We start from the raw sequence: 55,888 nt of genomic DNA on the forward strand, positions 1-55,888 counted from the left end.
GGGGGCGGGGGCCCGGGGGGGGGCCCCCGGGGGCGCGGGGGGGGCGCGGGGGGGGGGCCCCCCCCCCCCCGGGGGGGGGGCGGGGGGCGGGGCCCCGCCCCCCCGCGACAGCGCCTTCGGCAACTGCCAGTCCCGGCCGCGCGAACGGGGGTTGTAGAAGGTGACGACCAAGTCCGCCTCGGCCGCCGCCCGTACCCGCCGCTCGATGACCTCCCACGGCGTGTGCAGGTCGGAGAGGCTGATCGACACGTGGTCGTGCCCGAGCGGCGCCCCGAGGATCGCCCCGGCCGCGAGCGCGGCGGTCACCCCGGGTACGCCGACGACGTCGATGTCGTCCGACGCCTCGGCCAGCGCGGGCGACGCCATCGCGTACACGCCCGCGTCCCCGCTGCCGATCAGCGCGACGGCCAGCCCCTTGCGCGCCTCGGCGACAGCGGTCCGCGCCCGCTCCTCCTCGGCACCGAGTCCCGACTCCAGCACGACGGTTCCGGGCCGCAGCAGATCGCGGACCTGGTCGACGTACTGATCCAGGCCGACGAGGACCGAAGCCCGCCGCAGCTCCGCCTTCGCGCGCGGCGTGAGGAGATCCCGGGCGCCGGGACCGAGCCCGACCACCGCGAGCCGCCCCCGCACGGGAAGCCGGACGACAGCGCAGGTCGCCATCGCGGGCGAACCCGCCGACTTCCGCTTGGGGACGAGGAGTTCACCACCCCCGACCAGCGCGGCGGCCTCCGCGACGGACGGCGTCCCCACGGCGGCGAGCGGCGCGTCCGAGGGGTTCGGCACCTCGACGCCGGCCAACTCCCCGGCGGAGTACGTCACTACGGGCACCCCGAGCCGCGCGGCGGCCTCCAGGATGCCGGGCTCCTCCGACTTGGCGTCCACGGTGGCGAGGTGAGCGACGCTGCGCGCCGACAGCCCCGCGTCCCGCAAGGCGTCCTCGACCACCGACAGCACCTCGTCGGCGGGCGCCCCCTTGGAAGCACCGACACCTACGACGAGGGACGGGGGCCGCAACAGGACTTCGCCGGACGCCGGTTCGACGGCGCGGTCGGTCAACCGCGCCCGGTACGCGGCACCGGAGGCGCCGGCACTGACATCGGCGAACGGCACCGGCGGCAACGGCCACGCCACCTCCGCCTCCAGCACCACCGCCTCCCCGTCCAGCAGAGCCCGCGACACCCCGGCCACATCCCCCTCCACCGGCACCCCGAGCAGGTCCAGCCCGGCCACCCCGACGGAGTCCGTAGCCGTCGTCACCACCGGCCGCGCCCCCAGCAACTCCCCGACCTCGACGGCGAGTTCATTGGCCCCACCCCCATGCCCCCCGAGCAGCGACACGGCGAACCGCCCGCCCTCGTCGACACAGACCACCCCAGGATCGGCCCCCTTCTCCGACAGCAGCGGCGCGAGGATCCGCACCGTCGCCCCCGTCGCCAGGAAGGCCACCACCTGCTCGCACTCCGCGAACGCGGCCCGCAGGGCGTCCCCCACCGCCCCGTCGTACACCCGCGTACGGTCCGGCCAGGCCACGGCCAGCCGGTCCCGCGCCGCAGCCCCCGCCGACGTGGCGGAAATCAGGCCGATCACTGAGCAACTCCTTCGTCAGAGAAGGACGTTCGCACGCCCCACAGCAGAAACACGGGATTGGTGGCGGCGAGCCGCGTCACATCCCCGGGCAGCGGCGCGAGCCGCGACGACTGCAACAGCACCCCGTCACAGGCGAACCCGGCACCGGAGAGCGCCGCCCGCACGCCCGGCACCCGGTCGAGCGCGGCCATCGCCACGACGACCACGCGCCGCGCCCGCCGAGCGCACTCGGCGACGACGGCGGTCAGCTCCGCGCCCCCACCGCCCACGAACACGGCGTCAGGATCGTCCAGTTGAGCCAGCGCGCCAGGCGCGACCCCATGCACCACCTGGACATCGACCCCGTGCGCGGCGGCGTTCGCCCGCACCCGCTGCACCCCGTCCGCCGCCTTCTCGACGGCCGACACGGCGGCCCCGAACCGCGCGCACTCCACGGCCACGGACCCCGACCCGGACCCCACGTCCCACACCAACTCGCCGACGCGAGGCCCGAGTCGGGCCAGCGCGAGCGCCCGCACCTCGAACTTCGTGATCATCGAGTCCCGGTGCGCGAAGGCGTCCTCCTCCAGCGCCCAGCGGTCGGGGGAGACGCGGCCCCCGGCAACCGTCCCCATCCCCACACCCGTTGGCCGCGCGTCGAGACAGAGCACGACACTCACCGCCGTACCCCAGTCCCGGGAAGCCGCCTCCTCGGGCGTCACCCGCTCGACCCGCTCCCGCGCCGGATCACCCAGCGCCGTCCCGACGACCAACTCCCGCTCGTACCCGAGGAGTCCGGCCCCCAGCTCGGCGGGCCCGCCCCCCGGCCCGGTCAACACGGCCACCTTGGGAAACGCCCGGCACACGTTCACGGCGGTCCGGGGGTCCCGCCCGTGCGCGCTGACCACGACCGCGTCGTCCCAGGCGACTCCCAGCCGGGCGAAGGCGGTCGCCACCGACGACACCCCCGGCCGCACATCCAGCGCCCCCGGCCCGAACCGCTCGGCGAGCGCCCGCACGATCCCGAAGAACCCCGGGTCACCGGAGGCGAGCACGACGACGCGCCGCCCCTCACCGACGTACTCGTCGATGACGTCGAACGCGGGCGCCAGCGGTCCGAGGGCGATGGAGGCGGCCCCCTCCGGGAGGGTGACCGCGGACAGATGCCGCTGCCCCCCGACGACCAACTCCGCGCCGTCCAGCGCCTCCTGGGGAACCGGCGCCCCCGTCCCCGTACCGACGACGGTGATCACGTACTCGCACCCCGTTCACGCCTGAGCGCCCTGCGCGCCTCCGGGTCCGCCTTGCGGTAGCCGTGGAAGTGGCCGGGGTGGTAGAGGTGCGAACGCGTGCCGCGCGCGCCGAGCGCCGGGCCGATCAGGAACAGCGTGTGCTTCCACAGCCTGTGCTCCTTGACCGTCTCCTCCAGCGTCTCGATCGTGCACCGCACGACCAACTCCTCGGGCCACGTGGCCTGGTAGGCGATCACGACCGGCGTCGTCGTCGGATAGCCGCCTTCGAGCAGCTCCCGCACGAGCTGCCCGCTGCGCGCCGCCGACAGGAACACCGCCATCGTCGTACCGTGCCGCGCGAACTCCCGGACCTCCTCGCCGGGCGGCATCGGCGTCTTCCCGCCGCCCAGCCGGGTCAGCACGACGGACTGCGCGACCTCCGGGATCGTCAGCTCGCGCCCCGCTATCGCCGCGACCGCCGAGAACGACGACACCCCGGGCACGATCTCCGTCTCGATGCCGAGCTCCTCGCACCGGTCGAGCTGCTCCTGCGTCCCGCCCCACAGCGCCGGGTCACCGGAGTGGATCCGGGCCACCTTCAGACCGTCCAGGTACGCCCGCTCGTACACGGCGACCACGTCCTCCAGCGACATCGTCGCCGAGTCGAGGATCTCCGCCCCCTCGCGGGCATGCTCCAGCACCTCCGCCTGGACCAGGCTCGCAGCCCAGATCACCACATCCGCGTCGGCTATGGCCCGGGCGGCCCGGAACGTCAGCAGATCGGCGGCGCCGGGGCCGGCACCGACGAACGTCACCTTGCCGGTGGGGGCATCGGCCATGGGGGAGAGTCCTTTCGGGAAGGGGTGCTGGAGCGTCACCGGACACCGGCGGCCGTACGGCCCGCCCGGCTCCGGACATGCGCGGACAGGGGAAGATCGGATACGAAGTCCTCATGGCGGTCCTCGTCGCGCTCGGCGCGTTCCTGATGACGCTGGCCGGCGGCTGGACGGCACAGCGTGTGACCGACCGCCGCCACCTGGTGCTGGGCCTGGCGGGCGGCCTGATGCTGGGCGTCGTCGGCCTCGACCTGCTCCCCGAGGCCCTCGACGCGGCGGGCACCGAGGTGTACGGCGTCCCCGCCGCCCTCCTGCTCTTCGTCGCCGGGTTCCTGCTGGCCCATCTGGTGGAACGCCTCCTCGCGGTCCGCCAGGCCGCGCACGGCGCGGAACGACACGACGGCCGCACCCCCGAGGTCGGCCTCACGGCCGCCGCCGCGATGGTCGGCCACAGCGCCATGGACGGCGTCGCCATCGGCGCCGCCTTCCAGGTCGACGGCGGCATGGGCACGGCCGTCGCGCTCGCCGTCATCGCCCACGACTTCGCCGACGGCTTCAACACGTACACGATCACGAGCCTCTACGGGAACGCCCGCCGCAAGGCCCTGACCATGCTCTTCGCGGACGCCGCGGCCCCCGTCGCCGGCGCCCTGTCGACGACGTTCATCACCATCCCCGAGCAGCTCCTCGGCGGCTATCTCGGCTTCTTCGGCGGCGCCCTCCTCTACCTCGCCGCAGCCGAGATCCTCCCCGAGGCCCACCACGACCACCCGGCCCGCTCGACGGTGCTGTGCACGATCGCGGGCGCGGCCTTCATCTGGCTGGTGGTGGGGCTGGCGGGGTGAAGTCGGGCGAGGTGAGGTCGGGTGGGGCGAGGTCCGGTCAACCGCGCGCACGAGCCGCCGCCCGGCGAGCGGCCGTACGACGGAAAGCGGTTCCCCACCCGGCCCGGCGACAGGTCTCACAACTTCCCACCCCGCCCGCTCTCCCGCCGCGCCGGCGAGATCAGCGTGGACAGATACGGCAGCGGCCCCCCGTCCAGCTCCGACGCGCCCCGCACCATCTCCCCCTCAAGCCCCAGCGAGGCCCCCCACACGGCCCCCTCGACCCGCCCGGTCTCCCGCAACGCCTCGACGACCTCCGCCGCCTGCCGCCCGAACTTGTACGCCACGACGGTCCCCGCCCCCGCCAGCGCCTCCTTCAACACCGCCGACCCGGCCGTCACCGGCACCAGCGTGAGCGGCTCGGTCCCCTCTGTCAGCACGGCCCCCGACCGCGCCGCGAGATCCTGCATCGCCGTGATCCCCGGCACCGTCTCGACCACGGTCCCCGGCACCAGCTCGGCCACGGTCTGCGCGAGATACGTGAACGTCGAGTACACGTTCGGATCCCCGATGGTCGCGAACGCAACAGCCGCATGCTCCCGCAACAACTCCGCGACCCGCTCCCCGGCCGCGTCCCAGGCAGCCTCCCGTCGCCCCCGGTCACTGCGCTCGTTCAGCGCGAAGACGACCCGTACGACCTTGTCCTCCGGGACGTAGTGCAGCACCGTCGCCTCAGCGCGCCCCCGCTCACCTGTATCCATCACGGGTACGACGACGACGTCCGCGTCCCGCAGCGCGTTGACCCCCTTGACGGTCACCAGCTCCGGATCCCCCGGCCCGACCCCGACCCCGACCAGCCTGCTGCTCATGACGTCCGGCACCTCTCCACGAACCGACGGGCCACACCGGGCTCGCTCGCCCAATGCGTATGCAAATAACTCGCATGCACATTACGTGCCACGAACCCCTCCACTCGACCCCGAGCCCCCCGAAAACCCCAGGCCGGAGCATCCCCCGCGCCCGGCTCGACCACGGTCCGATGAAACTCGTGCCCCCGCATCCGCGTCCCGACCCCGGCAAGAACACTCTCACTCACGGCGACGGCGTCCCGATACCCGAGAGTCAACCGCTCACTCATCCGAGCGGAAGCATCGATGACTCCGCACATGGGAACCCCGTCGAGCTCCCGGCACAAATACAACAACCCGGCACACTCGGCGGCAATGGGCGCCCCTGCCTCGGCAAGCGAGGTAACCGCCTTACGCAGAGCATGATTTCCGGACAGCTCAGAGGCGTACACCTCAGGAAACCCACCCCCGATGACAAGCCCGGAGGTCCCTTCGGGCAGATCCTCATCCCGCAATGGATCGAAGGCCACGACCTCAGCCCCGGCAGCGGCCAGCAGTTCGGTGTGCTCGGCGTAGGAGAAACTGAAGGCGGCGCCTCCAGCCAGGGCGACAACAGGTGTCTTCAGCCCGTCTGGGGGTACCTCCCTGCTCGAAGAGCTTGGGGGAGTTTGAGGACGAGGCCCCTTCAGGGCCGGAGCGGGGGTCTGGGGGCGGCAGCCCTCAGGGTCGGGAACGGGAAGGGGCGGCGGGGGCGAAGAACTCAGAGCCGCACCCGGACTCCACACCTCGCCCCCCAACTCCCCAGCTCCCCGCGCCAGGTCCATCACCGCCTCCAGATCGCACCCCGCCTCGACCTGCGCAGCCATCGCCGCCACCGCCTCGACAGCCGCCCCCCGCCGCTCGACCACCGGCACCAACCCCAGATGCCGCGACGGCGTATCCACCTGAGCCACCCGCCGCAACACCCCCAGCACCGCCACCCCGACCCCCTCCAACGCCTCCCGCAACAACTCCTCATGCCGGTCGGAGGCAACCTTGTTGAGGATCACACCCCCCACCCGGACCTCGGGATCCCAGGACACGAACCCATGCACGAGCGCGGCGACGGACCGAGACTGCGACGACGCGTCGACCACCAGCACCACCGGCGCCCGCAACAACTTCGCGACCTGAGCCGTGGACGCCAACTCCCCTTCCCCCGCGGCCCCGTCGTACATCCCCATGACACCCTCGACGACCGCGAGATCACACCCCTGAGCCCCGTGCAGGAACAGGGGCGCGACCAACTCCGGCCCACACAGGTACGCGTCGAGATTCCGCCCCACCCGCCCAGTGGCCAGCGAGTGATACCCGGGATCGATGTAGTCCGGCCCCACCTTGTGCGGAGACACGGCGAACCCCCGCGCGGCGAACGCGGCCATCAACCCCGTGGCAACAGTGGTCTTCCCGCTCCCGGAGGACGGCGCGGCGATGACCAGCCGAGGAACGGACCTCACCACTCGATACCCCTCTGCCCCTTCTGTCCGGCGTCCATCGGATGCTTCACCTTGGACATGTCGGTGACGAGATCGGCGTAGGCGACGAGCTTCTCGGGAGCGTTACGCCCGGTGATCACGACATGCTGGGTACCAGGCCGGTTCCGCAGCACCTCGACGACCTCATCGGTATCGACCCACCCCCAGTGCATGGGATAGGCGAACTCGTCGAGGACGTACAGCTTGTACGTCTCGGCGGCGAGATCCCGCTTGACCTGCTCCCAGCCCTCCCGAGCCTTCTCCTCGTTGTCCAGCTGGTCGTCCCGCTGAACCCAGGACCACCCCTCACCCATCTTGTGCCAGTCGACGGACCCGCCCTCCCCGGACGCCCCGAGCACCCGGAGCGCGTTCTCCTCCCCGACCTTCCACTTCGCCGACTTGACGAACTGGAACACCCCGATGGGCCACCCCTGGTTCCAGGCACGCAGAGCGAGCCCGAAAGCGGCGGTCGACTTCCCCTTCCCAACTCCCGTGTGTACGACGACCAATGGCCGATTACGACGCTGACGGGTCGTCAAACCGTCGTCCGGCACCACACTCGGCTGCCCCTGAGGCATTACGCGGCCCTCCTCTGAACATCCTTGACCAGCCCGGCAATCGAATCGGCCCGCAACTCGTCGAGCGTGACGGCCGAACCCCCCAACTCACCCGCGAGCTGCCCCGCGAGCCCCAACCGCACAGGCCCCGACTCACAGTCCACGACGACGGAGGCGACCCCGTCGGCGGCGAACAGCCGAGCGGCACGCCCGGCGAGAGCGACAGGCTCGGGCCCCCCGGTGGCACGCCCGTCGGTCACCACGACGACCAGCGCCCGCCGAGCCGGATCCCGCAGCCGCTCGACCCGCAGCACGTCATGCGCCTTGAGCAGCCCGGCGGCCAGCGGCGTACGCCCCCCGGTCGGCAACGACTCCAACCGCGCGGCGGCGGCATCCACGGACGAGGTAGGAGGCAGCGCGAGATCCCCGGAAGTCCCCCGGAACGTCACCAACCCCACCTTGTCCCGCCGCTGATACGCGTCGAGCAGCAACGACAGCACAGCACCCTTCACCGCACTCATCCGCTGCCGAGCCGCCATCGACCCGGAGGCGTCGACGACGAACAGAACGAGGTTCCCCTCCCGCCCCTCCCGCGCCGCCTGCCGCAGATCGTCCCGGCGCACCACAAGCCCGGGACCCGACCGCCCCCGAGCCCGCTGATGCGGCGCGGCGGCCTGCACGGTCGCCGCCAGGTGCAGCTTGGTCAGCGCCCCTTGAGGCCGCCGAGCCCCCGTCGTACGACCGTGCTCGGTCCGCGCCCGGGACCGCCGGCCGGCAGCCCCCTCGCCGATCCCCGGCACGCTCAGCACCTTGGTCCGGAACGGCTCGGAGGCCCGCACGGCGGACTGCTCCCCGCCCCCTCCTGCCGGTTCCCCGCCTTCCCCGGCCTCGGGCTGAGCGGCGGATCCACCGTCCCCCTGCCCGTCCTGGGGCGACGGCTCCCCGCCACCCCCGCCGGGCCCGTCCGGATCCGGATCGTCCTCAGGAGACTCCCCCGAGAACTCCTCCAACGTCTCGTCGAGCTTGTCCTCATCAAGTCCCGGCGCATCAAAGGGATTTCGCCTACGACGGTGAGGTAGCGCCAGCAGCGCGGCCTGCCGCACGTCCTCCGCCAGCACCTCGGTCCGCCCCGCCCACGCGGCCAGCGCGGTAGCGGTCCGCGCCATCACGATGTCGGCCCGCATCCCGTCGACCTCGAACGCCGCACAGGTGGCCGCGATCTGCCGCAACGCCCCGTCCCCGAGCCGCACGGACGGCAACAACTCCCGCGCGGCGACGATCCGTTGCCGTACGGCGCTCTCCTCGTCGGCCCAACGCGCCGAGAACTCGCCGGGGTTGTCGTCATAGGCGAGCCGCCGCCGCACGACCTCGACCCGCTGATCGGGCTCCCGAGAGGCGGCGACCTCGACGGTCAGCCCGAACCGGTCCAACAGTTGGGGCCTCAATTCGCCTTCTTCGGGATTCATGGTCCCGACGAGCAGGAACCGTGCGGCATGCCGCACGGACACACCCTCGCGCTCGACGTACGAGGCCCCCATCGCGGCGGCGTCGAGCAACAGGTCGACGAGGTGGTCGTGCAGGAGGTTGACCTCGTCGACGTAGAGGATCCCGCGATGAGCATCGGCCAACAGCCCCGGCTCGAACGCCTTCACGCCCTCGGCGAGCGCCCGCTCGATATCGAGCGCCCCCACGAGCCGGTCCTCGGACGCCCCGACAGGCAACTCGACCATCCGAGCGGCCCGTTGAGCACCCCCGCCCACCTCGTGCGGCCCATCAGGACAAGCCGCATCAGGAGCCGCCGGATCACAGGAGAACCGGCACCCGGCCACCACGTCCACAGCGGGCAGCAACGCCGAAAGCGCCCGCACAGCAGTGCTCTTCGCGGTGCCCTTCTCGCCGCGCACCAACACGCCACCCACAGCGGGTGACACCGCGTTCAGCAGCAGCGCGAGCCGCAGATCGTCCTGCCCCACAACTGCCGTGAACGGAAACGGAGTACTCACTGGTCGCCCTCCAAGTCGCCTTCAAGCTCCAGGTATGTGGCACGCAGCCGCTCCAGCGTGTCCGCGTCCGGCTCCGCCCACAGCCCTCGGTCGGCGGCCTCAAGGAGCCGCTCCGTGATCCCGCGCAGCGCCCACGGGTTGGACTTCTTCATGAAGTCCCTGTTCTCCGGGTCGAAGACGTACTCGGCGCTGAGCTTCTCGTACATCCAGTCGTCGACCACGCCGGCCGTCGCGTCGTACCCGAACAGGTAGTCCACGGTCGCGGCCATCTCGAAGGCACCCTTGTAGCCGTGGCGCCGCATCGCCGCCATCCAGCGGGGGTTGACCACGCGCGCGCGGAACACGCGGTGCGTCTCCTCGCCGAGGGTGCGCGTCTTCACCTGGTCCGGCGTGGCCGAATCGCCCACGTACGCCTCGGGGTTGGTCCCCGTGAGGTGCCGGACCATGGCGACCATGCCGCCGTGGTACTGGAAGTAGTCGTCGGCATCGACGAGGTCATGCTCCCTCGTATCCACGTTTTTCGCGGCGACGGCGATCCGCTTGAACGCCGTCTCCATGTCCCCCCGAGCCGCCCGCCCGTCCAGCCCCCGCCCGTACGCGTAACCGCCCCACACCGCGTACACCTCGGCGAGATCCGCGTCCGAGCGCCAGTTGCGCGCGTCGATGAGCGGCAGCAACCCGGCCCCGTACGCCCCCGGCTTGGAGCCGAAGATACGGGCGGTGGCCCGGCGGCGGTCGCCATGAGTGGCCGTGTCCTCGTCGGCGTGCGCGCGGACGAAGTTCCCCGAGGCGGGCTCGTCGAGTTCCGCGACCGCGCGGACGGCGTCGTCGAGGAGGCCGACCACGTGCGGGAACGCGTCCCGGAAGAAGCCGGAGATGCGGACGGTGACGTCGATGCGGGGCCGGCCCAGCTCGTCCAGCGGGACGACCTCGAACCCGGTCACCCGGCGCGACGCGTCGTCCCACACCGGACGGCACCCCAGCAGCGCGAGGATCTCGGAGATGTCGTCGCCCTGGGTGCGCATCGCGGACGTCCCCCAGACGGTGAGCCCGACGGACTTCGGATACTCCCCGGTGTCCGCGAGATACCGCTGCACGAGCGAGTCCGCGAGCGCCTGCCCGACCTCCCAACTCAGCCGCGAGGGAATGGCCTTGGGGTCGACGGAGTAGAAGTTGCGGCCGGTAGGCAGGACGTTGACGAGACCGCGCGTCGGCGACCCGGAGGGCCCGGCGGGGACGTAACCCCCGTCCAGCGCACGGAGGATGTGATCGATCTCGTCCGTCGTACGCGCCAGACGCGGTACGACCTCCTCGCACGCGAACTCCAACACCGCGACGGCGTCGGGCAGTTCGGTCCCGAGCACTTCACGCACCAGAGCCGGAACGGCAGTCGAGGCCCAACCCCGCTCCTCCATCCCGAGCGCCACCCGCCGGCACAGCTGCTCCAGCAGGTCGATCGCGTCGGCGGCGGTCCGCGCGGGCCCCTCCACCAGCTCGCTCAGCTCCACCGGCACCTTCAGCGCGGCCCCCGGCTCGGCCAGCAACTCCTTCTCGACCAGCCCGAAATGGGCCGCGAAGGCGGACCGCAGACCCGGCAGCGCGTTCGCCTGCCCGCCCCACACCTGCGAGGCCCGCAGCACGGCGAGGACCAGGTTCACGCGCGCCTCGTCGACCGGCCCGCCGCCGAGGATGTGCAGCCCGTCGCGGATCTGCACGTCCTTGATCTCACACAGGTAGCCGTCGATGTGCATGACGAACTCGTCGAAGTCGTCGTCGCCCGGCTGCTCGTCGACATGCAGGTCGTGATGCAGCTCGGCGGCCTTCACGAGCGTCCAGATCTGGGCCCGCACCGCAGGCGCCTTCACCGGGTCGAGATCGCTCACGAGGGCGTACTCGTCGAGGAGTTGCTCCAGCTTCGCGAGGTCCCCGTAGGTGTCCGCGCGGGCCATCGGCGGCACCAGGTGGTCGACGACGGTCGCGTGCCCGCGCCGCTTCGCCTGCGTCCCCTCGCCGGGGTCGTTGACGATGAACGGGTAGATCAGCGGCAGTTCACCGAGCACGGCGTCCGGCGCGCAACCCCCGCTCAGACCAAGGCCCTTGCCCGGCAGCCACTCCATCGTGCCGTGCTTGCCCATGTGGACGATCGCGTCGGCGCCGAAGGAGTTGTCGAGCCACCGGTACGCGGCCATGTAGTGGTGCGACGGCGGCATGTCCGGGTCGTGGTAGATCGCGATCGGGTTCTCCCCGAAGCCGCGCGGCGGCTGGATCATCACGACGACGTTCCCGAACTGGAGGGAGGCCAGGACGATGTCGTCGCCGTCGACATACAGCGACCCCGGCGGCTCGCCCCACGCCTCGGTCATCGCGTCCCGCAACTCCGGGTCCAGCTTCCCGAACCACGCCTGATAGTCGGCCAGCGGCACCCGCGCGGGCGCCGACGCCAACTGCTCCTCGGTCAGCCACTCCACGTCGTGCCCACCGGCCTCGATGAGCCGGTGGATCAACTCGTCGCCCTCGGCTGGGTATCCGGACACCCCGTACCCGGCGTCCCGCAGCGCGTCCAGCACCCGCACCGCCGAGGCGGGCGTGTCCAGACCGACCGCGTTGCCGACCCGGGAGTGCTTCGTCGGGTACGCCGTGAAGACCAGCGCGACGCGCTTCTCCGCGTTCGGCTTGTGCTTCAACCGCGCGTGGCGCACGGCGATTCCGGCGACCCGCCCGGCCCGCTCGGGGTCGGCGACGTACACCGGGACGTCGTCCGGGCCCTGCTCCTTGAAGGAGAACGGGACGGTGATGATCCGCCCGTCGAACTCGGGGATCGCGACCTGCATCGCCGCGTCCATGGGGGAGAGGGCGGCGTCCGACTCGTCCCACGCGGCCCGCGACGAGGTGAGGCAAAGCCCTTGCAGCACGGGGATGTTGAGGTCCGCGAGGGCGCCGATGTCCCACGCCTCCTCGTCACCGCCCGCCGACGCCTCCGAGGCGTGCGTGCCCCCGGCCGCGAGGACCGTCGCCACCAACGCGTCGGCCCCGCCCAGGAGTTCGTACAGCCCGGCGTCCGCGCCGCGCAGCGAACCGCAGTACACGGGCAGTGCGTTGGCGCCGCGCGCCTCGATCGCGTCGCACAGGGTGTCGACGAAGGCGGTGTTGCCGCTCAACTCGTGGGCCCGGTAGAAGAGAACGCCGACGGTCGGCCGGTCCGTACGGATCTCGAAAGACCCGTGAACCCCGAACTCCGGCATCTTCTGCGGCTCTTCGAACCCCTCACCCGTCAACAGCACGGTGTCGGAGAGGAACCGGGAGAGTTCGACGAGGTTCGCCGAACCGCCCTCGACGAGGTAGCGCAGCGCCTCCGCCACGACCCCGGCCGGCACCGACGACTCGGCCATCAGCTCCGCGTCCGGCACGGTCTCGCCGCCCAGCAACACGGTGGGAATCCCCGCCGACCTGAGCGCCGCGAGCCCGTCCTCCCAGGCGCGCTTGCCGCCGAGGAGCCGCACGACAGCGATGTCGGCGCCCTCGATCAGCGCCGGAAGCTCCCCGGCGACGTCCACCCGGGTCGGGTTCCCGATCCGGTACGGGGCGCCGGAGGCGCGGGCCGCCAGCAGATCGGTGTCGGCCGTCGACAACAGCAAGACCGTGCTCATGCGGGCGCTCCTGGGGGGATGAAGGGCAGTCCTTGCGGCGCTCCCGACTCGATGAGCCGCCAGAGCGCGTCGGTGTCCGCGTGCTGTTCGATCAAGTCGCCGAGCAGATCGAGCTGTTGCTCTCTCAGCGCGGCGAACGAGGTGTCGGCGGCGGGCACGAAGCGGCGGCCCGCGGCGGCGGCCACCTCGCGCAGGAACGCCCGCCGGAACCCGTCCGACTCCAGCGAACCGTGCCAGTGCGTACCCCAGACGGCGCCAACTCGGCAGCCGTCCAAGAAGGGTTCACCCCCCGCTACGGAGGCGACCCCGTGATGGATCTCGTACCCCTCGACCCGCTCCCCGAGGGCCTCGCCCACCGGCCGGGTCAAGGTCTTCTCGCGGGCGAACCGCACCCGCACCGGCAGCAGTCCGAGCCCGTCGACGACCCCGGCACGCGACTCGACGTCGTCCTCGATGCGCTCGCCGAGCAACTGGAAGCCACCGCAGATCCCGAGGATCGGCTTCCCGTCAACAGCCCTCCGCAGCAAGGCGGTTGCCAACCCCCGCTCGCGAAGCCACTCAAGTGCCTTCACCGTCCCCCGAGTTCCCGGGACGACGACCAGGTCCGCGTCGGCGAGTTCCTCCGGCCGGTCCACGAACCGCACCACCACGCCGGGTTCGGCGGCCAGCGCGTCCACGTCCGTGAAGTTCGACATCAACGGCACGGCGCACACCGCGACCCGGAGGATCTCGTCCCCGACCGGCGGCGCGAGCGAGGACTCCCGTACGGCGCCCCGCAGGGACACCGCCATGCCGTCCTCCTCGTCGATCCCGAGACCCGGCCGGAACGGCAGCACCCCGTACGACGGCCGCCCGGTCAGCCCGCGCAGCATCTCCAACCCCGGTTCCAGCAGCGACACATCGCCGCGGAACTTGTTCACCAGGAACCCGGCGACCAGCGCCTGGTCCTCCGGCGAGAGCAGCGCGACCGTCCCGAAGAAGGAGGCGAAGACGCCGCCCCGGTCGATGTCCCCGACGACCAGCACCGGCAGCCCGGCGTTGCGGGCGATACCCATGTTGACGATGTCGGTGCGCCGGAGGTTGATCTCGGCGGGCGATCCGGCGCCCTCGCAGATCACCGCGTCGTGCGTGGACCGGAGTTCGGCGAGACAGTCGAGGACCGTCCCGAGCAACTGCTCCTGCCGGCCCCCGTGATAGCGGCGCGCGTCCATCTCGCCGACGGGCTTTCCCATCAGCACGACCTGACTGCTGCGCTCCCCGCCGGGCTTCAGCAGCACGGGGTTCATCAGCGCGGTCGGCTCGATCCGGCACGCCTGCGCCTGCATGGCCTGCGCCCGCCCGATCTCGGCACCCTCGCGGGTCACGAAGGAGTTGAGGGACATGTTCTGCGCCTTGAACGGCGCGACCTTGACGCCCTGCCGTACGAGCCACCGGCAGATCCCGGCGGTGACGACACTCTTCCCGGCGTCTGAGGTGGTCCCGGCGACCAGCAGCCCGCCGCTCATACGCCGACTCCCTTTTTCAGCAACCGTCCGCCCAACACCCGCCCGGCGACCGTCGCCCCGAGCGCCAGCCAACTCACCCGCCGAGACAGCCGTACCGCCCGCTCGATGTCCCCGACGACGACCCCGCGCCCACCCCCGTTGAGCACGGGCCGATGCTCGATCCGCCCGGCGTACGACAACGTCCCGCCCATCCGCACCCCCAGCGCCCCCGCGAACGAGGCTTCCACCGGCCCGGCGTTGGGGCTGGGATGCTTCACGGCGTCGGTCCGCCAGGCCCGCACGGCCCCCCGGGGATCGTCCCCGGCGACACACGCGAGGACGGCGGTCAGCCGCGCCCCAGGCCACCCGGCGACGTCGTCGAGCCGCGCGGACGCCCACCCGTACCGCAGATGGCGCGGCGACCGGTGCCCCACCATCGCGTCGAGCGTGTTGACGGCCCGGAACCCGAGCAGCCCCGGCACCCCGCCGACGGCCCCCCACACGAGCGCGCCCACGACGGCGTCGGACGTGTTCTCGGCGACCGACTCCACCACTGCCCGCGCGATCCCGTCCGCGTCCAGCGCCTGCGGATCGCGCCCGCACAGGTGCGGCAGCCGGTCCCGGGCCGCCTCGACGTCCCCGGCCTCCAGCGCCCGCCCGATGTGCCGGGCCTCGCGCGCGAGGGAGGTGCCGCCGACGACCGCCCAGGTGGCGACGCCGGTCAGGGCGAGAGAGGCGGCGGGGGAGCGGCGTACACCGGCGCTCATGGCGGCCCCGAGGGCGACGGCGCCGCCCGCGCAGACGGCGGTGTGCAGCGCGCCCCACCCGCGGTGGTCGCGCCACAGGGCCTTCTCCACGGCGGCCGCGGCACGCCCGAACGCGGCGACCGGATGCCCCCGGCGGGGATCGCCGAGCAGCAGGTCACCGAGGAGTCCGGCGGCGGCGCCGTACGCGTGGATGCGATCGGCACCCATCGGCTCAGGCGGCCGTGGGGACGGGCAGGCGTCGGGGTCGGTACCTCAAACGGCGGCCGAGCATGGCGATATGTCCTCACTCAGGGTGTCCACGCCCTGGTTCGACGAGACCGGCGGTGGGAGTTCCTGGCTCCCGGGGATGACTACCCCGGTCACAGTGGCGGGACCGCGCCGGATTCGCACCGGTCTTCCTCCTGAGCCGCCGTACATGGCCCTGGCAGTCCACCACGGGCCTCGAAGAGCCGTCAACTCACTGTTGACCTGCGAGAGCGGAGTGTGCAGAACCCCACACGAAACCCCGTACAGCGGGTGCCGTACGGGGTTGTGGAAACGCTTGCTGCCGGTTCTCAGGGCGCTCAGGCGACGATCAGGCTGATGCCGTACGCCACGGCCCCCAGGCACGCCGCGAAGCACGCGTACGCCCCCGTCACCGCGAGCGCCGCCGAGCCGCCGTCGGCCTGGGCGCGCTCGTGGCGGGAGAGGCCCATCACGCCGAGCGTGAAGAGGGTCACGAGCCCGATGGTGACCACGAGGCTGACACCGAAGACGGAGCCGAGTGCGGACCAGTCGATCTTCATGGTTGCGGTGTCCTTCGGGGTCAGACGGTCGCGGCCGGGGGAGCGGCCGGGTCGGTGGTGGCGCCGGCGGTCGCCGGGGCGGGGATGACGACCTTGATGTCGGAGCTGTCGGCGCTGTCGGCGCCGGGCGTCGCGGCGGGGGCGTCGTCCGTGTCGTTGACGTTGGTGTGGTCGATGACCTCACGCCGCGAGATCTTCCAGATCGCCGCGCTGGAGACGACGAGGAACACCGCGACGACGGCCGTGCCCCAGTCGCCGAGGTCGGTGACCGACTCCGCGAGCGCCCCGACCAGCGCGGCGGCCGGCAGGGTCAGACCCCACGCGACGAACATCCGCGTGGCCGTCGACCAGCGCACGACCCCGCCCTTGCGGCCGAGGCCCGCGCCCATCACGGACCCGGAGACCGCGTGCGTGGTGGAGAGGGAGAAGCCCAGGTGGGAGGAGGCGAGGATGACCGTCGCGGCGGACGTCTGCGCCGCGAAGCCCTGCTGGGGCTGGAGGTCGGTGAGGCCCTTGCCCATCGTGCGGATGATGCGCCAGCCGCCCAGGTACGTGCCCAGCGCGATCGCGAGACCGGCGGAGAGGATGACCCAGGTGGGCGGGTCCGAGTCGGGCGCGAGCGAGCCGCCCGCGACGAGCGCCAGCGTGATGATGCCCATCGTCTTCTGCGCGTCGTTCGTGCCGTGCGCCAGCGAGACGAGCCCGGCGGAGGCGATCTGCCCGAACCGGTAGCCCTTCTCGGCGGCCTTCCCGTCGGCCTTCTTCGCCAGGGTGTACGACAGCCGCGTCGCCAGCATCGCGGCGAGCCCGGCGACGATCGGTGCGGCGACCGCGGGGATCAGCACCTTCGTGACCAGCACGTCGCCGTGCACCGCGCCCGTGCCGGCCGAGGCCAGCGTCGCGCCGATGAGGCCGCCCATCAGGGCGTGCGAGGAGCTGGAGGGCAGGCCGACCAGCCAGGTCAGCAGGTTCCAGAGGATCGCGCCGACCAGCGCCGCGAAGATCACCTCGGGTCGTATACCGCTTTCGTCTACGAGTCCCTTGGAGATCGTGTTCGCGACCTCCACGGAGAGAAACGCCCCCACAAGGTTCAGCGCGGCGGACATGGCCACCGCCACCTTGGGCCTCAGTGCGCCGGTCGAGATGGTCGTGGCCATCGCGTTGGCGGTGTCGTGGAAACCGTTCGTGAAATCGAACGCGAGAGCGGTGACCACCACTATCGCGAGGATCAGCGAGAAGTTTTCCATTTACCCAGGCAATCGTTCGAAGTAATCGGCTGGTTGAAGGTAGGTAACCTGGATGAACGGAAGGTGAACTGGACAGGGCATCGCGGTGTCACTGTGGGCATGAGTCCCCCACCTGGCAGGATCACCCGCATGGCTGAGCACAGGCGCCCGCGTCCCGAAGAGGCCGCGGCATGGGAGTCCCTGGTCGCGACGGCCCGCCGCACGGTCACCGACGGACTCGTGGTGGGCACCTCCGGAAACGTCTCGGTACGCCTCGACGACGTGGTCCTCGTCACCCCGACAGGCGTCCCGTACGACCGGCTGGGGCCCGGGGACGTCACCGGTGTCGACCTCGACGGCAACCAGGTCATCGGCACCCTGAGACCGACCAGCGAACTCCCCATGCACCTCACCGTCTACCGCGCGACCGGCGCCGGAGCCGTCGTCCACACCCACGCCGTCCACGCCACGGCCGTCTCCACCCTCGTCCCCGAACTCCCGGCGATCCACTACATGACCGGCGCCCTCGGCGGCCCGGTCCGCGTCGCCCCCTACGCGACGTACGGCACCCAGGAACTCGCCGACCACATCCTCACCGCCCTCCAGGACCGCACCGCCTGCCTCCTGCGCAACCACGGCACCCTCGCGTACGCCCCCACCCTCGACCGCGCCTTCACCGACACGGCCCAGCTCGAATGGATGTGCCGCCTCTGGCTGACGGCGGCCTCGGTACCGGGCCACACACCGAGCCTGCTGACCTTGGACCAGGTGAGGGAAGCGGGGGACAAGCTGAGGGGGTACGGACAGGGGACGGCCTGAGGGGCGGGGCGGGGCCGGGCCGGGGGCGCGGCCTGCGGCGGCCTGAGAGCCGGGCGCGCGGCCCGGGACGGGGTACGTCCACTGGCCGCCCCCGCCCGTCACCCGGACACTGGACGCGTGCGCCCAGTCAAAGCGACGGCCCTCGCCGTCTCCGCAGCAGTGGCCGCCGGCGCGGCGAGCGTCGCCGCGGGCCGGGTGGTGAGCGACACGGCGTTGAAGGCCCCGCCCGGCCGCCCCCTGCCGACGGAACCGAGACTCACGGTCCACGCCACCGCGCCGGGCCGGCTCACCCTCACCCGCCACCTCGCCGCCCTCAGACCCGGCACCTACGGCGTCACCGGCGCCGACGTCCACGCGGTGGTCGGCCCGGTCCTCCCCGACGCCCCGCACGACGCCGACACGGTCGTCCGCCGCCTCGAACGCGTCTCGTACGGCACCCTCGGCGCCGGCACGGCCGTACGCCTCACCCCGAACCTGCACGTCGGCGACCCGACGACGGCCCTCGGGCTGGCCCACACGGACGTCCGCTTCCCCGGTGAACTCGGCGCGCTGCCCGGCTGGTTCGTGCCCGGTGCGCGCCGGACGTGGGTGATCGCGGTGCACGGCCTCGGCGCGGGCCGCGAACACGCCCTGAACGTCCTCGGGTTCCTGCACCGCCGCCGCTTCCCGGTCCTCGTCCCCGCCTACCGGGGCGACGAGGGGGCGCCCCGCTCGCCGGACGGCCTCAACCACCTCGGCACGACGGAGTGGCGGGACGTCGACGCGGCGATGCGGTACGCCCTCGGGCGCGGCGCGGACCGGGTGGTCCTGCTCGGCTGGTCGACCGGCGCCGCGATGGCCCTGCGCGCGGCCACCCGCTCCGGCCTCGCGGACCGCGTCTCCGGCCTGGTCCTCGACTCCCCGGTCCTCGACTGGCGGACGACCCTGCGCTCCCTCGCCTCCGCGCGCCGCGCCCCCGGCGCCCTGCTCCCGCTCGCGGTCCGCGCGGCCCTGGGCCGCCTCGGCGACGGCGGGCAGCCCCCGGACGACGACCTGAGGCTCCCCGCCGTCCCCACGCTGATCGTCCACGGCCCCGGCGACACCGTCGCCCCCTGGGCCCTCTCCCGCCGCCTCGCCGCCCGGGCGCCCGCGCTCGCCACCTTCCACGAGGTCCACGACGCCCCGCACGGCGCGATGTGGAACGCCGACCCGGCGGCGTACGAGGAGACGCTGCGGAGGTTCCTGACGCCGTTGATGTGAACGACCGGTGCGCGCCCCCGCGTTCCCTCCCCATGCCCCTGCGGTGTGAGTCCCGGCACACCCGGCACCCCCGGTAGCGGGGATTCCGCTTGAGCCCGTCCCCGTGCCGGACACCCCCTCGACCCCCTCTCCGCACCTTGTGCGTTGGCCAGTCCCGTAGCCCCCCGTGACATTCCGTTTGGGTTTTCGGACCGTCAACCGGAAGACTGCACCCGTGACGTCCCGTATCCCGCGCGACTCCAGGCTTCGACTCGTCCGCCCGCGACCCCTGGCCGCCGCCCCCTCAGCTGTGAACCAGCGGCGCCCGCGCCGCGCCGCGCCCCGCCCCCCGGAGGGCACACCGGCCCCGGCGGAACTGGCCAGAATGGCTCGCTCGGGCCTGGCCGCCGCCGCCCGCGTGGCCCGCTGGGCGGACAACGCCCTCGGTCCCGGCAAGGACGCCGCGACCATCGACGGCAGGGCGACCCTCTCCCACGCGACCGCCGAGCGCGCCGCGAGCGACCTCGGCCTGAGCGTCGACCAGGTCCGCGCCGACTGGGACACCGCGCGCCTCGCCGGCCTCATCGAGGTGCACGGCGCGAGCGCCCGCCCCGGCTGGCGGCTGCGCGCCTGGGACCGCGACGACAGCGCGGTGCTGCGCGGCTGGGTGGCCCTCTTCGACGCCTGGTCCCTCGCGATCACCGAACCGGCCGACGAGGAGCCCGCGACGGTCGCCGAGGTCGTCTCGGCGATGCCGCAGGTCCTCTCCTTCCTCCAGCTCTCCGCCGGACCCGTCCCCGTCGACCAGCTCCTCGACCTCCTCGCCCAGCGCGTGACCGAACTGCGCACGGAACGCTGCGAGATCCCGTACGCCGCGGGGGCGGACGGGGACGCGGCGACGGCCGAGGCCACCGGATTCACCGCCCCGGCGCTCACCACCGCGACCGCCGCTCCCCTCGGCCTCGCGGAGCCCGCGCAGGCCGCCGACCCCGTCGAGCTCACCCCCCTCCTCGACTGGGCCCTCCACGCCCTCACCTCCGTCGGCGCGCTGACCTGCGGTGACGGACAGGCCACCCTCACCCCCCTGGGGAGCTGGGCGACCTGGGTCAAGCTGGAGCAGATCTGCGTCGCCGCGCAGAGCCCCGCCGGGAACATCGAGCAGGCCGCCGAGGACATGCTCCGCGGCTGCGCCCAACTGCGCCCGAACGCGGCCCGCTCCGAGTACCGCGCCTGGCTCGCGGCCCGCACGGTCGGCAGCGCGGTGACGGAACTCCTGGTCGCCGCGCGCGGCGAGGACGCGCTGCTGCGGGGCCTGGCCTTCGAGGCGCTGCGCGTCGTCGGCGCCCCGGCCGAGCCGGACGTCCGCGCCGTCGTCGACGAACCCGCGCTGCGCCCGTACGCCCTGCTGTGGCTCGCGGAGCACGACGGCGTCGACCCCGAGGACGCGCACGAGGTCCTCACGCGCGAGGAGGCCACCTGGCTCTGGGTCGACACGGCCGCCGCCGTCGCCGACCACGGCGAGGCCCCCATGCTGGTGCGCCACCTCGAATCCGCGCTCCAGCCGACCGTCCCCGCGCTCCTGAACGAGGTCCGCGCGGTCGGCCACCCCCGCACCGTCCAGGTACTCGTCGCCCTCGCCGCCGCCCACCCGGACCCGGCCCTCGCGAAAGCCGTCCGCAGGGCGGCCTTCCAGGTCCACACCGGGGGAAGCTGACCCGCCGGGGGCGTCCCCCACCGCCCCCGCGCCGTCACCCCCTGACCTCCGGCGCGTACGTCCCGAACGACCACACGTTCCCCTCCAGGTCCCGCGCCAGGTAGTCCCGCGCCCCGTAGTCCTGGTCCGTCGGCGGCATCAGGATCTCCGCGCCCTGCTCCACCGCGCGCCGGTGGTGCGCGTCCACGTCGTCCACGACGACGTACGTCCCCGTCGGCCCCGCGCCCTTCATCGCCGCGTCGAAGACCCCGCCCCGGCCCTTGGAGCCGAGCATCACGACCCCGTTGCCGTACACCAGTTCGGCGTGCAGGATCACGCCGCCCTCGCCCTCGTACACCGTCAGTTCCGTGAAGCCGAACGCCTCCGTGAGCTGCCGGATCGCCGCTTTCGCGTCGCCGTACAGCACCGTCGGGCAGATGCTCGGGCGCCCGCTGACCGCTCCCGCCATACCGACCACTCCCTGAGGATTTCCGCCGGAATATCACCTGTGGACCAGTCTGGCACCCGCCACTGACAACCGGGTCGGAAACCGCACGAGCCCGGTCAGCGGAAGGTGTCGCAGCGGTCCATGTCGCCGCTGCGGTACCCGGTGTCGAACCACTGCTGCCGCTGCGCCGCCGACCCGTGCGTCCAGGACTCCGGCGTGACCCGCCCCTGGAACCGCTCCTGGATCCGGTCGTCCCCGACGGCCGCCGCCGCGTCGAGGCCGTCGCGGATGTCGGCGTCGGTGAGGTCCGTCAGCAGGGGCCGCCCGGTCGCGGAGTCCCGGGTGGTGGTGGCGTGCCGGGCCCAGACACCGGCGTAGCAGTCCGCCTGGAGCTCCACCCGCACCGCGTTGCTGTTCACCCCGGTCCGGCCGTCCTGCGCGCGCCTGAGGGTGCCCAGGAGGTCCTGGACGTGGTGGCCGTACTCGTGCGCGACGACGTACGCCTGCGCGAAGGCGCCGCCGCTCGCCCCGAACTTCGTACGCAGCTCGTCGAAGAAGCCCAGGTCGAGGTAGACCTTGCGGTCGCCGGGGCAGTAGAACGGCCCGACGGCGGCACTCGCCGCTCCGCACGCGGTGTTCACGCGCCCGCTGAACAGGACCGTCGGCGACGGCGTGTACGTCCCGCCGCGCCGCCGGAACTCCTCGCTCCAGTAGTCCTGCACGCTGTTGACGACGGCCACGATCCGGCAGTCGTCCTTCGTGTTCGCGTCCCGCCCGGTCCGGCAGGTCTGCTGCACCTGCGCCAGGGAGGAGGCGGTGGCGGCCGGCTCGTCGCCGCCCGAGGAGAGCCCGAGCTGATCGGGGCCGACCCCGAGGAACAGCGCCAGCAGGAGTGCGATCACCCCGGCGATCCCGCCGCCCACGGTGGCCCGCCCGCCCGGGATCCGGCTCCCGCGCACGTCCTGCACCTCGGAGGTGTCCAGCGGAGCGTCGTCGTCGAACTGCATGCGCCCAGCGTGCAGCGCGATCGACGGCAGCGCCCCCGCAGCTCACCCGGACGGCGTAGCACCCGAGGCCGCAAAACACCTTGCGAGCCCCCGTTAGACTGGCCTCATGGCCATTCTCCTCGCGCATTAGACGACGGGATCGTCCGCACACCCTCGTCCAGCCACCCCATCACGCCCTGGAGTCTGTCCGTGATCTCCGCCTCCGGTATCGAACTGCGCGCAGGCGCCCGCATCCTCATCGAGAGCGCCACCTTCCGCGTCGCCAAGGGCGACCGCATCGGCCTCGTCGGCCGCAACGGCGCGGGCAAGACGACCCTGACGAAGGTCCTGGCCGGCGAGGGCCAGCCCGCCGCGGGCCAGGTCGCCCGCTCCGGCGAGGTCGGCTACCTCCCCCAGGACCCCCGCACCGGCGACCTCGACGTCCTCGCCCGTGACCGCATCCTCTCCGCGCGCGGGCTCGACGTACTGATCCGCAAGATGCGCGAGAACGAGCAGCGCATCGCCAACGGCAGCGGCGCCACCCGCGACAAGGCCCTGCGGCAGTACGAGCGCCAGGAGACCGAGTTCCTGACCAAGGGCGGGTACGCCGCCGAGGCGGAGGCCGCGACGATCGCCGCCGCGCTGAACCTCCCCGACCGCGTGCTGGGCCAGCCCCTGCACACGCTCTCCGGCGGTCAGCGCCGCCGCGTGGAGCTGGCCCGGATCCTGTTCTCCGACGCGGACACCCTGCTCCTCGACGAGCCGACGAACCACCTCGACGCGGACTCGATCATCTGGCTGCGGGACTACCTGAAGACCTACCGCGGCGGCTTCATCGTCATCTCCCACGACGTGGACCTCGTCGAGACGGTCGTCAACAAGGTGTTCTACCTGGACGCCAACCGCGCCCAGATCGACGTCTACAACATGGGCTGGAAGCTCTACCAGCAGCAGCGCGAGGCCGACGAGAAGCGCCGCAAGCGCGAGCGGCAGAACGCCGAGAAGAAGGCCGCCGCCCTGCACTCGCAGGCCGACAAGATGCGCGCCAAGGCCACCAAGACGGTCGCCGCGCAGAACATGGCCAAGCGCGCCGACCGGCTCCTCGCGGGCCTGGAGGCGGTCCGCGTCTCTGACAAGGTCGCCAAGCTCCGCTTCCCGGAGCCCGCGCCCTGCGGCAAGACCCCGCTGATGGCGGAGGGCCTGTCGAAGTCGTACGGCTCCCTGGAGATCTTCACGGACGTCGACCTCGCCATCGACAAGGGCTCCCGCGTCGTCATCCTCGGCCTCAACGGCGCCGGCAAGACGACCCTGCTGCGCCTCCTCGGGGGCGTCGAGAAGCCCGACACCGGCGAGGTCAGGCCCGGGCACGGCCTCAAGCTCGGCTACTACGCGCAGGAGCACGAGACGCTGGACCCGGAGCGCACGGTCCTGGAGAACATGCGCTCCTCCGCGCCCGACCTGGACCTCGTCGAGGTCCGCAAGACGCTCGGCTCGTTCCTGTTCTCCGGGGACGACGTCGACAAGCCCGCGGGCGTCCTGTCCGGCGGCGAGAAGACCCGCCTCGCGCTCGCGACGCTCGTCGTGTCCTCGGCGAACGTCCTGCTGCTCGACGAGCCCACCAACAACCTCGACCCGGCCTCCCGCGAGGAGATCCTCGGCGCGCTGCGCACCTACAAGGGCGCCGTCGTCCTCGTCACCCACGACGAGGGCGCGGTGGAGGCGCTCCAGCCCGAGCGGATCATCCTGCTGCCCGACGGCGTCGAGGACCTGTGGGGCGCGGACTACGCGGATCTCGTCGCCCTGGCTTGATCGAATGGATGATCCACTGAGTATGGATCATTCGGCCTACCGGTGATCCATCATCTGTGTGAGATCTCCTCGTATCGAGGTGTGTCCGTTCCGGATTTCACGGCCGGCCCCTTTGTCGACAACCGTCGACGGGGGGTCGGCCGCTGTGTCTCTCTGACCTGCATGTTCACGCAAAGTGGCGTTCGACGGGACGGACGCGGCCGAGCGGAATTCCGGATTCCGATTGTGGGGACGGACTCCTGTCGTCAAAACCCTCATCCACGGACCTTGCCGAATGGGTGGCCAGGACGACCGGGAGGGGTGATCATGAGGGGACCAAGAGCGCACTTCCCATGAGGAGGCACGGGTGGCCGAGACTCTGAAGAAGGGCAGCCGGGTGACCGGCGCCGCGCGCGACAAGCTCGCGGCAGACCTGAAGAAAAAGTACGACTCCGGTGCGAGCATCCGGGCGCTGGCCGAAGAGACCGGCCGCTCGTATGGCTTCGTCCACCGGATGCTCAGCGAGTCGGGCGTCACGCTCCGTGGGCGTGGCGGCGCGACGAGGGGCAAGAAGGCCGCTTCGTCCTGACGTCGGGCGGCCCATCGTTCTTCGATGGTGGCCACCCGGTCGGCACACTGACCGACCGGGTGGTTACTGTGCAGTCACTTAGCTGTACTCAGGTGACCGCACCCATCGGAGGCGCCCCATGGCTTCGCTCGCACCGGCACTGGACAAGGACGGCGTACGGCTCACCGTCGACGACACGCTCGCCACGGTGACGCTGACCAACCCGGCCAAGCGCAACGCGCAGAGCCCCGCGCTGTGGCGGGCGCTCGCCGAGGCCGGGCGGTCACTGCCGGGCTCCGTCCGTGTCGTCGTGCTGCGCGGCGAGGGCAAGTCCTTCTCCGCCGGCCTCGACCGGCAGATGTTCACGCCCGAAGGCATCGAGGGCGAACCGTCCCTCGTGGACCTCGCACGCCGTGGCGACGCCGAACTCGACGCCGCCATCGCCGAGTTCCAGGAGGGCTTCACCTGGTGGCGGCGCAGCGACATCGTGTCCGTCGCCGCCGTCCAGGGCCACGCCATCGGCGCGGGGTTCCAGCTCGCCCTCGCCTGTGACCTGCGCGTCGTCGCCGACGACGTGCAGTTCGCGATGCGCGAGACCAGCCTCGGCCTCGTCCCCGACCTCACGGGCACCCACCCCCTGGTGACCCTGGTCGGCTACGGCCGCGCCGCGGAGATCTGCCTCACCGGCCGCTACGTCCACGCCGAGGAGGCCCTCCGTATCGGCCTGGCCAACGCGGTCGTCCCCGCCGCCGACCTCGACACGGCCGTCAAGGCCCTCACGGCCCCCCTCCTGGCAGCCCCCCGCGACGCGGTCGTGGAGACCAAGGCCCTCCTCCAGGGCGCCGCAGGCCGCACCTACGACGACCAGCGCGCGGCGGAACGCGCGGCCCAGGCCCGCCGCCTCAGGGACCTGGCAGGGCTGGGGGAGTAGGCGGGCCCAGGGCCGCAGAGGGCCGACGACCGGCACGGGACCGGCCCGCCCGCCTCTCACCCCACGGCGATCACCAGCACCGCCACCGTGGGGCTGCCCGCCAGCCGCCCCACCGCCGCGCGCACCTCCCGCGCCACATCCAGCGCCCGCAGGTCCGCGCGTACGGCGACCTCCACGCGCGCGTGCGGGCGCGGGAGCGCGTTCGGGCCGGGCCGGTCCTCCAGCCGTACGGTGCCGCCCAGCACCCCCGGCACCCCGGACAGCGCCTCGGCCAGGGGCCCCTTCCACGGCGGGAGCGGCTCCGGCTCGTCCGCCGGGTCGTCCGGCAGGACCAGGCCCGTCACCCGCAGGTCGATCTCCGTCACGACCAGCCCGAGGCGCTCCGCCGACGCCGCCGCGAGGGCGGCACGCAGGCGGGCGGCGGAGTTCGGCAGCGGCTCCGTCGGGCGGGCGGAGAACTCGGCGGACATTCTCAGGGGGCCCGGCGGAAGGGCGGCCGGGGGCGGCGGTACGACCGGCTCGTGCGCGGCCCCGGGATCGGCGAGCTCCAGCCGCAGCGGGCCCAGCCGCGCGCCCTCGACCGTGCCCGCGACCGCCCGCGCGAGGGCCGCCCGAGCCGCGCTCTCCGCCAGCCAGCAGCCGTCACGGGGGCCGCCGAGGGGGAGGAACCTGCCGAGTCCGAGCTGCTGCCGGACCGTCTGACGCCAGTGCTGCTCCGCAGTCATTCCACCAGCCTGCCGCATCCCCGGAGCGCTATGGGTGAACCGCGCTTACGGTTGGTCTGGTCGAAGAGAGCCGTCCGGAAGGGACGTACGGATCATGACCGACACCACGCAGAACCCCGTCGGCGAGACCGATCAGGCGGTGCGCAAGGCCGTGAAGCGCGGCGGGGGAGACCCCGCGACCAGGGGGCGGACGACGATCGCCGACGGCGTCGTGGAGAAGATCGCGGGGCTCGCCGCACGGGACGTCGTCGGTGTGCACGCCATGGGCAGCGGGCTGAGCCGCACCTTCGGCGCCGTCCGCGACCGGGTCCCCGGCAGCTCCAAGTCCGTCTCGCGGGGCGTGAAGGCCGAGGTCGGCGAGGTGCAGACCGCGCTGGACCTGGAGATCGTCGTCGACTACGGCGTCTCCATCGCGGACGTCGCGCGGGCCGTGCGGGAGAACGTGATCGCCGCCGTCGAGCGCATGACCGGCCTTGAGGTCGTCGAGGTCAACATCGCCGTCAGCGACGTCAAGCTGCCCGAGGAAGAGGACGACGAGCCGGAACCCCGGATCCAGTGACCCGGTGTCCAGGGACGCGAAGGGACCACACATGAGCAGGGCCGTCATCGGCATGATCGCCGGCATGGCGCTGGGCTTCGCCGGGTACTTCGGCGGGTTCGGCGCCTTCCTCCTGGTGGCCGCCCTCGGCGCCATCGGGTTCGTCGTCGGCCGGTTCCTCGAAGGGGACCTGGAACTCGGCGACTTCCTGCGCTCGCGCGACGACCGGCGCCGATGACGTCGGCCGTCGCGGCGGGGGAGCGCGGGGCGACGCGGATCGCCGACCGGGTGGTCGCGAAGATCGCCTCCCAGGCGGCCCGCGAGGCCCTCGGCCCCCTCCCGCCCGACGCGGCGCCCCCGCACGCCATGGTGGTCGTCACCCACGACCACGCACGCGTGCGCGTGTTCCTCGAACTCGGCTACCCCACCGACATCGCGGCCCATTGCCGCGAGGTGCGTCGAAACGTGGTCGAGCGGGTACGCGCGTTGGTGGGAACGGACGTGCAGGACGTCGCCGTCACCATCGAACGCCTCCACCCGACGGCGGCCCACGGCGAGGCACAGGGGAGGACGCGATGAGCGAACCCCGGGGCAGCGAAGGCACGACCCAGCGGCTGCCGGTGATTCTCTCGAAAGAGCCAGAGGCGTACGGGGGTGACAGGGCGGGCGGCGAGGCCCGGACCCTGGAGCCCGAGGCGCCTCGCCCGGCGGGCGTACGCCGCTTCTGGTCCCCCCGCCGGGCACCGGCCGCCCTCACGGCCGTCCTGGTCCTCGCCGGCGCCGGTCTCCTCCTGTACGACATCGCCGCCGTCCGCGCCGACCGGCCCGCGATGCGCTGGCGCCGGGAACTGGCCCACCAGCTCGCCCAGCGACCCCTGGACGACACCTGGGTCCTCACCGGCGCGGGCATCGCGACCGCCCTCGGACTGCTGCTCCTGGCGCTGGCCCTGACACCGGGCCACCGCGACGTCCTCCCGATGCGGCCGACCCACCCGGACGTCCGCGCGGGCCTGCACCGCGACGCCGCCTCCCTCGTCCTGCGCGACCGGGCGATGGAGGTGTCGGGCGTCCAGTCCGTCCACGTGCGGATGGGACGGCGCCGTATCGACGTCCGTACGGTGTCCCACTTCCGTGACCTCGGCGAGGTCCGCGCCGACCTGGAGGCCACGCTCGCGGCGGCGCTGGACGGGCTCGGGCTCGCCCACCCGCCCGCCCTGGCGGTCCATGTCCGCCGACCCGCCCGGAAGGGGTGACCCCGATGCTGCGTACCGTCAACCGTGTCCTGCTCGGCCTCGCGGGGCTGGTCCTGCTCGCCGTCGGCGGCCCGGTCCTCGCGATCGGGCTGGGGGCCGACGCGCCCTCCTGGTGGATCCACGGCGACCGCCACGACGCCCTCCTGACAGCCGCTCAGCGCACCCGGTGGCGCGACGAGGGCTGGTGGTGGCCCACGGTCATCGGGGGGCTTGCGCTGGTCGTCCTGCTCGCCCTGTGGTGGCTCGCGGCGAACCTCCGGCGCCGGCGCCTCGGCGAGGTCCTCATCAACACCGGCGACGGCGAGTCGGCGATCCTCAGGGGCAGCGCCCTGGAGAACGTCCTCGCCACCGAGACGGCCCACCTCGACGGCGTCTCCCACGCGCGCGTCCACCTCACCGGCCGCCGCGACGCCCCGGAGACGCAGGTCCACCTGAGGGTGGAGCCGCACGCGTCCCCGGGGGAGGCACTGCGGAACTTCATCACGCACTCCCTCACGCGCGCGCGGGACTCGGCGGCGCTGAAGGCGCTGCCGGCGGAGGTGAGGATGAGGGCGATGAAGCACAAGGCGGAGAGGGTCAGCTGAGGGGTCAGAACCCGTGACGCATCCCGCCATCGACCGGAACCATGATCCCGGTCAGATAAGAAGCGGCCGGCGACAGCAGAAACGCTCCTGTCCGCCCGAACTCCTCCGGCCGCCCGTACCGCCGCAACGGGATCCGCGCCTCGTGCTCAGCCCTGGTCGCCTCCGGATCCGCCGACAACCCGTCCAGCTCGCGCACGCGGTCCGTGTCGATCCGCGCCGGCAGCAGCCCGACGACCCGGATGCCCCGCGGCCCCAGCTCGTCCGCGAGGGACTTCGCGAACCCGGCGAGCCCGGGCCGCAGCCCGTTGGAGATCGTCAGCCCCGGGATCGGCTCGTGCACGGACCCGGACAGCACGAACCCGATGACACCGCCCTCGTCCAGCTCGGCGGCAGCCGTACGCGCGAGCCGGACCGCGCCGAGGAAGACGGACCGGAACGCGGCCTCCCACTGCTCGTCCGTGTTGTCCGCGACGAACCCGGGCGGCGGCCCGCCCACGCTGACGAGGACCCCGTCGAACCGCCCGAACTCCTCGCGCGCGCGGGCGACGAGCCGGGCGGGCGCGTCCGGGTCCGCGTTGTCGACGGCGACCCCGACCGCGCCCCGGCCCAGCTCGCGCACCGCCTCGGCGACCCGCTCCGTGTCCCGCCCGGAGACGACCACCTTCGCCCCGTCCGCGAGCAGCTCGCGCGCGACCGCGTTGCCGAGTCCGCGCGTGGCCCCGGTGACGACGTACACCCGGTCCTTCAGTCCAAGATCCATGGCCCCTATCCTGCCTCCCCGCCGCCGAACAGGGCGAGGGCGGAGTTGACGAGCCCGATGTGGCTGAACGCCTGCGGGAAGTTGCCGAGCTGGCGCCCGGCGACGGGGTCGTACTCCTCGGCGAGCAGCCCGACGTCGTTGACGAGCCCGGCGAGCCGTTCGAACAGGGCCAGCGCCTCCTTGTGGCGGCCGGTCAGATGCAGCGCGTCGACCAGCCAGAACGAGCAGACGAGGAACGTCCCCTCGGAGCCGGGCAGGCCGTCGACGGTCGTGCCGTCGGTGCTGTAGCGGCGCACCAGCCCGTCGTGGCCGAGTTCCGCGCGGACCGCGTCGACCGTGCCGACCACGCGCGGGTCGTCGCCGGGCAGGAACCCGACGCGGGGGATCAGCAGGAGCGAGGCGTCGAGGTCGGCCGACCCGTAGGACTGCGTGAACGTGTTCCGCTCGGCGTCGTACCCGCGCTCGCACACCTCCGCGTGCACGGTGTCGCGCAGCTCGCGCCAGCCGTCGAGGTCGCCGCGCAGCTTCGGGTACGTCTCCAGCGCGCGTACGGCGCGGTCGGCGGCCACCCACACCATCACCTTGGAGTGCGTGAACTGGCGCCGCCCGCCCCGCACTTCCCACAGCCCCTCGTCGGGCTGGCGCCAGTTGTCGCGCAGCCACTCCATCAGCGCGTGCTGGAGCGCCCACACGTGCGGGCGCGCGGGCAGCCCCGAGTCCCGCGCGAGCGCGAGGGAGTCCATGACCTCGCCGTACACGTCGAGCTGGAGCTGGTCGACGGCGCCGTTGCCGACGCGTACGGGGCGGGAGTTCTCGTAGCCGGACAGCCACGGCAGATCCAGTTCCGGCAGACGGCGTTCGCCCGCGACGCCGTACATGATCTGGAGGTCGGCCGGGTCGCCCGCGACCGCGCGCAGGAGCCAGCGGTGCCAGGAGGCCGCCTCCTCGTGGTAGCCGGCCGACAGCAGGGCGCCCAGGGTGAGCGTCGAGTCGCGCAGCCAGCAGTGCCGGTAGTCCCAGTTGCGCACGCCGCCCGGCTCCTCCGGCAGGGAGGTGGTGGGGGCGGCGACGATGCCGCCCGTCGGCGCGTACGTCAGCGCCTTCAGCGTGATCAGGGAACGCCGCACAGCGGCCTCGTACGGCCCCTTGTAGCGGCAGCGGGCCGACCAGGCGCCCCAGTCCTCCAACGACGCCTCCAGGGCCGCGTAGGGGTCCACACGGGGCGGATGCGGTTCGTGCGAGGGGTGCCAGGTCAGCACGAACGCGACCCGCTCGCCCTCGGCGACCTCGAACTCCGCGTGCGTACCGAAGTCCTCGCCCCACGTCCGCACCGGCGGCTCGCTGCGCAGCCACGCCGAGTCGGGCCCCGCGACGGCCACCCGGTGCCCGTCCGAGCGGCGCATCCACGGCACGATCGACCCGTAGTCGAACCGCAGCCGCAGCGTGCTGCGTACGGTGACCCGGCCGCGCAGCCCCTCCACGATCCGCACCAGGTCGGGCGCCTTGTCCCGCTGCGGCATCAGGTCGGTGACCCGGACGGCGCCGTCCCCGGTCTCCCACTCGGTGTCCAGGACGAGCGTGTCGCCCCGGTACGACCGCCGGGTGCACGGACCGCTCACCCCCTTGGGCGCGATCCTCCAGTGGCCGTTCTCCTCGTCGCCCAGCAGGCGCGCGAAGCAGGCGGCCGAGTCGAAGCGGGGCAGGCAGAGCCAGTCGACAGACCCGTCCCGGCCGACCAGCGCGGCGGTCTGTTCGTCGCCGACGACGGCGTAGTCCTCGATACGCATGGAGATCCGGTTTCCCGGAGAGGGCCACGGCAATCAGGCGCACGCCCGCGCGGGCTACACGGCCGTGGGCTCCGCCTTCTCCGGCTCGTCCGCCTCCGCCCGCTGCGCCTTCTCCGCGCGGTCGCGCACCTCACGCCGGACCAGGACGAACCAGCCGAAGGGGACGGCCGCGGCGAACAGCCACCACTGGATGGCGTACGCGTAGTTCAGGGCCGCGTTCTCGTCACCCGGCTTGCCGATCGGCTCGGGGGTGTCGCCCTGGGGCTCCGGGGCCGTCAGGACCAGGTAGCCGCCGAGGACCTGCGCGTTCAGGCGGGTCGCCTGCTGCTCGCTGCTGATCAGCATGATCTGCCGGTCGGGCAGGCCCTTGAGGTTCTTGATGCCGCTCGCCTCGGTCGTCTCGTCCGGCATCAGCCGGCCCGTGACGGTGACCTGGCCCGCGGGGGGCGCCGGGATCTTCGGGAACGCCGTCTGGCTCGGCCCGTCGGCGGGGATCCAGCCCCGGTTCACCAGCACGACCTTGCCGTCCGCCAGCACCAGCGGCGTCAGCACGTGGAAGCCGACCTCGTCGTCCGCGTTCACCCTGCGCCGGACGACGACCTCACGCGCGGTGTCGAAACGGCCGACCGCCGTCACCGAGTGGTACCGCTCCGAACGGGTGACCTCGTGCCCCGGCGACGTCAGCTTCTCCACCGGCACCGGGGCCGCGTGCAGCGCGCTCGCCACCAGCTCGTTGCGGGCGTGCCGCGTCTCGTACCGGTGCATCTGCCAGATGCCCAGCCGGATCATCGTAGGGATGAGGACGAGGGCGACCAGCGTGAGGATCACCCACTGCCGGGACAACAGGAAGCGGTACACCCCACGACCGTACAACCCGCTCCGCGCGCGGGTCCCGGCAGGGTCGGACGCGGGTCCTACTCGCCTGCGTCGGCCGCCTCCACGTCCCGCAGGAGCTGGCCGAAGGCGGCCTCGTCGACGACCGGCGTACCGAACTGGCGGGCCTTGAGGACCTTCGACGTGCCCGAGTCGGGGTCGTTGGTCACCAGCAGGCTGGTGAGGCGGGAGATGCTCGTGGAGACGTGCAGACCGGCCTCCACCGCGCGGTCCTCCAGGAGGTCCCGCTCGGTCGACGTGTCGCCGGAGAACGCGACACGCATGCCCTGCTTGAGCGGCTTGCCGTCCTCGAACCGGCCGGGGTTCGGGTACGGGCAGGCGGGCCGCTTACGGGCCGGCCGCCACGTCGTCGGCTGCCGGTAGCCGCCGCCCTGCCGGCCGATCCACGGCGTCGAGGGCCGGTCCTGCCACTCCGTCAGCGGCCGGCACTCGTGCAGCGGCAGCCGCACCCCGCGCGCGGCGGCGGCCCGCAGGCTCGGCCGGAACGCCTCCGCCAGCACACGCGCGTCGTCCAGCGCGTGGTGCGCGCGCTGCTGGACGACGCCGAAGTGCGCGGCCAGCGTCTCCAGCTTGTGGTTCGGCAGCGGGAGACCCAGCTCCTTGCTCAGCACGATCGTGCACAGCCGCTGCTTCACCGGCGCCTGCCGCTGCGCGCGCGCGTACTCGCGGGCGATCATCTGCCAGTCGAACACCGCGTTGTGCGCGACCAGTACGCGCCCCTCCAGGCGCCGCGAGAACTCCTCGGCGACCTCCGCGAACAGCGGCGCCCCTTCGAGCACGTCACTCGTCAGCCCGTGGATCCACACCGGCCCCGGATCCCGCTCCGGGTTCACCAGCGTGTACCAGTGGTCCTCGACCTCCCCGCGCGCGTCCAGCCGGTAGACCGCCGCCGACACTATCCGGTCGTCCCTCGCGAGCCCGGTGGTCTCCACGTCGACCACGGCGTACCCCTCGGGGTATGCGTCGGGCCAGCCTGTGGGCGACGGGGTGGTGATCGTACGGTCTTCGAGCATGGTCCCTGAGGATACGGGGCGGCACCGACAGCCCCGCCCCCTCACCCCAGCGCGGCCACCAGATCCCCCGCCGCCAGCGGCGTCAGCCCCGCCCCGTCGACCGGCCCCGGCAGCAGCCGGTACACCTCCCCGCTCGCCCCCTCCGGAGCCACCCCGCCGTGCACCAGACCCAGCAACACCCGCTTCTTCGCCGCGAGTTCGGCCGCAGCCGCGTCCGCGTCCCCGACCGGCTCCTGACGGTCGGGCACGTCCAGCACGCGCACGCGCGCGGCGAACGACGCGGCCGACTCCCCGTCACCGCGCCGGTAGTGCCACAGCTCGTCGAGCGCCCCCGGCACCGGCGCACGCCGGATCACCGTCACCTCCCGCGCCCGCGCACCCGCGTGCCACACCGTCAGGTCCCACAGCGTGGAGCGCCCCGACGCGAAGTACTGGTGCAGATCCCGGCCCGCCCGCGCGAGAGCCGTCGAGTGCCGGCCCGCACTGTGCAGCCCCTCGGAGCCCGACAGGTGCAGATCGACCCACAGGAACGTCCGCTCCTGAAGGTCCACCAGCATCGGGACGTGGATCCGCGAGTCCCCGGCCAGGTCGTACCGCTGGCGCACGGTCCGGGGGTCGTACGCCGCGCCGGACCCCGACGGCAGGGTCATGAACCCGGCGAACGCGTCCAGGAGGTGTTCGAAGGGGATGTTGTTGAAGCTGAACACCACCGGGAGCGCGTACCGCACGCCGTGCGCCCTCAGCGCGGCCAGGTCCAGGTCGACGTACTCCGTCGCCCCCTCCGGCGCCGGAGCCGACGTCAGATCGCCCGAGTGCACCGCCCAGCGGTCGCCGTGGACCAGGTTCGTGTAGTCGCACAGGCCGATCTGCCGCCACTCCTCGTCGAACAGCGCGACCGACAGATCGAGGTCCACGCGCGTGCGCGCGGGCTCCGTCCAGTGCAGGAACAGCCGCAGCACCTCGCCGCGCGGCAGCGGCTGCGTGCTCCCGCGCGGCACCGACACCAGCGCCTTCGCGTCCGCCCGCTCCGTCGCCGGTACGGCGAGCCCCGCCAGCGCCGAGTCCACCACCGCCAGCTCCACGCGCGGGGCCGACCCGAGCCGCCGGACCGCCTCCGCCTCCAGCAGCGCGCACACCGCGCCGGTCACCGCCTCGGCGAGCGGCGCGCGCGTGTCGTCGACCGTGTACGCGTGCGTGACCTGCCCGCGCGGGAAGAACACCCGGCGCTCGGCCGGGAGATGCCGGGCGCGCAGCCGCCCCAGCGCCGCCAGCAGGGGCGCGGGGCCCGCCTGCGGGAGAGCGGAGCGCAGCACGTCCGCGAAGTCGTCCGGCAGTTCCTGGAGGCCGTCCAGGCGCAGGACGTGGTCCAGGCGGCGCAGCAGCTCGCCGGGGCGCTCGGCGAGCAGGTCCAGGGCCGCGCGGGTGTGCCTGCCGGCCAGCGCCTCCTCCACGCGCGCGTGCCAGGTCGCCGCTCGCACGCGCGCGCCGTCGACGCGGACCTCGTCGGGGTGGGCGGCCGCCGTGCGCAGGATCTCCGCGCCGAGTTCCCCCGTCATCGGCGTGCCCCGCAGGACCGCGAAGGCGAGGGTCGTCCGGGGATGCCGGGTGTGGTGCTCGAAGGGGTGCAGCGTCTCGGCGGCGCGCTTCCAGGCGGTCGGGTGCCGGAGCACGTCCTCCACCAGGCGGGGGGACCGTTCCAGGACGGTGAGCAGGTGCCGGCGGATCCCGCGCGGGAGCGAGCGCATCCTCGGCGGCTCCAGCAGGTCCGCCTCCCCGCCGGACCACACGCACAGCAGCCGCAGCACGTCCGTAGCGGTCGTCAGATGCGCGTCCAGCAGCGGCAGAACGTCCTCACGGCGGCTCTGTACGGCCAGCAGACGGCCCAGCACGAGCGCCTTGGTCTCCCGGACCGGCACGTCGTCCGGGAACCACTCCACGCCCCGTGGAGCGCTCCCCAGCAGTACGCCGAGATCCTCCCGGTCCCGGGGCGGCAGCGGCGTACGGCGGGCCAGGAGCGTGCGCAGCGCCGTGACGGCGTCCGCCCGCGCGTCCGTGCCCAGCGCGAGCAGCTTGAGCGGGCCCACGCTTGTGTCGTCACGCCGGGTTCCCCGGGGGACCGGCTTCAGGAACGGGTCCGCCGCGTCGATCCTGCGGTGGCAGATCGGGCAGCCCGCGTAGTCGGCGCCGTCCCAGCACTCCCGGCACACCAGGTGCGCGCACGGGGACACCGGGTGCACGCTCGCCACCGTTGCGCACAGGACGCACGGCTGCTGCGGCCACTGGAGCAGCAGCGTGAAGACCCGGTCCACCCACAGCCGCCCGGTGTCCTCCGGGACGGACACCGGGAAGTTCCGGAACAGCGGCATGTGCGTACGGTCCGCGCCGAGTTCCTCGTCGATGTACCCGATCAACTCCCGCCCCGCGCCCGCGAGTCCGGCCGGACCCAGCCAGGCGAGGGCATCCCTCAGCTGCCTGCTCGGCGCGAACCCCCGGTCCAGCAACTCGGCTTCCAGAGCTGTCATGCCGTCCGCCGTCGACGGATCCCCCGGGCGCGGGCCCGGCTGGTCGACGTAGACGGTACGGAGACGACGCAGCAGAACGGAGGCGAGTTCGGGCAAGAGGGGTCCCCCGGAAGGTGAGGTGAGAGGCGGGGGCGGAGAGGGGGTGCGCTATGAGCTTTTCAGGCGATGAAGAAGGAAGCACACCGGGGAGCCGCCCCCGTGGGGATGACGGTAGGAGGGAGGGGAGGGGTGGGGCCACTGGTTTTTCTCAGTCGACGGCCAGGCGGGCCGGGGGGATGAGGCCGGTGCCGAGGGGCTGCTTGCAGCGGTAGAGGCGGATGTCCAGGTGGGCGAGGGGCGCCAGGGGGGTGAGGTCGAGGTGGTGGCAGCCGGAGAACTCGATGAGCTTGAGGCGGGGCAGTTCGGCGAGGGCCGCGAGGCCGGCGACCTGTTTGACGCCGGAGAGGTAGATCTTGGTCAGGTCCTGGTGCGGCGTCAGATCGGCGCAGTCGACGAGGGGTACGCCCATGAGCTGCACCGACCTCAGCGGCGAGCACACCCCGCGCGCCAGGAAGTCGAGCCACTGGCGCTCACCGGTGAGGGTGAGCCATTCGAGACGCGTCATGGCCTCGATCCCGGCGAGGTCGGTGCCGCTCGCCTCCTCGAAGAGGCCGAGACCGGTGAGCCGGGGTGCGAAGGACAGCTGGTCCAGGCGGGTCTGGGGCGCCCGGAAGTCGAAGGCCAGGTGCTGGAGTTCGGGGAGGTCCGCCAAGGGGGCCAGGGAGAACGGGAGGACGGGGGTGTAGAGGTAGACGTGGGTCAGCGGGGAGCCGGCGAGGGAGTTGAGACCGGCGACGCGCGTGCAGTGGTTCACGGAGAGCCGGCGCAGGCGCGGGAATTCCCTGAGGGGGGAGAAGCCGCCGACCCCGCTGTTGCGGAACATGCCGAGGAACTCCAGTGCGGGGAGGCGCGCGGCCACTTCGGGGATGCCGTGGTCGCCGATCAGGTTCAGCCCGGTGAGCTGAGGCAGGCGGGAGAGCAACGGCACCTCCTCGGCCCGGCGCACGTTCAGGATCTCGGCGGGGGTGACGGTCCCTTCGAGAACCGCCTCGAAGTACCGGACGGCGTCGAACGCCTGCCAGGCATACCCGAGCGCGGTCCGCACGGCGAGGCGCTCGTCCTTCCGGAACCGGGTGATCACCCCCAACGCCGTGTCCCCGCCGACCAGTTGAGCCGTCCGCACCACGGACGCCGCTTCCTTCGCGGTCAACCCTTCGGGGCCCGGCAGCAACTCCAGGGCCAGGTGGCCCACTTCGGCCAGGGCGTCCGACTGCTCGTCCGAGCGTGGCGGCATCAACACGCCCGTCCGCGCCTCCACTTCCCGCCGCACCTCGGGGTCCAGCTCCGGCGCGTGATCGAGACTCGCCGCCGCCAGCAGCACCAGCCGGTCCCGGTGCAGCCGCACTCTGTTGGCATCCCGCAGCAACTTCCGCAGAATCAAAGCCCGTTCGTCCACGCGCGCATGCCCCACCGCCATGCACACCACGTCGCCCCACTGGTCGTCATGCGCGTTCTTCACCAACAGCCCGAAGTCCCGCGCCTCGACCGCCGCCTTGGCCCCCAAGTAGTCCTGGAACGTCCGATGGACGAAGTCCACGTACCCCGGCATCGGCTCGCGCAGCAGCCCCGTCCGGATCAGCAGATGCGCGAACACCTGCTCCGCGTCCCCCTGCGCCCGCACCTGCGGCATCGCCTCCAGCCACTCCCCGAGCAGCCCCACCGCCTCCTCCCGGGCGATCTCCACCTGCCCGTTGCGGATCATCCAGTACGCCAGCCGCTGGAGGAGGACGGTCTGTTCCTCCCGGGACAGTGAGACCCCTTCCACGGCCCCGATCTCCCGCTCGGAGTCCCGCCGCACGAGCAGCATGTCGAGCGCGGCGTCGTACAACTCCTTGCGTGCGCGGGGGAGTTGCATGCGCCGGTCCCGGTTGAGGGCACACAGCAGCGCGCACATCAGGGGGTTGGTCGCCAGCCGCCCCAGATCCCGGCGAGTGCCCACCGCCTCCCCGAGCCCGGCCTCGTACCGGTCGAGCTGCGCCGCGTCCCCGGGACGCTCCTCCCGCGCCGCGTCGTGCCAGTGCCGCACGAAGGAGCGGATGTCGTCCCGGTCCATCGGCACCAGCGTGTGCGCGGTGAACCCCTGCGGCGCGAGCCAGTCCTCGGGCACGGCGGAGGGCCGGGTCGTGACGAGGTACCGCGCGTGGGGGAACGCGGTCAGCAGGGAGCGGAGCCAGCGTTCGGTATGGTCCCGCAGCCGCGCGGGCACCTCGTCGACCCCGTCGACCAGGACCAGCGCCCGCCCGCTCTCCAGCAGCCCTTCGACCCACCCCTCGGGCGCGCTGAGCGGCACTCCGGACGCGCTCAGGAAGTCCGCCGGCAGGGGCAGCGCCTCGGGGGAGTGGAACGACCGCAGCCGCAGGACGAACGGCACGAGCCGGTTCCAGTCGCCCAGTTCACCCCCGAAACTCTGCCGGGCGGCGTTGAAGGCGACCCACTGCAACAGCGTCGACTTCCCGGACCCGGCGGGCCCGCGCAGCAGCAGCCGCTCCCCGCCCGCGAGCGCGTGCTCGACCCGCACGGTCGTCGGCGCGCTCTCGCGCAGCGGCTCGTACCGCCGCTCCCCGCTCACCGACAGGCTCAGGTACGCCGTGTCGAGCGGCCACTCCGCCCGATGCCGCCCCCCGAGGGTCACCCCGAACAGCTCCACGCGCGCGTGCGCCTCGGCGACGTACCGCGTGTACCGCCCCTCGAAGGCGTCGACGGGCGGCTCGGCCCGCTCCCGCAGCAACTCCCCGCTGCGCCGCGTCTGTTCGACCGCCGCCCGCGCGACGAACGACGGCTGGGCGGTGAGCTGCTCGACGAGGTGGACGCAGCACAGGTCCAGCAGCTCGCCGTACAGGTCACGCGCCCGCGTGGAGAGGTCGGCCACGGGTCGGCGCAACTCGGCGGCCAGGCGCGCGGGTTCGAGGTCCACGGCGAACAACCGGTCGGCCGTCAGCTCGCCGGCGCCCGCGAACGTGTCCTGCACGGCGGCGACGGCGGCCAGCCGCTCGTGCTCGGGCAGGCCCCCGTACGCGTCCTCGATCCGCCCGCCCAGCACCCGCGCGAGCCGCTCGGGGCTCGCCGGCTTCGGCAGCGGGCGCACCGGCTTCGCCACCAGCCCCGCCCCCGGTCTGGGCGTGAGCAGCGCCTTCACGACCGTCACCGCCAGCCGTGCCACCACGCTCTCGATCCCCTGCATCCAGCAGCCCCCTCCCGCCTGCCTCCGAAGCGTAGAGGCCGCCACTGACAATGGCCCCGACCTGCCCCGATGCGCGCCTTCTACCCATCCCGGCGTACGGTGAAAAGGCACGAACCGGAACAGAGAAAGACCCCTCCCCATGCGCGCGACCATCTTCCGAGGCCCCTACGACGTCCGCGTGGAGGACGTCCCCGAGCCCGTGATCCAGCGGCCCACGGACGCGGTCGTACGCATCCTGCGCGCGTGCGTGTGCGGCAGCGACCTGTGGGCGTACCGGGGTGAGACGGCGCGTAAGCCGGGGCAGCGGATCGGGCACGAGTTCCTCGGGACCGTCGAGGCGGTCGGCGCGGAGGTGACCGGCGTGCGCGTGGGGGATCTCGTCGTCGTGCCGTTCGTGTGGTCCGACGGGGTGTGCGACTACTGCCGCGAGGGGCTGACGACGTCCTGCGAGCACGGCGGTTTCTGGGGCGCCGTCGGCCATGACGGCGGCCAGGGGGAGGCCGCGCGCGTGCCCTACGCCGACGGGACGCTGGTCAAACTCCCCCAAGAGGCGGCCTCGGACGACCGGCTGCTCGCCGCGCTCCTGAGCCTCTCCGACGTCATGGGCACCGGCCACCACGCGGCGCTCGGCGCGGGCGTCCGCCCCGGGGCGACGGTCGCCGTCGTCGGGGACGGCGCGGTCGGCCTGTGCGCTGTGCTGGCCGCCAAGCGCCTCGGAGCCGAGCAGATCATCGCCCTCGGGCGCCACGGGGACCGCACCGACATCGCCCGCCGCTTCGGCGCCACGGACGTCGTCGCCGAGCGCGGCGAGGCCGCTGTGGAGGCCGTACGCGCCCTCACGCGCGGGCAGGGCGCGCACGCGGTCGTCGAAGCGGTCGGAACCGAACAATCCATGCGCACCGCTCTGGACATCACGCGCGACGGCGGCGCGGTCGGCTACGTCGGCGTCCCGCACGGCAGCGCCACCGGCGTCGACCTCTCCACGATGTTCGCCCGCAACATCGCCCTGCGCGGCGGCGTCGCGCCCGTGCGCGCGTACATCCCCGACCTGCTCCCCGATGTCCTGGACGGTCGCCTCGACCCGTCCCCGGTCTTCGATCTGACCGTCGGCATCGAGGGCGTCCCGGGCGGCTACCAGGCGATGGACGAACGGACCGCGCTGAAGGTGCTGGTCACGAACGGGTGAGCCTCGGAGGGCCGTCACCCTCCGAGGCGTACCGGAACTACTTCTTGACGGCCTTCAGCGCGCTGACGACGCCGGCGCCGTAGAAGCCGTTGTAGTACTTCCCGCCGACGCAGGTCGCGTCGACGACCCCGTCACCGTTGCCGTCGTACGGCTCGGTCGGGCACGCCTGCTTGTCGGCCTGGATCTTCAGCAGGGCCGTGAGCTGCGCCGGGCTCGCCCACGGGTGGGTCGACTTGAGGAGCGCGGCGACACCGGCGGCGTGCGGGGCGGCCATCGAGGTGCCCTGGAGGTAGCCGTAGGTGTTGCCGGGCAGCGTCGAGAGGATGCGGCCGTTCTGGGACGGGGTGTCCGGGATCTGGTAGCGGTCGCCGCCGGGGGCCGCGACGTCGACCTGGCCGTAGCCGTACGTCGAGTAGTACGACTTGGTGCCCTTGACGCCGGTCGCGCTGACCGTGACCAGGCCCGGGAGCTGCGCCGGGACGTCGAGGCACTTGTGCGGGTCGATCGTGCGGGACACCGGCGTCGTGTCGTTCGGGCTGGTGGTGTCGACGATGGCGTCCGAGTCGAGGTCGTGGTTGGAGTTCCCGGCGGAGGCGATGCTCAGGGTGCCCTTGCGCTGGGCGTACGACTGGGCCCGGTTCACCGCGTCGACGACGGCCTTCTGGTCGGGGTCGTCGAGGCAGTTGTAGAGGTACGGGTCGACGTAGTAGCTGTTGTTCGTGATCTCCACGCCGTGGTCGGCGGCGAAGACGAACGCGCAGACGACCGCCTCGGGGTAGAAGAACTGGCCCGGGCCCTGCGAGACGCGGATCCCGGAGACCTTGACGCCCGGCGCGACCCCGGCGACGCCGATGCCGTTGCGGGCGGCGGCGATCTCACCGGCGACGTGGGTGCCGTGGAAGTGGGCCGGGTCGGCGGGCCGCCAGGCGCCCGGCGTGGTGTCGGCGACCCCGCCGACGCAGCTCGCGGACTGCGAGGCGGAGAAGTTGGGGGCGAGGTCGGGGTGGGTGTCGTCGACGCCCGTGTCGATGACGGCGACGGTGACCTTCTTGCTGCCGGGGTTGATCGCGGCGGCCTTGTCCGCGCCGATGGCGCGCAGGTCCCACTGGTCGGCCTCCATCGGCTCCTGACCGGCGGTCGCGTCCGCGGCGAGCTGAGCGGCCTGCGCCCGCGTCAGCTTCTGGACCGCGCCCTCGTCGGTCGTACCGGCGGGGGTGAGCGGCGCCGTACGGGTCGCGCCCGCGGACTGCACGCCGCGCGCCGTGCGTATCTGGGCGGCGAACGCCGGGTTCGCGGAGTGCGCGACGATCACGCCGATCCTGTCGTACGCGATCACGACGGTCCCTCCCGCCGCCGTGACCGCCTTCTTCACCGACGCGATCGTGCGGCGGTCCACCTTCGTGTTGACGACGTACGTCAGCGTCCCGGCCTCGACGGCGACCGAGGAGCCGGCCGGTGCGACGGGCGCCGCGGTCGCCGCCGTCGGCAGGAAGCCGAGGGAGGCGGTGAGCGACAGCACGAGCGGGGCCGCGAGGGCGAGACGGCGTCTGGAAGGCAGATGAGCCATGGGGTCTCCACATCATCCGGGTATGGCGAAGCACCGGGCGCGAGGTTCGCGACCGGGCAGGTACATGACCAGCGGTACGCTCCGAAACTATCGGCCCGGCCGGTGCGCGGCAATGTCTGCCGGAGACCTCGCGGAGGCCGCCGATTCCCCCGAACGTCAACTTTCGAAACAACCCGAACGAGTTGAACCGGCCTCAACGCGGCGCCGTGACCTTGGGCAGGAAGCCCGAGGACGTCCGATACCGATCGAGCTTCCGTCGTATGCCTGTACATATATGCCTGTACGTCCGTTAGATCCGACCTTCGCAACGCGAGGAGACTCCGTGGCCACCGAGACACCGCCCCCTTCGAAGATCCCAGCCCAGCGCCCCTCGGCCGAGGAGTTCGAAGCGGTCCAGGAGAGCGCGGAATTCGGTGAACTGCGCCGCTCCTACCGCTCGTTCGCCTTCCCGCTGACGGTCGGCTTCATCGCCTGGTACCTGCTGTACGTCCTGCTCTCCAACTACGCGGGCGATTTCATGGGCACCACGGTCGTCGGCAACATCAACGTCGCCCTCGTCCTCGGCCTCGCCCAGTTCCTGACCACGTTCCTCATCGCCTGGTGGTACGCGCGCACCGCCGCCGCCAAGTTCGACCCCAAGGCCGAGGCCATCAAGACCCGTATGGAGAACGCCGAATGAGCGCCCTGACCACTCTTGCGGCCGGTGGCGCGGCGAGCGAGCACCGCACGCTGATCATCAGCCTGTTCTCGGTGTTCGTCGCCGCCACCCTCGTCATCACCGTCTGGGCGGGCCGGCAGACCAAGGACGCCGCCGACTTCTACGCGGGCGGCCGCCAGTTCACCGGCTTCCAGAACGGCCTGGCCGTCGCCGGCGACTACATGTCCGCCGCCTCCTTCCTCGGTATCGCGGGCGCGATCGCCCTCTTCGGATACGACGGCTTCCTCTACTCCATCGGCTTCCTGGTCGCCTGGCTCGTCGCCCTCCTCCTGGTCGCCGAACCCCTGCGCAACTCCGGCCGCTACACCATGGGCGACGTCCTCGCCTACCGGATGCGCCAGCGCCCGGTCCGCACGGCCGCCGGTACCTCCACCATCGTCGTGTCGATCTTCTACCTGCTCGCGCAGATGGCCGGCGCCGGCGTCCTCGTCTCGCTGCTCCTCGGCATCACCAGCGACGCCGGGAAGATCGCCATCGTCGCGCTGGTCGGCGTCCTGATGATCGTCTACGTCACCATCGGTGGCATGAAGGGCACCACCTGGGTCCAGATGGTCAAGGCCGTCCTGCTCATGGCGGGCGCCCTGCTGCTGACCTTCCTGGTGATGCTCAAGTTCAACTTCAACATCTCCGACCTGCTCGGCAGCGCGGCCGACAACAGCGGCAAGGGCGCCGCGTTCCTGGAGCCCGGCCTCAAGTACGGCCTCACCGGCACCACGAAGCTGGACTTCATCTCGCTGGGTATCGCGCTGGTCCTCGGCACCGCCGGCCTGCCGCACATCCTGATCCGCTTCTACACCGTCCCCACCGCGCAGGCCGCCCGGAAGTCCGTCCTGTGGGCCATCGGCCTCATCGGCGCCTTCTACCTGATGACCCTCGCCCTCGGCTTCGGCGCCGCGGCCCTGATCAGCAACGCCGAGATCACCGCGTCCAACAAGGCGGGCAACACGGCCGCGCCACTGCTCGCCCTCCATCTCGGCGGCGTCGACTCCAACTGGGGCGCCATCCTGCTCGCCTCGATCTCCGCCGTCGCCTTCGCGACGATCCTCGCGGTGGTCGCGGGCCTCACGCTGGCGTCCTCGTCGTCCTTCGCGCACGACATCTACGCCAACGTCATCAAGAAGGGCAAGGCCAGCGAGAAGGAGGAGATCCGCGCCGCCCGCTGGGCCACCGTCGGCATCGGCGCGGTATCGATCCTGCTGGGCGCCCTCGCCCGCGACCTGAACGTCGCCGGCCTCGTCGCCCTCGCCTTCGCGGTCGCCGCCTCCGCGAACCTGCCGACCATCCTCTACAGCCTCTTCTGGAAGCGCTTCACGACCGGGGGCGCCCTCTGGTCGATCTACGGCGGCCTCGTCAGCGCCGTCGGCCTGGTGCTGTTCTCGCCGGTCGTCTCCGGCAAGCCGACGTCGATGTTCCCGGACGTCGACTTCCACTGGTTCCCGCTGGAGAACCCCGGCATCATCTCGATCCCCGTCGGCTTCCTCCTCGGCATCGTCGGCACCTACCTCTCGAAGGAGGAGCCCGACAAGAAGAAGTACGCCGAGCTGGAGGTCCGCTCCCTCACGGGCACCGGCGCGCACTGACGCCCGGCCCGTGACCCGAAGGGCCGTGCCGCACCCCCTCCGGCGGCGCGGCCCTTCGCACGTCCGGTGGTCCTAGGACCGCTGGGGCATTGGATCGTTGTCAGTGGTGTCACGTAGGCTCGCAGGTAACGGAAAGGCGATTCCGCGACAGCGACCGTACGAAGGGGAGGGGGCGCGCGTGCTCATCGACACCTACGGCAGAGTGGCCACCGACCTCAGGGTCTCGCTGACCGACCGCTGCAACCTGCGCTGCTCGTACTGCATGCCCGAAGAGGGCCTGCAATGGCTGGCCAAGCCCGACCTCCTCACGGACGACGAGATCGTCCGCCTCGTCGACATCGCCGTCCGCCTCCTGGGCGTCGAGGAGGTCCGCTTCACCGGCGGCGAACCCCTCCTGCGCCCCGGCCTGGTCGGCATCGTCGAGCGCGTCGCCGCCCTCGCCCCCCGCCCGCGCATGTCCCTCACGACCAACGGCATAGGGCTGCGCCGCACCGCCGAGGCACTCAAGAAGGCCGGCCTCGACCGGGTCAACGTCTCGCTGGACACCCTCCGCCCCGACGTCTTCAAGACCCTCACCCGCCGGGACCGCCACCAGGACGTCCTGGACGGCCTGGAAGCCGCCCGCGCGGCGGGCCTCACCCCGGTCAAGGTCAACACCGTCCTGATGCCCGGCCTCAACGCCGACGAGGCCCCCGACCTCCTCGCCTGGGCCATCGACCACGCCTACGAACTGCGCTTCATCGAGCAGATGCCCCTGGACGCCCAGCACGGTTGGACCCGCGACGGCATGGTCACCGCCGGCGACATCCTCACCTCCCTGCGCACCCGCTTCGACCTCACCCCCGAGACCGAGGACGAACGCGGCTCTGCCCCGGCGGAACGCTGGCTGGTCGACGGCGGCCCCCACAAGGTCGGCGTCATCGCCTCCGTCACCCGCCCCTTCTGCGCCGCCTGCGACCGCACCCGCCTCACCGCCGACGGCCAGATCCGCACCTGCCTCTTCGCCCGCGAGGAGACCGACCTGCGTACGGCCCTGCGCGAGGGCGCGTCCGACGAGGAACTGGCGAAGCTCTGGAGCGTCGCGATGTACGGCAAGAAGGCGGGCGCGGGCCTGGACGACCCGACGTTCGTGCAGCCGCAGCGCCCGATGTCGGCGATCGGCGGCTGATCAGCTCCCGGGCGCTTCCCAGTCCTCGAACGCGACGACGTCCTTGAGGAAACCCCGCACCCCGAGGAACTGCGACAGATGCTCGCGGTGCTCCTCGCACGCCAGCCACGTCTTGCGCCGCTCCGGCGTGTGCAGCTTCGGGTTGTTCCAGGCCAGCACCCACACAGCGGCGGTGCGGCAGCCCTTGGCCGAGCAGATGGGGGTTTCGTCAGTCACAGCGCCGTCTCACAGACCCGTACACAAAAAGGCGACGCCGAGCAGCCACGGGGGGAGCTGCCCGGCGTCGGTCCGTCGCTCCGACGGGGGATGCGGAGCGCGTAGGAAGTATGTCACGGCGAGGTGCTCGCACGGCACCGGAACAACATGATTGATCTGAGCTTTTCTTGAGCCTTGTCCACAACCGACGCACAGTGCGTTCACTGTTACCGACCGGTAGCACCCGGCCCCGTCTCACCCGCCGCGGACGCCGCCGGAGATTCCGCGGACCGCTCCGCAACACCCGGCGCGGACAACTGAGCCCGCCCCGGCGAGGGCACGAACGTCGACGGCAGCCCCGGCGCGTTCTCCCGCCCCGCGTTCGCGATCACGACCGCGATGTACGGCAGCAGGATCCCGAGGGCCAGCGCGACCATCGCGACATGCCGCTCCACGTTCCACAACAGCGCCGCGAGCACCACCGACACCGTCCGCACGGACATCGAGATGATGTACCGCCGCTGCCGTTGCCTCACGTCGTCCTGCAGACCCTGCCGCGCCCCGGTGATCCGGAACACCTGGGCGTTCCCCTCGGCACCCTGCTTCCGCATCACATTCCACCGTCCGCCCGACTGCGACTCCCCCCGGGCACGGAACCGCCCCCGGGCGCCCTCCACGTTACGCCGCGCCTGCGCAGCCTTCGAGACCGGGGCGTCTCCCGGCCGGGCGATCCTCCTGCGCCGGGCCGTGTACGCCCGCCTCGACATGCGGCGTACCGCGACCGGACCGACACTGGGGGCACTGCTCACGTCGATCCGTACAAGGAGGCAGCCATGGGCTGGTTGTGGGCGATCATCGTGGGGTTCGTGCTGGGCCTGCTCGCGAAGGCGATCATCCCGGGCAAGCAGCACAGCCCTCTCTGGCTGACCACCATCTTCGGCATCCTCGGCGCGATCGTCGGCAACGCCCTCGCCCGCGCGGTCGGCATCGAGTCGACCCGGGGCATCGACTGGGGCCGCCATGTGTTCCAGGTGATCGCGGCGGTGGTGATCGTGTTCCTGGGCGACATGGCGTACTCGGCGACGCTGGGCAGGAACAAACAGCGCACCTGACATGAGAAAAGGTGGCCCCGGGATCCCGGGGCCACCTTTTCTGTCGTACGTCGGCTCAGCCGGTGAACTCCACCGCCGCCAGGTTCTTCTTGCCGCGCCGCAGCACCAGCCACCGCCCGTGCAACAGGTCCTCCTTCGCCGGCACCGCGTCCTCGGAGGCGACCTTCACGTTGTTCACGTAGGCGCCGCCCTCCTTGACGGTCCGCCGTGCGGCGGACTTGCTCGCGACGAGCCCGACCTCCGCGAACAGGTCCACCACGAGCCCCAGCTCGGCGACCTGCACGCGCGGCAGCTCGGAGAGCGACGCGGAGAGCGTGGCGGAGTCCAGCTCCGTCAACTCACCCTGCCCGAACAGCGCCTTGGACGCGGCGATCACGGCGTCCGTCTGGTCCGCCCCGTGCACCAGCGTCGTCAGCTCCTCCGCCAGCGCCCGCTGAGCGGCCCGCGCCTGCGGACGCTCCTCGGTCTGCCGCTCCAGTTCCTCAAGCTCCGTACGGGACTTGAAGGACAGGATCCGCATGTACCGCGAGATGTCCCGGTCGTCGACGTTCAGCCAGAACTGGTAGAACGCGTACGGCGTCGTCATCTCCGGGTCGAGCCACACGGCCCCGCCCTCGGTCTTGCCGAACTTGGTGCCGTCCGCCTTCGTCATCAGCGGAGTGGCCAGCGCGTGCGCCTCGACGCCCGGCTCCAGGCGGTGGATCAGGTCCAGCCCGGCCGTGAGGTTGCCCCACTGGTCGCTGCCGCCCTGCTGGAGCGTGCAGCCGTACCGGCGGTAGAGCTGGAGGAAGTCCATGCCCTGGAGGATCTGGTAGCTGAACTCCGTGTAGCTGATGCCCTGGTCGGACTCCAGGCGCCGCGCGACCGAGTCTTTCGTCAGCATCTTGTTGACGCGGAAGTGCTTGCCGATGTCCCGCAGGAACTCGATCGCGGACAGCCCGGCCGTCCAGTCGAGGTTGTTGACCATCACGGCCGCGTTCTCGCCCTCGAAGGACAGGAACGGCTCGATCTGCCCGCGCAGCCGCTCCACCCAGCCGGCCACCACCTCGGGCGAGTTCAGCGTGCGTTCGGCGGTCGGGCGGGGGTCGCCGATCAGGCCCGTCGCCCCGCCGACCAGCGCCAGCGGCCGGTGCCCGGCCTGCTGGAGCCGCCGTACGGTCAGCACCTGGACCAGGTGTCCGACGTGCAGGGACGGGGCGGTCGGGTCGAAGCCGCAATAGAACGTGACGGGACCGTCCGCGAACGCCTTGCGCAAGGCGTCCTCGTCGGTGGACTGGGCGAAGAGCCCACGCCACTTCAGGTCATCGACGATGTCCGTCACGTTCTCTGTCTCCTTGAAGATCACATCAGCGGCCGACCGGCCACCGCCTACGAGGTTATACGCCCTGACTGACAGAGCTCATATTGAAATCCGGCACCCGCAGCGCCGGCATCGCCGCCCGCGTGAACCAGTCGCTCCACTCCCGCGGCAGCGTCTTCTCCGTACGCCCCGCCTCGACGGCCCGCCCCAGCAGGTCGACCGGCGACTCGTTGAACCGGAAGTTGTTGACCTCCCCGACGACCTCGCCGTCCTCGACGAGGTACACGCCGTCCCGGGTGAGCCCGGTGAGCAGCAGCGTCGCCGGGTCCACCTCGCGGATGTACCAGAGGCAGGTCAGCAGCAGCCCGCGCCCGGTCGCCGCGACCATCTCCTCCAGGGACTGCGAACCGCCCCCGTCGAGGATGAGGTTGTCCCCGCCGGGCGCGACCGGCAGCCCCGTCAGCGAGGCACTGTGCCGGGAGGTGACCAGGTTCTTCAGCACGCCGTCGCCGACCCACTCGGTCGCCCGCACGGGCAGCCCGTTGTCGAAGACGGACGTGTCACCGCCCGACGCCTGCGCGATGACGAACGGCGCGGATTCGAGCCCCGGCGCGTGCGGGTCGCTGCGCAGCGTCAGCGGCAGTCCGGTGAGCCGCTCACCGAGCCGCGTACCGCCGCCCGGCTTCGAGAACACCGTCCGCCCCTCGGTCGCGTCCCGCCCCGACTGCGACCACATCTGGTAGATCAGCAGGTCGGCGACGGCGGTCGGCGGCAGCAGCGTCTCGTACCGCCCGGCGGGCAGCTCGATCCGCCGCTCGGCCCAGCCGAGGCGTACGGCCAGCTCGGCGTCCAGCGCGGCCGGGTCGACGTCCTTGAAGTCCCGCGTGGAGCTCCCGGCCCACGCGGAGCGCGTACGGTCGGGGGACTTGGCGTTCAGCTCCAGCGTGCCGTTGGGCTGGTCGTGCCGGAGCCTGAGACCCGTCGAGGTGCCCAGGTACGTCGAGACCAGCTCGTGGTTGGCGAACCCGTACAGCTCGCGCCCGCCCGTCCGCGCGCGGGCGAACGCCTCGCCCAGCGCGGGCGCGAAGTCCGCGAACACGGCCGACGACGTCTCGGCGGGCGCCTCGGTGAACTCCGGCGAGAGGGGCGTCCCCGACACCAGCGGCTGCGCGTCCTCGGCGGGCCCCGCCGCGCGCGCGGCGTCCTCGGCGGCCCGGACGAGGGACTCCAGCTCGTCGCTCGTGACGGCGGCCCGGGTCACCACGCCCGACGCGGTGCCCTCCTTGCCGTCCACGGTCGCGATCACGGTCAGCGTGCGCCCGCGCGTGACCCCGTTCGTCGTCAGCGCGTTGCCCGCCCAGCGCAGGTTCGCCGACGACTGCTCGTTCGCGACGACGACACACCCGTCCGCCCGCGACAGCTCCAACGCCCGCTCGACGATCTCGTGCGGCTTCTTGACGGCGGCACTCATCGCCCGGCCTCCTGCGTCGTGTTCAGAATGTTGACACCCTTGAAGAGCGCGGACGGGCAGCCGTGCGACACCGCCGCGACCTGCCCCGGCTGGGCCTTGCCGCAGTTGAACGCGCCGCCGAGGACGTACGTCTGGGGCCCGCCGACCGCCGTCATCGAACCCCAGAAGTCCGTGGTCGTCGCCTGGTACGCGACGTCCCTCAGCTGGCCGGCGAGGCGGCCGTTCTCGATGCGGAAGAAGCGCTGGCCGGTGAACTGGAAGTTGTAGCGCTGCATGTCGATGGACCAGGAGCGGTCGCCGACGACGTAGATGCCGCGCTCGACACCCCCGATGAGGTCCTCCGTGGACATGCCGGCCGGGTCGGGCGCCAGCGACACGTTCGCCATGCGCTGGACGGGGACATGACCGGGCGAGTCGGCGTACGCGCACCCGTTGGAGCGCCCGAGCCCCGTCAACTTCGCGATCCGCCGGTCGAGTTGGTACCCGACGAGCGTGCCGCCGCGCACCAGGTCCCAGGACTGGCCCGCGACGCCCTCGTCGTCGTACCCGATGGTCGCGAGGCCGTGCTCGGCGGTGCGGTCGCCGGTGACGTTCATCAGCTCGGAGCCGTACCTGAGCTTGCCGAGCTGGTCGAAGGTCGCGAAGGAGGTCCCGGCGTACGCGGCCTCGTAGCCGAGCGCGCGGTCGAGTTCCGTGGCATGGCCGATGGACTCGTGGATCGTCAGCCACAGGTTGGAGGGGTCGACGACGAGGTCGTACAGGCCCGCCTCGACGCTCGGCGCGCGCATCTTCTCCGCGAGCAGCGCCGGCATCTCGGCGAGTTCCGTGTCCCAGTCCCAGCCGGTGCCGGTGAGGTACTCCCAGCCCCGCCCGGCCGGCGGCGCGAGCGTGCGCATCGAGTCGAACTCGCCGGTGGAGCCGTCCACGGAGACGGCGGTGAGCTGCGGGTGCAGCCGGACGCGCTGCTGGGTCGTCACCGTGCCCGCGGTGTCGGCGTAGAACTTGTTCTCGTGGACGGTCAGCAGCGAGGCGTCCACATGGTCGACCCCGTCCGCCGCGAGCAGCCGCCCGCTCCACTCCCCGAGCAGCCCGGTCTTCTCCTCGTCCGGCACGGAGAAGGGGTCGATCTCGTACGCCGACACCCACGTCTTCTCGGCGTGCACGGGCTCGTCGGCCAGCTCGACCCGCTCATCGGACCCGGCGGCCCGGATGACCTGCGCGGACAGCTTGGCCATCGCGACGGCCTGCGAGGCCACCTTCGCGGCGGCGTCCATGCTCAGATCGACCCCGGAGGCGAACCCCCAGGTCCCACCGTGCACGACCCTGACGGCATACCCGAGATCCGTGGAGTCCGACGACCCCGCCGGCCGCCCGTCCCGCAGCCGCCACGCCGCACTGCGCACCCGCTCGAACCGGAAGTCCGCGTGCTCGGCCCCCAACGCCCGCGCCCGCGCGAGCGCGGCGTCCGCGAGGGCCCGTAGCGGGAGGGCCAGGAACGATGGATCGATCTCATGGGGCACGGGTGGAATCCCTTCGGGGTGCTCGCCTGTGATGACCGTCGCAGGCAGTGAATCATGTCCCATCCCGCGGGTTCCCCCGAAATCTGGCCGCCGTCCGCGACCCGCGCCGACTGTAGGAACCCCACAGCCAGGTTCATGACCCGCTGTCGGTGCCCGAATGTCCCTGAAAGGGGGTGGGCGGATAGGTTTTCGGGGAAGCCGCCTGCCGGTCGCATGGCCAGTCGAACGGTCAGCCGAATGGCCGGGCGGATGTGTCAGACCCCTATCGAAAGGGTGATCCGTTGAGCCGCTCGGTTCTCGTCACCGGAGGCAACCGGGGCATCGGCCTCGCCATCGCCCGCGCATTCGCCGACGCCGGCGACAAGGTCGCCATCACGTACCGCTCGGGTGAGCCTCCGGAAGGCTTCCTCGCCGTCAAGTGCGACATCACCGACCCCGAGCAGGTGGAGCAGGCGTACAAGGAGATCGAGGAGCAGCACGGCAACGTGGAGGTCCTGATCGCCAACGCCGGCGTCACCAAGGACCAGCTCCTGATGCGCATGTCGGAGGACGACTTCACGTCGGTCATCGACACGAACCTGACGGGCACCTTCCGGGTCGTCAAGCGCGCCAACCGCGGCATGCTGCGCGCCAAGAAGGGCCGCGTCGTGCTGATCTCGTCCGTCGTCGGCCTGCTCGGCGGCCCCGGCCAGGCCAACTACGCCGCCTCCAAGGCCGGCCTCGTCGGCTTCGCCCGTTCCCTCGCCCGCGAGCTGGGCTCCCGCAACATCACCTTCAACGTCGTGGCCCCCGGTTTCGTCGACACCGACATGACCAAGGTCCTCACCGACGAGCAGCGCGCCGCCATCGTGTCCCAGGTGCCGCTCGGCCGGTACGCACAGCCGGAGGAGATCGCCGCGACGGTGCGGTTCCTCGCCTCCGACGACGCCTCGTACATCACTGGAGCCGTCATTCCCGTTGACGGCGGACTGGGAATGGGTCACTGATCACCATGAGCGGAATCCTCGACGGCAAGCGCGTCCTGATCACCGGCGTCCTGATGGAGTCCTCCATCGCCTTCCACGCCGCGAAGCTCGCCCAGGAGCAGGGCGCCGAGATCATCCTCACGGCCTTCCCGCGTCCCACGCTCACCGAGCGCATCGCGAAGAAGCTGCCGAAGCCGACCAAGGTCATCGAGCTGGACGTCACCAACGACGAGCACATGGGCCGGCTGGCCGACGTCGTCGGCGAGGAGCTCGGCGGGCTCGACGGCGTCGTCCACTCGATCGGTTTCGCGCCGCAGGACGCCCTCGGCGGCAACTTCCTCAACACCCCCTTCGAGTCCGTCGCCACGGCCATGCACGTCTCGGCGTACTCCCTGAAGTCGCTCACCATGGCCTGCCTGCCGCTGATGCAGAACGGCGGCTCGGTCGTCGGCCTCACCTTCGACGCGCAGTACGCCTGGCCGCAGTACGACTGGATGGGCCCGGCGAAGGCCGCGCTGGAGGCCACCAGCCGTTACGTCGCCCGCGACCTCGGCAAGCAGAACATCCGCTGCAACCTCATCTCCGCGGGCCCCCTCGCCTCCATGGCCGCGAAGTCCATCCCCGGCTTCAGCGACCTGGCGTCCGTCTGGGACCACCGCTCCCCGCTGGAGTGGGACCTCAAGGACCCCGAGCCGGCCGGCAAGGGCATCGTCGCGCTGCTCAGCGACTGGTTCCCGAAGACGACGGGCGAGATCATCCACGTGGACGGCGGGCTGCACGCGATCGGTGCCTGACGCTCTGCCGCTGAGGGTCCGTTTCCGGGATGTGCCTCCCGGGTACGGGCCCTCACCCGTTCGGCCCTTCCGGCCGGGCGCCGGGCCACGGGTGCGGGACACGCTGGGAGTACGCCTGTAGGAGTACGCCCAGGAGGTCCCCTTGTGCGCCTGTCCCGCAGCGTCACCCCTGCGATAGCCGCCGTCGCCCTGCTGCTGTGCCTGCCGTACGAAGCGCTGCCCCACGTACCCCGCGTGCCCGACCGGAAACCGGCCGCGCAGCCGTTCGGCGCCGAGTGCCGTACCGGCGTGGAGGGCTCCCGGGCCGTCGTCTGGTGCCACAACCCCTACGCCGGTACCGACCGCGTCCGTCTGCACGTGGAGTGCGCGCGCTGGTGGGACGTCGACACGGACACGTCCCCCGTCGACGCGGGCCCGGCGAGGACCGTACGGCTCACCGGGCGGTGCTGGAAGGAGATCCGCACGGTCTGGGTCAGCCACCAGCGGCGGTGACCGTCCCGAACCTGCACCCGAACGCGTGCCCCGCGGCCTGGGCCGCCGCCTCCCGCGCGTCCCCCGCGCGGATCGCCTCGATCAGCCGCGCGTGCTCCACGTACGACCCCGGCGCCAGCTCCGGGCCCACGTCGTCGCGCAGGAAGTCCCGCAGCACCTCGCCCAGATCGGCGTACAGCGCGGTCATCGCGTCGTTGTGGGACGCCGCCACCACCGCCAGATGCAGCGTCGCGTCCGCCGCCACGAACGCCTCCCGCTCCCCGGACGCCCACGCCTCCTCCCGCCGTGCGAGCAGCCCGTCCAACTGCCGCAGATCCTTCTCCGTACGGCGCTGAGCGGCCAGCCGCGCCGCGCTGGACTCCAGGGCCGCGCGCAGTTCGGCGATGTGGCGGGGGTCGGCGTCGGCGAAGCGGCGCTGCATGACGCCGGCGAGTTCGCTGGTCGCCGCGACGTACGTGCCCGAGCCCTGGCGGATGTCGAGCAGGCCGTTGTGCGCGAGGGCGCGGACCGCCTCGCGGACGGTGTTGCGGGCCACGCCCAGCTGCTCGACCAGCTCCGGTTCGGTCGGGATGCGTGAGCCGACGGGCCACTCGCCGGAGGTGATCTGCTGGCGCAGGGCCGCGATGACCTGTTCGGAGAGGGCGGAGCGGTGGGGGTGGGTCAGGGCCATGGGACACCTTCGCACGAACGGGGCGCGGGAAGCATGCGGTCAATCATCCTATGATTCTATGATGGGTGGCATGGCGAGCGAGACGACACGGACGACGGCTTCGGCACGGACGACGGGAACGGGGGCGGAGGGGGTACCAGTGCCGTCGGCGCACACGTGGAGGAAACAGGTCCTCGTCCTCGCGATCGTCCTGACCGCCGTCAACCTCCGGCCCGCGATCACCAGCCTCGGCGCGCTCCTCGAAGAGGTCCGCGACGGCATCGGCCTCAGCGGTGGCGCCGCCGGGCTCCTCACCTCCGTACCGCCCCTCTGCTTCGCCGTCTTCGGCGTCATGGCACCCCGCCTCGCCCACCGCTTCGGCCCCACCCGGGTCGTCTGCGCGGGCCTCGTCGCCCTCACCGCCGGCCTCCTCCTGCGTCCCTACGCCGGCGGCGTCCCCGGCTTCCTCGCCGCCAGCGCCCTCGCCCTCATGGGGATAGCCGTCGGCAACGTCCTCATGCCGGTCATCGTCAAACACCACTTCCCCGACCGCGTCGGCCCCATGACCGGCCTCTACTCCATGGCCCTGGCCCTCGGCACGGCCACGGCGGCGGCGATCACGGTCCCGCTGACCGGCGCGCTGGGAGGGAGCTGGCAACTCGGCCTCGCGGTGTGGGCGGGGCTCGCGGGGGTGGCGGTGGTGCCGTGGGCGCTGTTCGGGAGGGCCGGGGGAGCGGCGGGCCGGGGCCGAGGGGCTGCGGCGGGGAGGCCCGGTGCCTCTGCCGGGGCTCGCGCCGAGGGCCGCCCCGCAACCCGCCCCGGTCAGCCCGAGCCCCGCGCCGGGACGTACCCCGAGAGCCGGCCCGGGGCGCACGCCGCCCGCCCTGCGCCGTTGCGCATCACCCGCAGCCGTACCGCCTGGGCCCTCGCCGTCTTCTTCGGGCTCCAGGCCACCGGCGCGTACGTCACGATGGGCTGGATGCCGCAGATCTTCCGGGACGCCGGGGTGCCGGCGGGCACGGCGGGGCTGCTGCTCGCCGTGACGATGGTGCTGGGCGTGCCCCTCGCCTTCGTGATCCCCCGGCTGGCCACGCGGCTGCCGCACCAGGGCCCGATCGTGGTCGCGCTCGGCGTCTGCGGGCTCGCGGGGTACGCCGGTCTGTACGTCGCCCCCGCCGCCGGCGCCTGGGTCTGGGCCGTCCTCCTCGGTGTCGCCAACTGCGCCTTCCCCCTCGCCCTCACGATGGTCGGCATGCGGGCCCGCACGGGTGCGGGCGTGGCCCGGCTCTCCGGGTTCGCCCAGAGCGTCGGCTACCTGATCTCCATCCCCGGCCCCCTCCTGATCGGCGTCCTCTACCAGGCCACCGGCGACTGGCACGTCCCCCTGACGCTCATGGCCCTCCTCCTGGTCCCCCAGACGGCGGTCGGCATCCTGGCGGGACGGAACCGCACGGTGGAGGACGAACCGACCCCCTGAGGACCCACCCCGACCACGGCTCCCCCCACCCGGAGTGCGAAACTGGCCGTATGCCTCTGCTCGACCCGAACCCGCAGAACGGCCAGCGGAAGATGCTCGTCGTCTTCGGTTCGTTCCTCGCCATCTTCATCGTGATCGCCGTCATCGCCACGATCGCCTCGCCCTGAACCGACCGCCCCCGGGGGAGCACGGGGTGGGGTTAACCCCCCGTCCCCTAGGGGGCGGGGCTCAGGGTGAAGTGGGTGGAAGTCCGGATGGGCCGGGGCTTGCCCGCTGCGTACCTTCGAGTCATGGCCGCGGAACCGCCGGCCGAGGAGCACTCGAAGCGCTGCGGAGGACCCCATGCCGGCCCGTTCCCACACCCGCCCCCACCCGGCGACCACGGGCGGCGCGGACACCCGTATCCCGTGGTGGGCCCTGGCCCTCCCGGTCCTCGCCTTCGCCACCCTCCTCGCCCTCGTCCTGAACCCGTCGGACGCCCAGGCGGCGGCCACGCACCCGACCCTGACGCAACTGGTGGAGCGGATCCAGCAGTTGATGGCGGGCTGACACCCACGTCGCCCCCCGGCTCGAACACCCCCCGAACCCCCTCACC

The 55,888-nt window shown here is 72.4% G+C and carries 51 protein-coding genes and 1 riboswitch; of the genes, 23 read left to right on the forward strand and 28 right to left on the reverse strand.

Going from position 1 to position 55,888, the window contains the following annotated elements; translation table 11 throughout:
• The 3 genes from ACLZOT_RS46115 to cobM all read right to left on the reverse strand — a co-directional run.
• A partial coding sequence (locus ACLZOT_RS46115) for a cobalamin biosynthesis protein (RefSeq protein WP_416975267.1) occupies window positions 1-1,590 on the reverse strand: 1,590 nt, incomplete at its 3' end.
• Window positions 1,587-2,822 (reverse strand): precorrin-6y C5,15-methyltransferase (decarboxylating) subunit CbiE, encoded by a 1,236-nt coding sequence (gene cbiE / locus ACLZOT_RS46120; protein WP_416975268.1) that lies wholly within the window; start codon window positions 2,820-2,822, stop codon window positions 1,587-1,589. The genes cbiE and ACLZOT_RS46115, both read right to left, overlap by 4 nt.
• Window positions 2,819-3,640: a precorrin-4 C(11)-methyltransferase gene (cobM, locus tag ACLZOT_RS46125; protein ID WP_416975269.1), complete on the reverse strand. Its 822-nt coding sequence runs from the start codon at window positions 3,638-3,640 to the stop codon at window positions 2,819-2,821. The genes cbiE and cobM overlap by 4 nt, the downstream gene beginning before the upstream one ends.
• Window positions 3,641-3,753: 113 nt before the next feature.
• Here cobM and ACLZOT_RS46130 point away from each other — a divergent pair, with 113 nt between their 5' ends.
• On the forward strand, window positions 3,754-4,482 hold the full coding sequence (locus ACLZOT_RS46130; protein ID WP_416975270.1) for a ZIP family metal transporter: 729 nt from the start codon (window positions 3,754-3,756) through the stop codon (window positions 4,480-4,482).
• A gap of 116 nt (window positions 4,483-4,598) precedes the next feature.
• Here ACLZOT_RS46130 and cobI read toward each other — a convergent pair whose 3' ends face one another.
• From cobI to ACLZOT_RS46175, 9 genes are all read right to left on the reverse strand, one after another.
• Complete coding sequence (gene cobI / locus ACLZOT_RS46135; RefSeq protein ID WP_416975271.1) at window positions 4,599-5,330, reverse strand: precorrin-2 C(20)-methyltransferase; 732 nt, start codon at window positions 5,328-5,330, stop codon at window positions 4,599-4,601.
• Window positions 5,327-6,808, reverse strand: coding sequence for a cobyrinate a,c-diamide synthase (locus ACLZOT_RS46140; RefSeq protein WP_416975272.1), 1,482 nt, complete (start codon window positions 6,806-6,808; stop codon window positions 5,327-5,329). Before ACLZOT_RS46140 ends, cobI begins: the two co-directional genes overlap by 4 nt.
• On the reverse strand, window positions 6,802-7,401 hold the full coding sequence (cobO, locus tag ACLZOT_RS46145) for a cob(I)yrinic acid a,c-diamide adenosyltransferase (RefSeq protein WP_416975273.1): 600 nt from the start codon (window positions 7,399-7,401) through the stop codon (window positions 6,802-6,804). The genes ACLZOT_RS46140 and cobO overlap by 7 nt, the downstream gene beginning before the upstream one ends.
• Window positions 7,401-9,383: a putative cobaltochelatase gene (locus ACLZOT_RS46150; RefSeq protein WP_416975274.1), complete on the reverse strand. Its 1,983-nt coding sequence runs from the start codon at window positions 9,381-9,383 to the stop codon at window positions 7,401-7,403. The genes cobO and ACLZOT_RS46150 overlap by 1 nt, the downstream gene beginning before the upstream one ends.
• Window positions 9,380-13,030 (reverse strand): cobaltochelatase subunit CobN, encoded by a 3,651-nt coding sequence (gene cobN, locus ACLZOT_RS46155; protein WP_416975275.1) that lies wholly within the window; start codon window positions 13,028-13,030, stop codon window positions 9,380-9,382. Before cobN ends, ACLZOT_RS46150 begins: the two co-directional genes overlap by 4 nt.
• A complete protein-coding gene (locus tag ACLZOT_RS46160; protein ID WP_416975276.1) occupies window positions 13,027-14,535 on the reverse strand; it encodes a cobyric acid synthase in 1,509 nt (502 codons plus the stop codon). The genes cobN and ACLZOT_RS46160 overlap by 4 nt, the downstream gene beginning before the upstream one ends.
• The gene (locus ACLZOT_RS46165; protein ID WP_416975277.1) at window positions 14,532-15,488 is read right to left on the reverse strand and encodes a cobalamin biosynthesis protein; all 957 of its coding nucleotides are present in this window, start codon (window positions 15,486-15,488) and stop codon (window positions 14,532-14,534) included. Before ACLZOT_RS46165 ends, ACLZOT_RS46160 begins: the two co-directional genes overlap by 4 nt.
• A gap of 99 nt (window positions 15,489-15,587) precedes the next feature.
• Window positions 15,588-15,731: riboswitch (cobalamin riboswitch) on the reverse strand.
• Window positions 15,732-15,844: 113 nt separating this feature from the next.
• The gene (locus ACLZOT_RS46170; protein ID WP_416975278.1) at window positions 15,845-16,066 is read right to left on the reverse strand and encodes a hypothetical protein; all 222 of its coding nucleotides are present in this window, start codon (window positions 16,064-16,066) and stop codon (window positions 15,845-15,847) included.
• Window positions 16,067-16,086: 20 nt separating this feature from the next.
• On the reverse strand, window positions 16,087-17,313 hold the full coding sequence (locus tag ACLZOT_RS46175; RefSeq protein WP_416975279.1) for an anion permease: 1,227 nt from the start codon (window positions 17,311-17,313) through the stop codon (window positions 16,087-16,089).
• Between the two features lie 129 nt (window positions 17,314-17,442).
• On the opposite strand from ACLZOT_RS46175, the gene ACLZOT_RS46180 reads away from it, so the two are divergent.
• The 3 genes from ACLZOT_RS46180 to ACLZOT_RS46190 all read left to right on the forward strand — a co-directional run bounded on the left by ACLZOT_RS46180 (window position 17,443) and on the right by ACLZOT_RS46190 (window position 21,043).
• Window positions 17,443-18,111: a class II aldolase/adducin family protein gene (locus ACLZOT_RS46180; RefSeq protein ID WP_416975280.1), complete on the forward strand. Its 669-nt coding sequence runs from the start codon at window positions 17,443-17,445 to the stop codon at window positions 18,109-18,111.
• 117 nt (window positions 18,112-18,228) lie between these two features.
• The gene (locus ACLZOT_RS46185; RefSeq protein ID WP_416975281.1) at window positions 18,229-19,350 is read left to right on the forward strand and encodes an alpha/beta hydrolase; all 1,122 of its coding nucleotides are present in this window, start codon (window positions 18,229-18,231) and stop codon (window positions 19,348-19,350) included.
• A 214-nt stretch (window positions 19,351-19,564) separates the two neighbouring features.
• Window positions 19,565-21,043 (forward strand): hypothetical protein, encoded by a 1,479-nt coding sequence (locus tag ACLZOT_RS46190; protein ID WP_416975282.1) that lies wholly within the window; start codon window positions 19,565-19,567, stop codon window positions 21,041-21,043.
• A 34-nt stretch (window positions 21,044-21,077) separates the two neighbouring features.
• Here the strand turns inward: ACLZOT_RS46190 and ACLZOT_RS46195 are convergent, their stop codons facing one another.
• Together ACLZOT_RS46195 and ACLZOT_RS46200 are read right to left on the reverse strand one after the other, a co-directional pair.
• Window positions 21,078-21,491: a VOC family protein gene (locus ACLZOT_RS46195; RefSeq protein ID WP_416975283.1), complete on the reverse strand. Its 414-nt coding sequence runs from the start codon at window positions 21,489-21,491 to the stop codon at window positions 21,078-21,080.
• Window positions 21,492-21,586: 95 nt separating this feature from the next.
• The gene (locus ACLZOT_RS46200) at window positions 21,587-22,477 is read right to left on the reverse strand and encodes a neutral zinc metallopeptidase (RefSeq protein WP_416975284.1); all 891 of its coding nucleotides are present in this window, start codon (window positions 22,475-22,477) and stop codon (window positions 21,587-21,589) included.
• Between the two features lie 189 nt (window positions 22,478-22,666).
• Here ACLZOT_RS46200 and ACLZOT_RS46205 point away from each other — a divergent pair, with 189 nt between their 5' ends.
• The 3 genes from ACLZOT_RS46205 (at window position 22,667) to ACLZOT_RS46215 (ending at window position 25,743) form a co-directional block, all read left to right on the forward strand.
• Complete coding sequence (locus tag ACLZOT_RS46205; protein ID WP_416975285.1) at window positions 22,667-24,265, forward strand: ABC-F family ATP-binding cassette domain-containing protein; 1,599 nt, start codon at window positions 22,667-22,669, stop codon at window positions 24,263-24,265.
• Window positions 24,266-24,611: 346 nt separating this feature from the next.
• The gene (locus tag ACLZOT_RS46210; protein WP_004002281.1) at window positions 24,612-24,833 is read left to right on the forward strand and encodes a helix-turn-helix domain-containing protein; all 222 of its coding nucleotides are present in this window, start codon (window positions 24,612-24,614) and stop codon (window positions 24,831-24,833) included.
• A 118-nt stretch (window positions 24,834-24,951) separates the two neighbouring features.
• The gene (locus ACLZOT_RS46215) at window positions 24,952-25,743 is read left to right on the forward strand and encodes an enoyl-CoA hydratase/isomerase family protein (protein ID WP_416975286.1); all 792 of its coding nucleotides are present in this window, start codon (window positions 24,952-24,954) and stop codon (window positions 25,741-25,743) included.
• A 56-nt stretch (window positions 25,744-25,799) separates the two neighbouring features.
• On the opposite strand, the gene ACLZOT_RS46220 is transcribed toward ACLZOT_RS46215, so the two are convergent.
• Window positions 25,800-26,468, reverse strand: a complete 669-nt coding sequence (locus ACLZOT_RS46220) for a nucleopolyhedrovirus P10 family protein (RefSeq protein WP_416975287.1) — start codon at window positions 26,466-26,468, stop codon at window positions 25,800-25,802.
• Between the two features lie 94 nt (window positions 26,469-26,562).
• Between ACLZOT_RS46220 and ACLZOT_RS46225 the strand changes: the two genes are divergently transcribed.
• The 5 genes from ACLZOT_RS46225 to amaP are packed head-to-tail and all read left to right on the forward strand — an operon-like array spanning window position 26,563 to window position 28,843.
• A complete protein-coding gene (locus tag ACLZOT_RS46225) occupies window positions 26,563-27,027 on the forward strand; it encodes an Asp23/Gls24 family envelope stress response protein (protein WP_416975288.1) in 465 nt (154 codons plus the stop codon).
• Between the two features lie 31 nt (window positions 27,028-27,058).
• The gene (locus ACLZOT_RS46230) at window positions 27,059-27,244 is read left to right on the forward strand and encodes a hypothetical protein (protein WP_355876387.1); all 186 of its coding nucleotides are present in this window, start codon (window positions 27,059-27,061) and stop codon (window positions 27,242-27,244) included.
• Window positions 27,241-27,585 carry a hypothetical protein gene (locus tag ACLZOT_RS46235; protein WP_416975289.1) on the forward strand — a complete coding sequence of 115 codons (345 nt, stop codon included), beginning with the start codon at window positions 27,241-27,243 and terminating at the stop codon, window positions 27,583-27,585. Before ACLZOT_RS46230 ends, ACLZOT_RS46235 begins: the two co-directional genes overlap by 4 nt.
• Complete coding sequence (locus ACLZOT_RS46240; RefSeq protein WP_416975290.1) at window positions 27,582-28,259, forward strand: DUF6286 domain-containing protein; 678 nt, start codon at window positions 27,582-27,584, stop codon at window positions 28,257-28,259. The genes ACLZOT_RS46235 and ACLZOT_RS46240 overlap by 4 nt, the downstream gene beginning before the upstream one ends.
• A gap of 5 nt (window positions 28,260-28,264) precedes the next feature.
• A complete protein-coding gene (gene amaP / locus ACLZOT_RS46245) occupies window positions 28,265-28,843 on the forward strand; it encodes an alkaline shock response membrane anchor protein AmaP (protein ID WP_416975291.1) in 579 nt (192 codons plus the stop codon).
• A 4-nt stretch (window positions 28,844-28,847) separates the two neighbouring features.
• On the opposite strand, the gene ACLZOT_RS46250 is transcribed toward amaP, so the two are convergent.
• From ACLZOT_RS46250 to ACLZOT_RS46275, 6 genes are all read right to left on the reverse strand, one after another.
• Window positions 28,848-29,603 carry an SDR family oxidoreductase gene (locus ACLZOT_RS46250; protein WP_416975292.1) on the reverse strand — a complete coding sequence of 252 codons (756 nt, stop codon included), beginning with the start codon at window positions 29,601-29,603 and terminating at the stop codon, window positions 28,848-28,850.
• A gap of 5 nt (window positions 29,604-29,608) precedes the next feature.
• Window positions 29,609-31,390, reverse strand: a complete 1,782-nt coding sequence (locus tag ACLZOT_RS46255; RefSeq protein WP_416975293.1) for a glycoside hydrolase family 15 protein — start codon at window positions 31,388-31,390, stop codon at window positions 29,609-29,611.
• A gap of 54 nt (window positions 31,391-31,444) precedes the next feature.
• Complete coding sequence (locus ACLZOT_RS46260) at window positions 31,445-32,248, reverse strand: SURF1 family protein (protein WP_416975294.1); 804 nt, start codon at window positions 32,246-32,248, stop codon at window positions 31,445-31,447.
• 56 nt (window positions 32,249-32,304) lie between these two features.
• Window positions 32,305-33,297 carry a DEDDh family exonuclease gene (locus tag ACLZOT_RS46265; RefSeq protein ID WP_416975295.1) on the reverse strand — a complete coding sequence of 331 codons (993 nt, stop codon included), beginning with the start codon at window positions 33,295-33,297 and terminating at the stop codon, window positions 32,305-32,307.
• 41 nt (window positions 33,298-33,338) lie between these two features.
• Window positions 33,339-35,915: an MXAN_6230/SCO0854 family RING domain-containing protein gene (locus tag ACLZOT_RS46270; protein WP_416975296.1), complete on the reverse strand. Its 2,577-nt coding sequence runs from the start codon at window positions 35,913-35,915 to the stop codon at window positions 33,339-33,341.
• A 151-nt stretch (window positions 35,916-36,066) separates the two neighbouring features.
• The gene (locus tag ACLZOT_RS46275) at window positions 36,067-39,099 is read right to left on the reverse strand and encodes an NACHT domain-containing protein (RefSeq protein ID WP_416975297.1); all 3,033 of its coding nucleotides are present in this window, start codon (window positions 39,097-39,099) and stop codon (window positions 36,067-36,069) included.
• A gap of 139 nt (window positions 39,100-39,238) precedes the next feature.
• Between ACLZOT_RS46275 and ACLZOT_RS46280 the strand changes: the two genes are divergently transcribed.
• Window positions 39,239-40,285, forward strand: a complete 1,047-nt coding sequence (locus tag ACLZOT_RS46280) for a zinc-dependent alcohol dehydrogenase family protein (protein ID WP_416975298.1) — start codon at window positions 39,239-39,241, stop codon at window positions 40,283-40,285.
• A gap of 37 nt (window positions 40,286-40,322) precedes the next feature.
• Here the strand turns inward: ACLZOT_RS46280 and ACLZOT_RS46285 are convergent, their stop codons facing one another.
• Entirely contained in the window at window positions 40,323-41,852 is a 1,530-nt protein-coding gene (locus tag ACLZOT_RS46285; RefSeq protein WP_416975299.1) for a S8 family serine peptidase, read from the reverse strand.
• Between the two features lie 322 nt (window positions 41,853-42,174).
• Between ACLZOT_RS46285 and ACLZOT_RS46290 the strand changes: the two genes are divergently transcribed.
• From ACLZOT_RS46290 to moaA, 3 genes are all read left to right on the forward strand, one after another.
• Window positions 42,175-42,531, forward strand: a complete 357-nt coding sequence (locus tag ACLZOT_RS46290; protein WP_010355616.1) for a DUF485 domain-containing protein — start codon at window positions 42,175-42,177, stop codon at window positions 42,529-42,531.
• A complete protein-coding gene (locus tag ACLZOT_RS46295) occupies window positions 42,528-44,150 on the forward strand; it encodes a cation acetate symporter (RefSeq protein WP_416975300.1) in 1,623 nt (540 codons plus the stop codon). Before ACLZOT_RS46290 ends, ACLZOT_RS46295 begins: the two co-directional genes overlap by 4 nt.
• A 178-nt stretch (window positions 44,151-44,328) precedes the next feature.
• Window positions 44,329-45,318 (forward strand): GTP 3',8-cyclase MoaA, encoded by a 990-nt coding sequence (gene moaA, locus ACLZOT_RS46300; protein ID WP_416975301.1) that lies wholly within the window; start codon window positions 44,329-44,331, stop codon window positions 45,316-45,318.
• Here the strand turns inward: moaA and ACLZOT_RS46305 are convergent, their stop codons facing one another.
• Window positions 45,319-45,534 (reverse strand): hypothetical protein, encoded by a 216-nt coding sequence (locus ACLZOT_RS46305; protein ID WP_416975302.1) that lies wholly within the window; start codon window positions 45,532-45,534, stop codon window positions 45,319-45,321.
• 206 nt (window positions 45,535-45,740) lie between these two features.
• Window positions 45,741-46,124 carry a DUF3099 domain-containing protein gene (locus ACLZOT_RS46310; RefSeq protein ID WP_416975303.1) on the reverse strand — a complete coding sequence of 128 codons (384 nt, stop codon included), beginning with the start codon at window positions 46,122-46,124 and terminating at the stop codon, window positions 45,741-45,743.
• Window positions 46,125-46,346: 222 nt separating this feature from the next.
• On the opposite strand from ACLZOT_RS46310, the gene ACLZOT_RS46315 reads away from it, so the two are divergent.
• Entirely contained in the window at window positions 46,347-46,625 is a 279-nt protein-coding gene (locus tag ACLZOT_RS46315) for a GlsB/YeaQ/YmgE family stress response membrane protein (protein WP_416975304.1), read from the forward strand.
• A gap of 55 nt (window positions 46,626-46,680) precedes the next feature.
• On the opposite strand, the gene tyrS is transcribed toward ACLZOT_RS46315, so the two are convergent.
• From tyrS to ACLZOT_RS46330, 3 genes are read right to left on the reverse strand one after another with little or no spacing between them, the layout of a single operon-like run.
• Window positions 46,681-47,946: a tyrosine--tRNA ligase gene (gene tyrS / locus ACLZOT_RS46320; protein ID WP_416975305.1), complete on the reverse strand. Its 1,266-nt coding sequence runs from the start codon at window positions 47,944-47,946 to the stop codon at window positions 46,681-46,683.
• 55 nt (window positions 47,947-48,001) lie between these two features.
• The gene (locus tag ACLZOT_RS46325) at window positions 48,002-49,396 is read right to left on the reverse strand and encodes a metallopeptidase TldD-related protein (protein WP_416975306.1); all 1,395 of its coding nucleotides are present in this window, start codon (window positions 49,394-49,396) and stop codon (window positions 48,002-48,004) included.
• The gene (locus tag ACLZOT_RS46330; protein ID WP_416975307.1) at window positions 49,393-50,916 is read right to left on the reverse strand and encodes a TldD/PmbA family protein; all 1,524 of its coding nucleotides are present in this window, start codon (window positions 50,914-50,916) and stop codon (window positions 49,393-49,395) included. Before ACLZOT_RS46330 ends, ACLZOT_RS46325 begins: the two co-directional genes overlap by 4 nt.
• Before the next feature lie 281 nt (window positions 50,917-51,197).
• Here ACLZOT_RS46330 and fabG point away from each other — a divergent pair, with 281 nt between their 5' ends.
• From fabG to ACLZOT_RS46345, 3 genes are all read left to right on the forward strand, one after another.
• On the forward strand, window positions 51,198-51,902 hold the full coding sequence (gene fabG / locus ACLZOT_RS46335; protein WP_416975308.1) for a 3-oxoacyl-[acyl-carrier-protein] reductase: 705 nt from the start codon (window positions 51,198-51,200) through the stop codon (window positions 51,900-51,902).
• Window positions 51,903-51,907: 5 nt separating this feature from the next.
• Complete coding sequence (fabI, locus tag ACLZOT_RS46340; RefSeq protein ID WP_416975309.1) at window positions 51,908-52,675, forward strand: enoyl-ACP reductase FabI; 768 nt, start codon at window positions 51,908-51,910, stop codon at window positions 52,673-52,675.
• Between the two features lie 144 nt (window positions 52,676-52,819).
• Window positions 52,820-53,167 carry a hypothetical protein gene (locus ACLZOT_RS46345; RefSeq protein WP_416975310.1) on the forward strand — a complete coding sequence of 116 codons (348 nt, stop codon included), beginning with the start codon at window positions 52,820-52,822 and terminating at the stop codon, window positions 53,165-53,167.
• Here the strand turns inward: ACLZOT_RS46345 and ACLZOT_RS46350 are convergent.
• Complete coding sequence (locus tag ACLZOT_RS46350) at window positions 53,148-53,837, reverse strand: FadR/GntR family transcriptional regulator (RefSeq protein ID WP_416975311.1); 690 nt, start codon at window positions 53,835-53,837, stop codon at window positions 53,148-53,150. The two genes, ACLZOT_RS46345 and ACLZOT_RS46350, sit on opposite strands and share 20 nt — an antisense overlap.
• 70 nt (window positions 53,838-53,907) lie before the next feature.
• Here ACLZOT_RS46350 and ACLZOT_RS46355 point away from each other — a divergent pair, with 70 nt between their 5' ends.
• The 3 genes from ACLZOT_RS46355 (at window position 53,908) to ACLZOT_RS46365 (ending at window position 55,842) form a co-directional block, all read left to right on the forward strand.
• Complete coding sequence (locus tag ACLZOT_RS46355; RefSeq protein WP_416975312.1) at window positions 53,908-55,293, forward strand: CynX/NimT family MFS transporter; 1,386 nt, start codon at window positions 53,908-53,910, stop codon at window positions 55,291-55,293.
• A 50-nt stretch (window positions 55,294-55,343) separates the two neighbouring features.
• On the forward strand, window positions 55,344-55,460 hold the full coding sequence (locus tag ACLZOT_RS46360; protein ID WP_416975313.1) for an SGM_5486 family transporter-associated protein: 117 nt from the start codon (window positions 55,344-55,346) through the stop codon (window positions 55,458-55,460).
• Window positions 55,461-55,635: 175 nt separating this feature from the next.
• Window positions 55,636-55,842 carry a hypothetical protein gene (locus ACLZOT_RS46365; protein ID WP_416975314.1) on the forward strand — a complete coding sequence of 69 codons (207 nt, stop codon included), beginning with the start codon at window positions 55,636-55,638 and terminating at the stop codon, window positions 55,840-55,842.
• Window positions 55,843-55,888: the final 46 nt, after the last annotated feature.

This window comes from Streptomyces sp. 4F14, from assembly GCF_048159485.1.
Classification (GTDB): domain Bacteria; phylum Actinomycetota; class Actinomycetes; order Streptomycetales; family Streptomycetaceae; genus Streptomyces.

What these genes read in the sequence shown, in the direction of transcription:
- ACLZOT_RS46285 (WP_416975299.1), bottom strand. Translation starts at nt 41,852, where the DNA reads ATGGCTCATCTGCCTTCCAGACGCCGTCTCGCCCTCGCGGCCCCGCTC.
- ACLZOT_RS46355 (WP_416975312.1), top strand. Translation starts at nt 53,908, where the DNA reads ATGGCGAGCGAGACGACACGGACGACGGCTTCGGCACGGACGACGGGA.
- ACLZOT_RS46315 (WP_416975304.1), top strand. Translation starts at nt 46,347, where the DNA reads ATGGGCTGGTTGTGGGCGATCATCGTGGGGTTCGTGCTGGGCCTGCTC.
- ACLZOT_RS46240 (WP_416975290.1), top strand. Translation starts at nt 27,582, where the DNA reads ATGAGCGAACCCCGGGGCAGCGAAGGCACGACCCAGCGGCTGCCGGTG.
- ACLZOT_RS46255 (WP_416975293.1), bottom strand. Translation starts at nt 31,390, where the DNA reads ATGCGTATCGAGGACTACGCCGTCGTCGGCGACGAACAGACCGCCGCG.
- ACLZOT_RS46225 (WP_416975288.1), top strand. Translation starts at nt 26,563, where the DNA reads ATGACCGACACCACGCAGAACCCCGTCGGCGAGACCGATCAGGCGGTG.
- ACLZOT_RS46175 (WP_416975279.1), bottom strand. Translation starts at nt 17,313, where the DNA reads ATGGAAAACTTCTCGCTGATCCTCGCGATAGTGGTGGTCACCGCTCTC.
- ACLZOT_RS46325 (WP_416975306.1), bottom strand. Translation starts at nt 49,396, where the DNA reads ATGAGTGCCGCCGTCAAGAAGCCGCACGAGATCGTCGAGCGGGCGTTG.
- amaP (WP_416975291.1), top strand. Translation starts at nt 28,265, where the DNA reads ATGCTGCGTACCGTCAACCGTGTCCTGCTCGGCCTCGCGGGGCTGGTC.
- ACLZOT_RS46195 (WP_416975283.1), bottom strand. Translation starts at nt 21,491, where the DNA reads ATGGCGGGAGCGGTCAGCGGGCGCCCGAGCATCTGCCCGACGGTGCTG.
- ACLZOT_RS46230 (WP_355876387.1), top strand. Translation starts at nt 27,059, where the DNA reads ATGAGCAGGGCCGTCATCGGCATGATCGCCGGCATGGCGCTGGGCTTC.
- ACLZOT_RS46165 (WP_416975277.1), bottom strand. Translation starts at nt 15,488, where the DNA reads ATGGGTGCCGATCGCATCCACGCGTACGGCGCCGCCGCCGGACTCCTC.
- ACLZOT_RS46215 (WP_416975286.1), top strand. Translation starts at nt 24,952, where the DNA reads ATGGCTTCGCTCGCACCGGCACTGGACAAGGACGGCGTACGGCTCACC.
- ACLZOT_RS46350 (WP_416975311.1), bottom strand. Translation starts at nt 53,837, where the DNA reads ATGGCCCTGACCCACCCCCACCGCTCCGCCCTCTCCGAACAGGTCATC.
- ACLZOT_RS46360 (WP_416975313.1), top strand. Translation starts at nt 55,344, where the DNA reads ATGCCTCTGCTCGACCCGAACCCGCAGAACGGCCAGCGGAAGATGCTC.
- fabI (WP_416975309.1), top strand. Translation starts at nt 51,908, where the DNA reads ATGAGCGGAATCCTCGACGGCAAGCGCGTCCTGATCACCGGCGTCCTG.
- ACLZOT_RS46180 (WP_416975280.1), top strand. Translation starts at nt 17,443, where the DNA reads ATGGCTGAGCACAGGCGCCCGCGTCCCGAAGAGGCCGCGGCATGGGAG.
- ACLZOT_RS46310 (WP_416975303.1), bottom strand. Translation starts at nt 46,124, where the DNA reads ATGCGGAAGCAGGGTGCCGAGGGGAACGCCCAGGTGTTCCGGATCACC.
- ACLZOT_RS46280 (WP_416975298.1), top strand. Translation starts at nt 39,239, where the DNA reads ATGCGCGCGACCATCTTCCGAGGCCCCTACGACGTCCGCGTGGAGGAC.
- ACLZOT_RS46235 (WP_416975289.1), top strand. Translation starts at nt 27,241, where the DNA reads ATGACGTCGGCCGTCGCGGCGGGGGAGCGCGGGGCGACGCGGATCGCC.
- cobI (WP_416975271.1), bottom strand. Translation starts at nt 5,330, where the DNA reads ATGAGCAGCAGGCTGGTCGGGGTCGGGGTCGGGCCGGGGGATCCGGAG.
- ACLZOT_RS46220 (WP_416975287.1), bottom strand. Translation starts at nt 26,468, where the DNA reads ATGACTGCGGAGCAGCACTGGCGTCAGACGGTCCGGCAGCAGCTCGGA.
- cobM (WP_416975269.1), bottom strand. Translation starts at nt 3,640, where the DNA reads ATGGCCGATGCCCCCACCGGCAAGGTGACGTTCGTCGGTGCCGGCCCC.
- ACLZOT_RS46130 (WP_416975270.1), top strand. Translation starts at nt 3,754, where the DNA reads ATGGCGGTCCTCGTCGCGCTCGGCGCGTTCCTGATGACGCTGGCCGGC.
- ACLZOT_RS46275 (WP_416975297.1), bottom strand. Translation starts at nt 39,099, where the DNA reads ATGCAGGGGATCGAGAGCGTGGTGGCACGGCTGGCGGTGACGGTCGTG.
- ACLZOT_RS46160 (WP_416975276.1), bottom strand. Translation starts at nt 14,535, where the DNA reads ATGAGCGGCGGGCTGCTGGTCGCCGGGACCACCTCAGACGCCGGGAAG.
- cobO (WP_416975273.1), bottom strand. Translation starts at nt 7,401, where the DNA reads ATGCCTCAGGGGCAGCCGAGTGTGGTGCCGGACGACGGTTTGACGACC.
- ACLZOT_RS46200 (WP_416975284.1), bottom strand. Translation starts at nt 22,477, where the DNA reads ATGCAGTTCGACGACGACGCTCCGCTGGACACCTCCGAGGTGCAGGAC.
- ACLZOT_RS46295 (WP_416975300.1), top strand. Translation starts at nt 42,528, where the DNA reads ATGAGCGCCCTGACCACTCTTGCGGCCGGTGGCGCGGCGAGCGAGCAC.
- cobN (WP_416975275.1), bottom strand. Translation starts at nt 13,030, where the DNA reads ATGAGCACGGTCTTGCTGTTGTCGACGGCCGACACCGATCTGCTGGCG.
- ACLZOT_RS46170 (WP_416975278.1), bottom strand. Translation starts at nt 16,066, where the DNA reads ATGAAGATCGACTGGTCCGCACTCGGCTCCGTCTTCGGTGTCAGCCTC.
- ACLZOT_RS46250 (WP_416975292.1), bottom strand. Translation starts at nt 29,603, where the DNA reads ATGGATCTTGGACTGAAGGACCGGGTGTACGTCGTCACCGGGGCCACG.
- ACLZOT_RS46265 (WP_416975295.1), bottom strand. Translation starts at nt 33,297, where the DNA reads ATGCTCGAAGACCGTACGATCACCACCCCGTCGCCCACAGGCTGGCCC.
- ACLZOT_RS46365 (WP_416975314.1), top strand. Translation starts at nt 55,636, where the DNA reads ATGCCGGCCCGTTCCCACACCCGCCCCCACCCGGCGACCACGGGCGGC.